At 69.5% G+C, this 57,671-nt stretch carries 49 protein-coding genes, 1 pseudogene and 2 CRISPR repeat arrays (1 of these 52 running past the window's edge); of the genes and pseudogenes, 33 read left to right on the top strand and 17 right to left on the bottom strand.

Going from position 1 to position 57,671, the window contains the following annotated elements:
* Positions 1-355, top strand: partial view of a cyclase family protein gene (locus tag NLI01S_RS15985; protein ID WP_067605187.1) — the 3' portion only. The gene continues 305 nt to the left of window position 1, outside the view; the window shows 355 of its 660 coding nt (coding positions 306-660); the start codon falls outside the window, past its left edge; it ends in the stop codon at positions 353-355.
* A 24-nt stretch (positions 356-379) separates the two neighbouring features.
* On the opposite strand, the gene NLI01S_RS15980 is transcribed toward NLI01S_RS15985, so the two are convergent.
* The 3 genes from NLI01S_RS15980 to NLI01S_RS15970 form a co-directional block, all read right to left on the bottom strand.
* Positions 380-2,467 (bottom strand): FUSC family protein, encoded by a 2,088-nt coding sequence (locus NLI01S_RS15980; protein WP_084392644.1) that lies wholly within the window; start codon positions 2,465-2,467, stop codon positions 380-382.
* Between the two features lie 99 nt (positions 2,468-2,566).
* Positions 2,567-3,766: a hypothetical protein gene (locus NLI01S_RS15975; RefSeq protein WP_067605183.1), complete on the bottom strand. Its 1,200-nt coding sequence runs from the start codon at positions 3,764-3,766 to the stop codon at positions 2,567-2,569.
* Positions 3,767-3,917: 151 nt separating this feature from the next.
* Positions 3,918-4,460 (bottom strand): GNAT family N-acetyltransferase, encoded by a 543-nt coding sequence (locus tag NLI01S_RS15970; RefSeq protein WP_067605182.1) that lies wholly within the window; start codon positions 4,458-4,460, stop codon positions 3,918-3,920.
* 310 nt (positions 4,461-4,770) lie between these two features.
* Between NLI01S_RS15970 and NLI01S_RS15965 the strand changes: the two genes are divergently transcribed.
* Complete coding sequence (locus tag NLI01S_RS15965) at positions 4,771-5,700, top strand: LysR family transcriptional regulator (protein ID WP_067605180.1); 930 nt, start codon at positions 4,771-4,773, stop codon at positions 5,698-5,700.
* 34 nt (positions 5,701-5,734) lie between these two features.
* Here the strand turns inward: NLI01S_RS15965 and NLI01S_RS15960 are convergent, their stop codons facing one another.
* On the bottom strand, positions 5,735-6,670 hold the full coding sequence (locus NLI01S_RS15960; protein ID WP_067605178.1) for a LysR family transcriptional regulator: 936 nt from the start codon (positions 6,668-6,670) through the stop codon (positions 5,735-5,737).
* A 71-nt stretch (positions 6,671-6,741) separates the two neighbouring features.
* Between NLI01S_RS15960 and NLI01S_RS15955 the strand changes: the two genes are divergently transcribed.
* Complete coding sequence (locus tag NLI01S_RS15955) at positions 6,742-7,785, top strand: EamA family transporter (RefSeq protein WP_067605176.1); 1,044 nt, start codon at positions 6,742-6,744, stop codon at positions 7,783-7,785.
* A 20-nt stretch (positions 7,786-7,805) separates the two neighbouring features.
* Here NLI01S_RS15955 and NLI01S_RS15950 read toward each other — a convergent pair.
* Positions 7,806-8,093: pseudogene (locus tag NLI01S_RS15950) on the bottom strand (winged helix-turn-helix domain-containing protein); the annotation flags it as partial.
* A 365-nt stretch (positions 8,094-8,458) separates the two neighbouring features.
* Between NLI01S_RS15950 and NLI01S_RS15945 the strand changes: the two are divergent.
* The 3 genes from NLI01S_RS15945 (at position 8,459) to NLI01S_RS15935 (ending at position 12,090) form a co-directional block, all read left to right on the top strand.
* Positions 8,459-10,261, top strand: a complete 1,803-nt coding sequence (locus NLI01S_RS15945) for a hypothetical protein (RefSeq protein WP_067605174.1) — start codon at positions 8,459-8,461, stop codon at positions 10,259-10,261.
* A 48-nt stretch (positions 10,262-10,309) separates the two neighbouring features.
* The gene (locus NLI01S_RS15940) at positions 10,310-10,957 is read left to right on the top strand and encodes an alpha-ketoglutarate-dependent dioxygenase AlkB family protein (protein WP_067605202.1); all 648 of its coding nucleotides are present in this window, start codon (positions 10,310-10,312) and stop codon (positions 10,955-10,957) included.
* Between the two features lie 77 nt (positions 10,958-11,034).
* Positions 11,035-12,090 (top strand): magnesium and cobalt transport protein CorA, encoded by a 1,056-nt coding sequence (locus NLI01S_RS15935; RefSeq protein WP_067605173.1) that lies wholly within the window; start codon positions 11,035-11,037, stop codon positions 12,088-12,090.
* A gap of 16 nt (positions 12,091-12,106) precedes the next feature.
* Here NLI01S_RS15935 and NLI01S_RS15930 read toward each other — a convergent pair whose 3' ends face one another.
* Positions 12,107-13,645, bottom strand: a complete 1,539-nt coding sequence (locus tag NLI01S_RS15930) for a hypothetical protein (RefSeq protein ID WP_067605171.1) — start codon at positions 13,643-13,645, stop codon at positions 12,107-12,109.
* 203 nt (positions 13,646-13,848) lie between these two features.
* Between NLI01S_RS15930 and NLI01S_RS15925 the strand changes: the two genes are divergently transcribed.
* Complete coding sequence (locus NLI01S_RS15925; protein WP_067605169.1) at positions 13,849-15,261, top strand: GH1 family beta-glucosidase; 1,413 nt, start codon at positions 13,849-13,851, stop codon at positions 15,259-15,261.
* A gap of 186 nt (positions 15,262-15,447) precedes the next feature.
* Entirely contained in the window at positions 15,448-16,014 is a 567-nt protein-coding gene (locus NLI01S_RS15920) for a TetR/AcrR family transcriptional regulator (protein ID WP_067605167.1), read from the top strand.
* Between the two features lie 25 nt (positions 16,015-16,039).
* Here NLI01S_RS15920 and NLI01S_RS15915 read toward each other — a convergent pair whose 3' ends face one another.
* The 3 genes from NLI01S_RS15915 to NLI01S_RS15905 form a co-directional block, all read right to left on the bottom strand.
* Positions 16,040-16,267, bottom strand: a complete 228-nt coding sequence (locus tag NLI01S_RS15915; RefSeq protein WP_067605165.1) for a hypothetical protein — start codon at positions 16,265-16,267, stop codon at positions 16,040-16,042.
* Positions 16,268-16,425: 158 nt separating this feature from the next.
* Positions 16,426-18,690, bottom strand: coding sequence for a transcriptional regulator (locus NLI01S_RS15910; protein ID WP_067605163.1), 2,265 nt, complete (start codon positions 18,688-18,690; stop codon positions 16,426-16,428).
* 240 nt (positions 18,691-18,930) lie between these two features.
* Complete coding sequence (locus tag NLI01S_RS15905; protein ID WP_067605161.1) at positions 18,931-20,310, bottom strand: MATE family efflux transporter; 1,380 nt, start codon at positions 20,308-20,310, stop codon at positions 18,931-18,933.
* Positions 20,311-20,645: 335 nt separating this feature from the next.
* Between NLI01S_RS15905 and NLI01S_RS15900 the strand changes: the two genes are divergently transcribed.
* Entirely contained in the window at positions 20,646-21,422 is a 777-nt protein-coding gene (locus NLI01S_RS15900; protein ID WP_067605159.1) for a hypothetical protein, read from the top strand.
* A 250-nt stretch (positions 21,423-21,672) separates the two neighbouring features.
* Here NLI01S_RS15900 and NLI01S_RS15895 read toward each other — a convergent pair whose 3' ends face one another.
* On the bottom strand, positions 21,673-22,494 hold the full coding sequence (locus NLI01S_RS15895; protein ID WP_067605157.1) for a nucleotidyltransferase domain-containing protein: 822 nt from the start codon (positions 22,492-22,494) through the stop codon (positions 21,673-21,675).
* Positions 22,495-22,577: 83 nt separating this feature from the next.
* On the opposite strand from NLI01S_RS15895, the gene NLI01S_RS25765 reads away from it, so the two are divergent.
* Entirely contained in the window at positions 22,578-22,766 is a 189-nt protein-coding gene (locus tag NLI01S_RS25765) for a hypothetical protein (RefSeq protein ID WP_157091045.1), read from the top strand.
* 120 nt (positions 22,767-22,886) lie between these two features.
* Positions 22,887-23,690 (top strand): SAM-dependent methyltransferase, encoded by an 804-nt coding sequence (locus NLI01S_RS15890; RefSeq protein ID WP_067605155.1) that lies wholly within the window; start codon positions 22,887-22,889, stop codon positions 23,688-23,690.
* Here NLI01S_RS15890 and NLI01S_RS15885 read toward each other — a convergent pair.
* Positions 23,687-24,844 (bottom strand): helix-turn-helix domain-containing protein, encoded by a 1,158-nt coding sequence (locus tag NLI01S_RS15885; RefSeq protein WP_067605153.1) that lies wholly within the window; start codon positions 24,842-24,844, stop codon positions 23,687-23,689. The two genes, NLI01S_RS15890 and NLI01S_RS15885, sit on opposite strands and share 4 nt — an antisense overlap.
* 183 nt (positions 24,845-25,027) lie before the next feature.
* Here NLI01S_RS15885 and NLI01S_RS15880 point away from each other — a divergent pair, with 183 nt between their 5' ends.
* Complete coding sequence (locus tag NLI01S_RS15880; protein ID WP_067605147.1) at positions 25,028-26,296, top strand: M20 family metallo-hydrolase; 1,269 nt, start codon at positions 25,028-25,030, stop codon at positions 26,294-26,296.
* Between the two features lie 59 nt (positions 26,297-26,355).
* Here NLI01S_RS15880 and NLI01S_RS15875 read toward each other — a convergent pair whose 3' ends face one another.
* Together NLI01S_RS15875 and NLI01S_RS15870 are read right to left on the bottom strand one after the other, a co-directional pair.
* Complete coding sequence (locus NLI01S_RS15875; RefSeq protein WP_067605145.1) at positions 26,356-27,690, bottom strand: MFS transporter; 1,335 nt, start codon at positions 27,688-27,690, stop codon at positions 26,356-26,358.
* Positions 27,691-27,767: 77 nt separating this feature from the next.
* Entirely contained in the window at positions 27,768-29,420 is a 1,653-nt protein-coding gene (locus NLI01S_RS15870; RefSeq protein WP_067605143.1) for an amidohydrolase, read from the bottom strand.
* 225 nt (positions 29,421-29,645) lie between these two features.
* Here NLI01S_RS15870 and NLI01S_RS15865 point away from each other — a divergent pair, with 225 nt between their 5' ends.
* Positions 29,646-31,070, top strand: a complete 1,425-nt coding sequence (locus NLI01S_RS15865) for a serine hydrolase domain-containing protein (RefSeq protein WP_067605141.1) — start codon at positions 29,646-29,648, stop codon at positions 31,068-31,070.
* Positions 31,071-31,108: 38 nt separating this feature from the next.
* Here the strand turns inward: NLI01S_RS15865 and paaK are convergent, their stop codons facing one another.
* Positions 31,109-32,467 carry a phenylacetate--CoA ligase PaaK gene (gene paaK / locus NLI01S_RS15860; protein ID WP_067605139.1) on the bottom strand — a complete coding sequence of 453 codons (1,359 nt, stop codon included), beginning with the start codon at positions 32,465-32,467 and terminating at the stop codon, positions 31,109-31,111.
* A gap of 244 nt (positions 32,468-32,711) precedes the next feature.
* On the opposite strand from paaK, the gene NLI01S_RS15855 reads away from it, so the two are divergent.
* The 13 genes from NLI01S_RS15855 to NLI01S_RS15795 all read left to right on the top strand — a co-directional run bounded on the left by NLI01S_RS15855 (position 32,712) and on the right by NLI01S_RS15795 (position 45,658).
* Positions 32,712-33,947: a thiolase family protein gene (locus NLI01S_RS15855; protein WP_067605138.1), complete on the top strand. Its 1,236-nt coding sequence runs from the start codon at positions 32,712-32,714 to the stop codon at positions 33,945-33,947.
* A complete protein-coding gene (locus NLI01S_RS15850) occupies positions 33,944-34,696 on the top strand; it encodes an enoyl-CoA hydratase/isomerase family protein (protein WP_067605137.1) in 753 nt (250 codons plus the stop codon). The genes NLI01S_RS15855 and NLI01S_RS15850 overlap by 4 nt, the downstream gene beginning before the upstream one ends.
* A complete protein-coding gene (locus NLI01S_RS15845; protein ID WP_067605136.1) occupies positions 34,693-35,577 on the top strand; it encodes a 3-hydroxyacyl-CoA dehydrogenase family protein in 885 nt (294 codons plus the stop codon). Before NLI01S_RS15850 ends, NLI01S_RS15845 begins: the two co-directional genes overlap by 4 nt.
* Positions 35,574-36,365, top strand: coding sequence for an enoyl-CoA hydratase/isomerase family protein (locus NLI01S_RS15840; RefSeq protein ID WP_067605134.1), 792 nt, complete (start codon positions 35,574-35,576; stop codon positions 36,363-36,365). Before NLI01S_RS15845 ends, NLI01S_RS15840 begins: the two co-directional genes overlap by 4 nt.
* Positions 36,366-36,473: 108 nt before the next feature.
* The gene (gene paaA / locus NLI01S_RS15835) at positions 36,474-37,448 is read left to right on the top strand and encodes a 1,2-phenylacetyl-CoA epoxidase subunit PaaA (protein WP_067605132.1); all 975 of its coding nucleotides are present in this window, start codon (positions 36,474-36,476) and stop codon (positions 37,446-37,448) included.
* Entirely contained in the window at positions 37,445-37,756 is a 312-nt protein-coding gene (gene paaB / locus NLI01S_RS15830; RefSeq protein ID WP_067605130.1) for a 1,2-phenylacetyl-CoA epoxidase subunit PaaB, read from the top strand. The genes paaA and paaB overlap by 4 nt, the downstream gene beginning before the upstream one ends.
* Positions 37,757-37,796: 40 nt before the next feature.
* Positions 37,797-38,675: a 1,2-phenylacetyl-CoA epoxidase subunit PaaC gene (paaC, locus tag NLI01S_RS15825; protein ID WP_067605127.1), complete on the top strand. Its 879-nt coding sequence runs from the start codon at positions 37,797-37,799 to the stop codon at positions 38,673-38,675.
* Positions 38,669-39,193, top strand: coding sequence for a 1,2-phenylacetyl-CoA epoxidase subunit PaaD (gene paaD / locus NLI01S_RS15820; protein ID WP_067605125.1), 525 nt, complete (start codon positions 38,669-38,671; stop codon positions 39,191-39,193). The genes paaC and paaD overlap by 7 nt, the downstream gene beginning before the upstream one ends.
* 2 nt (positions 39,194-39,195) lie before the next feature.
* Complete coding sequence (gene paaE, locus NLI01S_RS15815; protein ID WP_067605123.1) at positions 39,196-40,299, top strand: 1,2-phenylacetyl-CoA epoxidase subunit PaaE; 1,104 nt, start codon at positions 39,196-39,198, stop codon at positions 40,297-40,299.
* A gap of 44 nt (positions 40,300-40,343) precedes the next feature.
* Entirely contained in the window at positions 40,344-40,721 is a 378-nt protein-coding gene (paaI, locus tag NLI01S_RS15810; protein ID WP_067605121.1) for a hydroxyphenylacetyl-CoA thioesterase PaaI, read from the top strand.
* A 142-nt stretch (positions 40,722-40,863) separates the two neighbouring features.
* Positions 40,864-42,087 (top strand): L-rhamnose isomerase, encoded by a 1,224-nt coding sequence (gene rhaI, locus NLI01S_RS15805; protein ID WP_223809262.1) that lies wholly within the window; start codon positions 40,864-40,866, stop codon positions 42,085-42,087.
* A complete protein-coding gene (locus NLI01S_RS15800; protein ID WP_084392642.1) occupies positions 42,075-44,180 on the top strand; it encodes a bifunctional rhamnulose-1-phosphate aldolase/short-chain dehydrogenase in 2,106 nt (701 codons plus the stop codon). Before rhaI ends, NLI01S_RS15800 begins: the two co-directional genes overlap by 13 nt.
* 5 nt (positions 44,181-44,185) lie before the next feature.
* On the top strand, positions 44,186-45,658 hold the full coding sequence (locus tag NLI01S_RS15795) for a rhamnulokinase (RefSeq protein ID WP_157091046.1): 1,473 nt from the start codon (positions 44,186-44,188) through the stop codon (positions 45,656-45,658).
* 146 nt (positions 45,659-45,804) lie between these two features.
* A CRISPR array of direct repeats spans positions 45,805-47,053; the repeat unit is 29 nt; unit sequence CTGCTCCCCGCGCACGCGGGGATGGACCC.
* Positions 47,054-47,163: 110 nt separating this feature from the next.
* On the opposite strand, the gene NLI01S_RS25340 is transcribed toward NLI01S_RS15795, so the two are convergent.
* A complete protein-coding gene (locus NLI01S_RS25340) occupies positions 47,164-47,340 on the bottom strand; it encodes a DUF397 domain-containing protein (protein WP_084392640.1) in 177 nt (58 codons plus the stop codon).
* Complete coding sequence (locus tag NLI01S_RS15790) at positions 47,337-48,155, bottom strand: helix-turn-helix domain-containing protein (RefSeq protein WP_157091044.1); 819 nt, start codon at positions 48,153-48,155, stop codon at positions 47,337-47,339. Before NLI01S_RS15790 ends, NLI01S_RS25340 begins: the two co-directional genes overlap by 4 nt.
* 421 nt (positions 48,156-48,576) lie before the next feature.
* On the opposite strand from NLI01S_RS15790, the gene NLI01S_RS15785 reads away from it, so the two are divergent.
* A complete protein-coding gene (locus NLI01S_RS15785; RefSeq protein ID WP_067605115.1) occupies positions 48,577-48,927 on the top strand; it encodes a hypothetical protein in 351 nt (116 codons plus the stop codon).
* A 620-nt stretch (positions 48,928-49,547) separates the two neighbouring features.
* Positions 49,548-50,309: a CRISPR direct-repeat array (repeat unit 29 nt; unit sequence GTGCTCCCCGCGCACGCGGGGATGGACCC).
* A 29-nt stretch (positions 50,310-50,338) separates the two neighbouring features.
* Positions 50,339-50,965 carry a mycothiol-dependent nitroreductase Rv2466c family protein gene (locus NLI01S_RS15780; protein WP_067605113.1) on the top strand — a complete coding sequence of 209 codons (627 nt, stop codon included), beginning with the start codon at positions 50,339-50,341 and terminating at the stop codon, positions 50,963-50,965.
* 329 nt (positions 50,966-51,294) lie between these two features.
* On the opposite strand, the gene NLI01S_RS15775 is transcribed toward NLI01S_RS15780, so the two are convergent.
* Complete coding sequence (locus tag NLI01S_RS15775; RefSeq protein ID WP_067605111.1) at positions 51,295-52,383, bottom strand: LacI family DNA-binding transcriptional regulator; 1,089 nt, start codon at positions 52,381-52,383, stop codon at positions 51,295-51,297.
* A 237-nt stretch (positions 52,384-52,620) separates the two neighbouring features.
* Between NLI01S_RS15775 and NLI01S_RS15770 the strand changes: the two genes are divergently transcribed.
* The 5 genes from NLI01S_RS15770 to NLI01S_RS15750 are packed head-to-tail and all read left to right on the top strand — an operon-like array spanning position 52,621 to position 57,592.
* Positions 52,621-54,150: a sugar ABC transporter ATP-binding protein gene (locus NLI01S_RS15770; RefSeq protein WP_067605108.1), complete on the top strand. Its 1,530-nt coding sequence runs from the start codon at positions 52,621-52,623 to the stop codon at positions 54,148-54,150.
* 2 nt (positions 54,151-54,152) lie between these two features.
* Positions 54,153-55,175, top strand: a complete 1,023-nt coding sequence (locus NLI01S_RS15765) for an ABC transporter permease (protein WP_067605106.1) — start codon at positions 54,153-54,155, stop codon at positions 55,173-55,175.
* On the top strand, positions 55,165-56,199 hold the full coding sequence (locus tag NLI01S_RS15760; RefSeq protein WP_067605104.1) for an ABC transporter permease: 1,035 nt from the start codon (positions 55,165-55,167) through the stop codon (positions 56,197-56,199). The genes NLI01S_RS15765 and NLI01S_RS15760 overlap by 11 nt, the downstream gene beginning before the upstream one ends.
* Positions 56,196-57,257, top strand: coding sequence for a rhamnose ABC transporter substrate-binding protein (gene rhaS / locus NLI01S_RS15755; RefSeq protein WP_067605102.1), 1,062 nt, complete (start codon positions 56,196-56,198; stop codon positions 57,255-57,257). The genes NLI01S_RS15760 and rhaS overlap by 4 nt, the downstream gene beginning before the upstream one ends.
* Before the next feature lie 17 nt (positions 57,258-57,274).
* Positions 57,275-57,592 carry an L-rhamnose mutarotase gene (locus NLI01S_RS15750; protein ID WP_067605100.1) on the top strand — a complete coding sequence of 106 codons (318 nt, stop codon included), beginning with the start codon at positions 57,275-57,277 and terminating at the stop codon, positions 57,590-57,592.
* The last annotated feature ends 79 nt before the right edge of the window (positions 57,593-57,671 follow it).

Genomic DNA, 57,671 nt, shown 5'->3' with positions numbered 1-57,671 from the left:
CCTGCGCGGTCGGGCCGTCCTGCTCCGCACGGGCTGGGATCGGCACTGGCGGACCGAGACCTACGGTACCCACGATCACCCGCACCTGACCGAGACGGCCGCCAAGACCCTGGTACAGGCCGGGGCCACCTTGGTCGGCATCGACTCGATCGGGGTCGACGACACCTCACCGGCCAGCGAGGGGGCCCGTCCGGCCCAGGCCACCCTGCTCACCGCGGGGGTGCCGATCGTCAGCCATCTGTGCCTGCTCGACCGACTGCCCAGCGAGGGGTTCACCTTCTACGCGGTCCCCGCCAAGGTGCGCGCGGTGGCGGCCTTCCCGGTTCGGGCGTTCGCGGTCTTGGACCAGGACTGAGCCCCGACCGGCCCGCCACGGTCGCTAAAGGTCGGCGTCCACGTCCCGCTGGGCGCGGCGCTGTTCACGGTGGGCCCGCCGCTCGGCCTCCTGGCGGACCGACCTCTCGTCCTGGGCCACCGCGGTCGTCATGGCGGTGGCCAGCGCCCGTAGTTCCATGTTGATGCGCGGGTAGGCGGGCAGTCGGGGCAGCGCGCCGAGCCGCGGGGTCCGCCGCTCCTCCATGGCCGAGATGAGTTCGCCGAACGCCAGATCCACGCGTTGCAGGGTGATGATGCCGACCGGATCGGGGCCGCGGTCCTGGGAGAGCGCGGCCAGCGCCAGGTAACCGATGCGCTGGGTGGCCACCACCACCGGCCACAGCGGTCGGGTGGAGGCCGCCCGGGGCGCGTCGCCGAGGGCGCTCTCGTACACACCCCGCAGGCTCACCGTGGCCGCGCGCATGTCCCTGCGTAGCCGGTACCGGTGCTCCTCGGTGATCTCCGAGTCCTGGTCCAACACCGCCATCATGCACTGGCGGGTGCGCTCCAGCACATTGGAGATGGCCTGTGGCAGGCGGGTCGCCGAAGCCTTGCGCCACAGCAGCAGGGCGCCGGCCAGACCGAACACCGAACCCACCACGGTGTCGATGAACCTGGACTCGGCGAGGTCGGTGAGGGGTGCCGGCTGGGCCGTGTAGGACAGCATCAGCGCCATCGGGGTCAACACGATCGAGGCGTAGAAGAAGTTGCGGGCCACCACGAGCTGCGTGGTGCCCTGGAACAGGCCGGCCAGGATGATCACCACGGCCAGCGGTGGGTTCAACAGGAGCAGTCCCACCCCGGCCAGCACACCCAACAGGGTGCCCAGGGAGCGCTGCACCGAACGGTTGAAGGCCAGGGCCACGTTGCCGGCCTGCAGTACGGAGGTGGTCGTCAGTGCCACCCAGTAGTAATGGTCCAGCCCCATCCACAGACCGAACATCCCGGCGGCGGTCACCGTCAGCCACATGCGCAGCGCGGTGGGACGGATCAGGGACTCCGAACTCAGGCTGGAGCGCAGGGCGTTCGCCAATGCCGGGTAACGCTCGTCGTGTAGACCGGCGGAGCGATGGTCGTCCTCGACGTCTTGGTCCTCGGCGCTACGACGAGCGGTCTGGGCGGTCCTGGTCAACAGGCCGTAGAGGCGGGACTCCAGCGAACGCGGCCGCATCCCACGGCGCAACTCGTGCAGGGACTCGGGGTCGGGGGCTTGAGAGGGATCGGCGACGGCCGGTGCCAGCAGCTCGGCGAACTCGGCGGCCTGGGTCGGCAGGGGCGTGGTCCGCGCGATGCACACCTGGGTCGCGGCCAGATGGACGTCGGAGACCCAGCGCAACAGCGCGCGCAGACGGGCGGCCTCGGGAGTGGGACTGTAACCGCGGGTCTGCCCCAGCAGCACGATCCGCCAGGCTTCGGCCACGGCCACCGAGGCCTGGTGCTGGGCGTGGTCGAGTTCGGACGTGCCCACGGAACGCAGCAGGGCGGCCAGTTCCCGGAAGGCCTCGGCCACCGCGTGGTATTCGGGGCGACGGGACCGGAACAGGGCGCCGGACATCGACACCGTCCAGCCCACCGTGGCGCCCAGCGCGGCGATGAGTGCGTGCAGGGGGACCTCGGCGACCCCGCCGGGGGCGATGGTGGAGATGGTGGCGACCAGAACGAAGAACATCGGTCCGGGCTTGTCCACCCGCCAAGCCGCGCAGACCCATGTACTCAGGCCGGCGGTCAGACCGATGGAGGCCACCGCCGCCCAGGGGGACAGGGACGATGCCAGGGAGTTGAAGGTCACCGCGGCGACGAAGCCCAGCCCCACCAGGGCGAGGGCGGCGGCGCGGTAGGAGTAGGGCGTCTTCTTCTCGTACAGGACGGTCATGGACCCGAGCGCGGCCATGGTGCCGAGCTGGGGGCCGAAGAGCATCGTGGCCAGGGCGAAGGAGACCGTCATCGCCACGGCGGCGTACGCCGCGGTCCGCCACGCCCAGTGCCCCGCCTCCAGACCGAAGAGCGCCCGAAGGTCCATTCGGGGGCTGGGGCGATCGCCGATGGTCGCACGCCGGGGAGCTTGATCGGACCGACCATCGCCCAGCGGCATCGGGCCGGTTTCACCAGTGGTTCCCAGATCTCGCACGGCCACCATCCTAAGCCGAAGAAAAGGTGCAAAAGGGGACGTAAGTCATATGACGGGGTGGGCTCAGGTGGATCCCGTCTTCTCGCGCACGCGCTCCCGCAGGGAACCAAGTTCCGCCTCGGCCCGCTCGGCCCGCTCCAACGCGAGGTCACGGGCCTCCTCGGCCACCGACAGCCGCGCCGCTCCGGCCTCGCGCGCCTCGCTCAAGGTCATCTCGGAGTTGCGGCGCTGGGACTGCAGTTCCGCGGCCAGACGTTCGCGTTCGGAGTTCGACCGTTCCAGCTCCGCGGTCAGGCGTGCACGTTCGGCCTCGGCGGCCGCGCGGTCCGACTCCGACCGCTGGTGGGCACGCTCCAACTCGGTGTCGAACCGGGTCCGCTCCGCCTCCAGGTCCCGAGTGGCCCGGTGGGTCCGGTCCTCGGCGGCCTCGGCGCGGGTACGGGCCTCCCGCGCGGCCAGATCGGCCTCCTCGCGCAACCGGGATTGTTCGTTGAGCTCGACCCGTGCCCGCTCGACCTCGCCACGTGAGCGGTCCAGGCGCAGTGCGGCCTCGGTGCGCTCACGCTCCAGGTCGGAGCGGGCGCGTTCGACCGTGTCGGCGATCCGACGTTCGGCGGCGGCCAACCCGGCGTTGGCCTCGGCCACGGCCGCGTCGCGCTCCAGCCCCGCGATCCGGGCGGACTCCGCCAGCCGGTCGCGCTCGGCCTCGGCGGCGTCTCTGCGGCCCAGGGCCTCCTCGGCCATGCGCTCGGCGTCCTGGGTGTCGGCCACCGCCGCGGCGGTGGCCTCCTCGGCGGCCCGCCTGGCCGCCTCGGCCTCACGGCGACGGTTCTCCGCCTCCAAGCGTGCGGAGTCGGCCTCCGAGACCCTGCGCGCGGACTCCAGACGAGCCGCCTCCACCTGGGCCTCGGCGGCCGCGGGGTCGGACATCGTGGTGAAGGCCTCGGTGGCCGCGGTAAGGGTCGCGCCGAGCTGTTCGGTCTGCACGGCGAAGCGGGTGAGCAGGTCGTCGGCGCGCAACCGCGCGGCGGTCACGGGCTCGGCGGACTCCGGGGTGGTGGGAGCGTGTTCGCGCTGTCCGGCGAGGGCCTCGCTCTGGGCGTTCTCCGCTTCTTGGGCCAGCCGCTGGCGTTCTTTCCACGCCCGCCACCGCGTGTGTTCGGGCAGGTCGCAGTATTGCGGCGGACGTCCGGGGGCGGTGCTGCGAGGGACCGGTCGGGTACAGCCGGGAAAGACACAGGTGTTCGAGTCGGAGGAGGCCACGGGGCGAGCGTAGCGTCTTCGACCTTCGAGTCGCCGAGGTGTGTCGCCGGCGTCCGGCACGGGGAAGCCCCCGCGCGGGACGTGGGTATGACCGCGCGGGGGCCGGTTCGAGTGGCCGACCCGAAGGGCGGATCGGCCGGGTGACCTCTGGTCAGTCGTGGGCGCCGAAGCCGTCGACGCGACACACCATGGTGGTGACGAAGGGCCGAAAACCCTCCTGCTCCAGGAAACGGATGTCCTCGGAGGCGGTGGCCATCGCGGAGAACTCGATGTCCCGCACGTTCATGGCGGCCAGCTGCCGGCGGACTTCTTCCAAAAGCTTGGAACCCACCCCGGTGCCGGTGTACTCGGGGTCGATGGCGAAGGTCTGCACGACCGCGACCTGCTCGCCCCGGTCCCAGCTGCCCTGCGTGTTCTCGCGGAGGGTCACCATCGCGTACCCGGCCAGGTCGCCCTCGTTCTCGGCGAGGATCGCCATGGTGTCGGGATCGGACATCCAGGACAGGTACTGGGCGCGACGCCGACGCCAGGACTCGTCCAGGCTCACGGCGCTGATGATGTCCTCGAGGTGTGGGGCGGTCACCGTGTGCTGCTGGTGGAGGGCGCCCCACAGGTCCGCGAGCTCCTCCACCTCGTGGGCACCGAGGTAGCGAAAACCGAGAACACCGATGTTGTTCGGTCGAGGTTTGGTCATCAGCGAAGTTTGCATTTTCTTCTCACCCGTTCCACCAGCTTGGGCACTGGAACCCTGGAAGCCGCCCGGTGCGGATTCGTGGTTGAGCTGTGAGTCTGACTGTACGTGCCGGTAACGGAAGGGGAAGGTCCGACACGGGGAAAACCACGCACGGCATCACTAGTAGAGAAAAAGTGCGAATCTTTCGCTCGGGGAGGTGCTGGGAGTGTGGCGTGTTCGGTGGTGTCGTGTGCAGCGAATCACCCGCAAAGAACCCATGATCGGATCGAAATCACATCGAAACCTTAGGGCTCTGCCATAAATTGGGTTCATGATCGATGTCCGACGTTTGCAGCTCCTCCAGGCCCTCGACCACCACCGCACGGTGGCCGCCACCGCGGAGGCGCTCAGCGTCACACCTTCGGCCGTCTCCCAGCAGTTGGCCGCCCTGGCCAAGGAGACCGGCGTCCCGATGGTGGAACGCCAGGGCCGGCGCTTCCTGCTCACCGGGGCCGCGCGCGTGCTGCTCGAACGTGCGCACGTGATCTTCGCGGAGATGGAACGCGCCACCGCCGACCTCGCCGAGTACTCCGCCGGGGACCGCGGTGTCGTTCGCGTCGGCTCCTTCTCCACCGCCATCAGCGATCTGGTGGCGCCCGCACTGGCCCGGCTGCGTGACAGCCACCCCGGATGGAGCTTCGAGGTCGTTCAGGCCGAGCCCGAGGAGAGCGCCGAGATGGTGCGGTCGGGCCGCCTGGACGTGGCCGTCACCATGTCCTCCAGCCACCTGCCGTCCGCCGGGGACCCGGACTTTCGCACCGACCGCGTGATGGTCGAGCTCTTCGACGCGATCCTGCCCTACCAACACCCCCTGGCCACCCGCACCAGTCTCCACCTGGCCGACGACCTGGCCGACGAGGGCTGGATCCTGTCCGCACCGGGTACGGCCTGGCACGCCTGCGTGACCGCGGCCGCCAACCAGGCCGGCTTCCAGCCGCACGTGGTGCACACCGTCGACGACTTCAGCGCAGTCTTCTCCATGATCCAGGCGGGCCTGGGCGTCGCCCTGATGCCCCGACTGGCCTGGACCGGCCTCAACCACCCACAGATCGTCGTGCGCGGGGTGCGCGAGACCGCACGCCGGCACATCATCGTGCTCTCCCGGGCCGGAGCCACCCCCGAACCCCTGCTCTCCGCGGTCCGCGAGGCCGCGAGCAAGGTACCGGTGCCCTCGGTGGGCCCCTTCGCGATCGCGGGCTGAACCGGCGGGTTCATCTCTTCCCCGATCTTCGCGATCACTCCGGCTTCGTGGCCCACGGCAACGGTGGAACGTCGTCGAGTACGTCTTGGGCGGACTGGTGCAGATAGGCGGCGACCACCCGGATCGGTCGCCAGGACCAGACGCCGGTACGTCCGGCCAGGTACACCTGCCGCACCCCGCCCAACTCACCGAGGGGCGCATGGGCCACCCCGCGCCGGGTGGCCGTCGACAATCGGGGCACCACGCCCACGCCCAGCCCGGTGGCCACCAGCTCCTCGAACAGCTCCAGGGTGTCGATCCGGTGCACGATCCGCGGAGTGAACCCCGCGTCGGCGCACATCCGGTGCACCAGGGCCTCCTCGTCTCCCCGGTAGGGGCTTGCGATCCAGGCCGCGTCGGCCAGCTCGCGCAGGCGTCGCCGGGTGAGGGTGCGGCTGTCCGCCCCAAGAGAGGACTGGGACAACAGCAGCCCCTCGGTTCCCACCGGGTGCACCGTCAGCGTCCCCGGGAAACGTCGGGGGAGAAGGCTGTACTGGTACACCACCCCCAGATCGGCCTCTCCGTCCTGCAACAGCGCCAGCGCCTGCTCCGATTCGTACTCGGTCAGGTGGATGTCGATCCCCGGGTGATCGCGGCTCAACCGGCGTAGCGCGGGCAGCACGATCGGCGCCGCCGAGGTGTACATGACCAGGTCGACGCGGCCCACCGGCTCGCCCTCACCATCGAATTCGGCCCGGGCCGCCTCCACTCGGGAGAGGATGTGCACCGCGTGTTCGGTGAGCCTGCGCCCGGCCGGGGTGAGCCGCACCCGGCGACCGTCGGGGGCGAGCAGGTCCACCCCCGCCTCCTTCTCCAGAACGGCGAGGTGCTTGGAGACCGCCGAGGTACTCATGCCTGTGACCTCGGACACGGCCGCCATGGTGCCGAGCCGGTCCAGTTCCACGAGGAGGCGCAGGCGTGTGAAATCCATCCACCGAAACTACATGGTCCATCAACCATGAGTTCGTGGACAGAAACGAAGGGTTTGGATCGAATGGTCGGGTGATCCGCTCATTCCTCCCCTCATTCAGCCCTGCCCGTTTCCGGGTCCCGGCGCCGCTGATGCTGCTCATCGGCATGTTCACGCTGCACACCGGCAGCGCGCTCGCCGTCACCGCGTTCGAGCACGCCGGGCCCGCCACGGTCACCTGGCTCCGCCTCAGCTGGGCCGCGGTGCTGCTGCTGGCGATCGGTGGTCGCCCTCTGTGGCGGGCCGTGCGCGCGGCGACCAGGCGTGAGCTGGGTGCCGTGGTGATCCTGGGCACAGCGAGTGCGGGGATGATGATGTTCTACTCCGAGGCGACGGCGCGGATCGAGCTCGGCACCGCCACCTCCATCGAGTTCCTCGGAACCCTCGTGGTGGCCGTGGCCGCGATGCGCCGCCGTCGCGAACTCGTGTGGATCGTCGCCGCCGTCGTGGGCGTGGTGTGCCTGACCCGCCCCTGGCACGGCGACCTCGATCTGGCCGGTGTCGGTTTCGCGCTCGCGGGCGCGGTCTGCGTGATCGGCTACATCGTCCTCACCCAGAAGGTCGGCGCGGGCTTCGGCGCCGTCCACGGGCTGACCTTGTCGATGGCGGTGGGCGCGCTGGTCACCGCACCGCTGGGCGCCCCGGCCGTGATCGCCGAACCGAACCTCGAGCTGATCGGGTTCACCCTGCTCATCGCCCTGCTGTTCCCGATGGTGCCGTTCCTGCTGGAGATGATCGCCCTGCAACGGATGAGCCGGACCGGTTACAGCACCTTCTCCAGCCTGGAGCCGGCCGTGGCCCTGGTGATGGGCATGATCGTCATCGGCCAGGCCCCGGTCACCGTCCAGCTGGTGGGAATGGGACTGGTGGTGATCGCCGGTATCGGGGCGGCGCGCGGGGACCGTGGTTCCGGGCCGGCCGTCCCAGAGAAGAAGGTGGTGCGCGAGCGCCACGTTCGAACGGGTCCGGGGACGAAGGACGGCGCCCCCGGACCGCACACCCCCGCACACGCCGAGGTCCTCGACCCCGAGGGGTTCGAGGACCGGGCGCCGGTGCGCGGGGTCACCGCGGCCTGATCGCCTTCTCGATCGTCCGTGGGCGAGGGGACCGACACCCCGTCGGCGATGTCGCGCAGCGCCCGCACGTGTTCGTCGAAGGCCTTGCGTCCCTGGGAGGTCAACGTGAGCGAGGTGCGGGTACGTCATCCCACTCGGAACTTGCTCACCGCCACGTACCCGGCGTCCTCGAAGGTGGAGGTCTGCTTGGACAGCACCGAGTCGCTGACCTCCACCAGGTCGCGCAGGACGCGGAACTCGATGGTGTCGGCCGAGACCAGTGCGGCCACGACGGATAAGCGGACGGGGGAGTGGATGACCTCGTCCAGCCGAACGCGTGGATGGTTCGCTTCGTGCTCCTGCTATGACGCAGGGCGATCAATCCGACGGCGGAGTCGGTGACGCCCAAGGTCGATACCGGCCCCAGACCCGTCAGTCCGAAGGCGATTCCATAGAACGCCTACCGACCGCCCATGGGGCGGACCCTCTTGTTCATGTCCGTGGCCTGTTCCAGTGCGTCCCAGGCGTCTTCCCCGCGCACGTGCACGCCTCCCGTGGCCGTCAAGTTTCCATGTTGGCATTCACTTTCCATGCTGGAAAGTGATTTCCGAAGGGAAACCAACGGCGTCATGACGTGTGCCACGTCCACGGAAAGCACGGCCACACCGCCGAATGCACTAGCTTGGTGCCAATCATGGCCGTGACATCTGACCTCGAACTCCTGCGCGCCCACGAACCGGTGCTCGTGTGCACCAAGGGCGAACTCTTCTTCCCCACCGACGTGGACGCCTACGTCCGCAACTGCAGCCTCTGGATCGAGGAACCCGGCGGACGCGAGAGCGTCATCGTCCCCGTCGGAGAGCTCACCCTCGATCGCCTCGCGCAGGCCGAGGAGGAATGGCCGCGCCGGCACAAGCACCTGCGCTTCGTCCAAGAGGAGACCCTGCGTGAGGAGGCCCGCCGGTTCAAGGGCGTCGCGCGCTCGGTCATCCCCAAGAGCGGTCGCCTGGCCGCCGTGGGCGTGCTCGGCCGCGTCCTCGACATCCTGATGAAGCTGTCCCTGCTCATCCGCGGCGCGGTCCCCGGCGGTGTCACCTTCGCTGCGGTCACCCGATTCCGCGAGCGGGTCGACAACGGGGGCGCCACCTATTACGGGCGCGTCACCCGCGAGGGCGGCTACACCATCCTCCAGTACTGGTTCTTCTACGCGATGAACGACTGGCGCACCATCTACGGCGGGGTCAACGACCACGAGGCCGACTGGGAACGCGTCACCGTCTACGTCGTGGAGAACCCCGACGGCACCACCAGGCCGGTCTGGATCGGTGCCTCCTCGCACGAGTACCACGGTGACGATCTGCGCCGATCCTGGCAGGACCCGGACCTGCACCGGGATGGCGACCACCCGATGGTCTACGTCGGCGCGGGCTCCCACTCCCACCAGATGCTGCCCGGCGACTACCTCATCCAGGTCGACCCGGCGATCCTGCGCGGCCTGGTCCGATTCTGGCGACGATTCACCAGCCGCCTCTTCCGAGCCGACAGCGCCATCAACCGGCACGGCATCGGAGTGCCCTTCGTCGACTACGCCCGCGGTGACGGCGAACGTCTGGGCCCCGGCGGGGATCGGGAGTGGAACGCCGTCCTCATCGACGACGAGACCTCCTGGGTCAAGGGTTTCCGCGGCCTGTGGGGGCGCGACACCGGCGACTTCTTCGACGGCGAGCGCGCCCCCAGCGGGCCCCGCTACGAACGTGACGGCACCATCCGCCGCTCCTGGGCCGACCCCCTGGCCTGGGTGGGGCTGCAGAAGGTCGCTCCCACCGAGTCCGCCGCCCGCGCCGAACTGCGCGCCCATGTGCGGACCCTGGAGGGGAAGGTGCGCGCCCACGACGCCGACATCCTTCGTCGCCGTGACGAACTGCGCCGGCTGGAGTCCGCGCGCCTGGTCCTGCGCCGCGAAGCCCAGTCCCGCGCCCTCTCCCACGAGTACCAGGAGCGAATCGAGGACCTGGAGGAGGAACTCGCGGAGGTCTACGAAAAGCGTGTCCTGACCGCGGACGAACGCGACACCCACCTGCGTGCCCTGGAAAGCGCCATCCCGCTGGTGCCCACGCCGACCGGGCACCTCAAGGCCCCGCACATGCCCTACGCCTCGGGAGAGCAGCAGAGCACCCGCTTCCTGTACCTGTGGGTGGCCCTGAGCACCCCGCTGTTGCTGATCTCGCTGGCGCTGACCCTGTTCCTGCTCGACGGTCAGATGACCCTGTGGGCGATGCTCGGCGTCGTGCTGTTGTTCGCCGCCATCGACTCCGTGGCCCGCCGCAGGTTCGTCCAGTACCTCACCGGGGTGGCCGCCCTGATCGTGGTCACCGCGGTCCTACTGGGGGTGGTGATGGCCTTCGTCGCCGACTGGCGCATCGCCGTCACCGTCCCCATCGGCCTCATCGTCGTGGTGCTGTTGATCGTCAACATCCGCGACCTCGTCCGACGCTGAACCCGACGCCCCGTGCGAGGCCTGCCCGCACGGGGCACAATGGGGTCCATGGACGACGCCCTGTTCGGTTCCCCACCGGTGCACGTGGCGCCCGGAGCGGTCCACCTGCCCGGCAGGATCCCCCTGGACTCCCAACGCGAACTACTCGAACGCTGCCGGGAGTGGTCGCGCGGACCCGCCGGGATGCGACGGCACGTCATGCCGCGCGGCGGGATGATGAGTGTTGCGATGGTCTCGTTGGGGTGGCACTGGAAACCGTATTCCTACAGCCGATCCCTGCCCGACGGGACCTCCGTTCGGCCCTTCCCCGCCCTGCTGGGCGACCTGGCCGAAAGCGCGGTCGGAGAGGCCTACGGAGCGCCCCACGAGGGCGACCCCTACGACGTCGCGCTGGTCAACTTCTACGACGCCGACGCCCGCATGGGCATGCACCAGGACCGCGACGAACTCTCCCGCGCCCCCGTGGTGTCGGCCAGCCTCGGCGACACCTGCGTGTTCCGCTTCGGCAACACCGAGAGTCGCAACCGGCCCTACACCGACGTCGAACTGCGCAGCGGCGACCTGTTCGTCTTCGGTGGTCCCTCCAGGATGGCCTACCACGGCGTGCCCCGGGTGCGCCCCGGCACCGCCGATCCCGCGCTCGGCCTTCGGGGACGGCTCAACATCACCGTCCGGGCTTCCGGGATCGGCGACTGATCAGAGCGTGTCCTCCTGGCCGAAGGTCCCCGCCTTGGCCAGGATCGGGCGTGGGGAGAACCGAAGGAGGCCGACCCATGACCGAATCCGCGCCCGAGCGCATCATGGCCCTGGGCAGGCAGGACGCCGTCCTGCCCGCCCACGCGCCGTCCGGGGAACGCCGGATCCTCCTGTACCGGGAGGGGGAGCCCACACGGGAGGTCGACGGTTTCACCGAGGTCGACGAGGCGATCGCCGCGGACCCCACCACCGTGGCCTGGGTCGCGTTGACCGAACCCAATCGCGATCAGGTGGAGGAGGTCGCCGACCACTTCGACCTGCCCCACCTGGCGGTGGAGGACGCGATAGTGGCCCACCAACGGCCCAAGATCGAGACCTACGGAGACACCCTGTTCATGGCCCTGCGCCCGACGGTCTACGACGAGGACCAAGAGAGATTGCAGGTCGGTGAACTCCATGTCTTCGGCGCCCACTCCCTGGTGGTCACGATCCGCCAAGGGGTCGGGCCGGACCTGGAGCGGATCCGCGCCCGCCTGACCGAACACGCGGACCTGAGAGAGCGGGGCGCGCTCGGGATCGTCTACGCCGTCCTGGACCGGGTGGTCGACGACTACGCGCCCGCGGTCGCCGGTCTGCAGGAGGACGTGGACGAGGTGGAGAACCAGGTCTTCAGCGAGGAGAAGGGTGTCTCACGGCGTATCTACCGCCTGATGCGCGAGGTCATCATCCTGCAACGGGCCGTGGACCCGCTCGGCGAGGTCCTGGACGAACTCGGCGAGCGTTGGGGGCGGGCGAAGAGGGAAACGCGAGGTGGCCTGATCACCTACCTGCGCGACGTCGCCGACCACGTGGCCGCCATCCGCGAACGCGTGGACGGCTTCCGTCAACTCTTGCAGGACATCATGGCGGTGGAGAGCAGTCTCGTGGACCAGGCCCAGAACGAGGTGATGAGGAAGGTCTCCTCTTGGGGCGGCATCCTGGTGGTGCCCACGCTCATCTCCTCGGTCTACGGGATGAACATCGCCCCCCAGCCTGGTTTCCACTGGTTGTTCACCTGGCCGCTGACCTTGGCCGCCATGGCCATGGTCGGTCTCGTCCTGTACCTGATCTTCCGGCGCAACGGCTGGTTGTAGGGGACGGAGGACACCCTCACGGGTTGAGCAGGCGGTGGATCTCCTTGAGGTCATCACCGGCCAGGACCCGGTTCCGCTCGGCCTCGGCCTGGCTTTCGCGCCACTCCCGGACCGCCTTCTCGACCCGCTCGTCGATCCGGCGCAACTCATGGGAGCGGACCTGCGCGGTGTTCTCCCGTTCCTTGGTGGTGGAGTGGTAGGCCAGCCCGATGCCGCCCAGAGCGACCAGGGTCAGGAACCACAGGAAACCGTGCATCGTCAGCAGGGACAGGACCAGTAGCACGCCGGCCGTGGCCATCGCGATCCACAACATGCTGCGGGAGTCGTTGCCGGGGGTGGCCGCGACCTCGGCCTTCTTCCTGGCCTGCTCCAGCTGTCCGCGGTCCGCGCCGGAGGCGGTGATGGTGACGGAGGTGCCCCGCAGCGTCACACTGGTCCGGTCGGGCGCCGGCTCGGTGGCCCGGGCCGCCAGCTCCTCGGCTCCCTCCAGCACGGCGCCGCGTTGCAACACCAGGGCGAAGGTCCGACGGTGCGGGGGCGCCTTCTCGGAGACCAGGTCGCGCTGGAGCAGCGTACCGACCTCCTCGACGTTCTCGCCCCAGGAGGGCAGGACGATCTCCTCGCCGGAGCCCTCGATCACCGCGCGCAGTCGGTTGGCCTCGGCGAGCAGGGGTGCCTCCTCCGGACTGCCCTCCTCCACCAATAGGCGCAGGGTCTGCAGGAGGAAGTCGGCGCTGTCCTGGTCCGGCGCGAGCACCTCGGTGGGGCCGCCCTCACCGCTGAGCGTGGTGACGCGGGCGACACGTTCGCGCACCTCGGACAGGCGGCGGGCCGCCTCGGCGCGCGCGGCGAGCCCGCTTTCGGATCGGGGTCCGCGGCCGGAGGGCGCGGTCGTGAACCAGGCCTCCACCTTCGGGGCTTGGACACCCTCGGCCGACCAGTGGCGCAGGCTGGACAACAGCAGGCGTTCGCGGGCGTCCTCACCCAGTGAACCGTCGGCGCTCAGCAACCACAGGGCGCGCTGGCCGCGGGTGAGCCGGGTGCCCGGTACCGGGAGGTGGGGGAGGAGGTCGGCGGCCGTGTTCTCACCGAGGGCACGGCCGTGTTCGGCGCTGGTGAGCGCGGCGGCCAGGGCGCTGAAGCTGCGGGCGCGCTCGGCGTCTATCGCGGCGGCCTCGTCGAAGCGGATCCGAGCCCGGGCGAGGTCGCCCACGAGCAGGCAGTGCAGGCCTCGGGCCGCCGGCACCAGCCAATAGCCGGGCACGTCGTCGAGTTCGAGGCTTCCTGGTACGGCGCCGTCGATCATCTGCAGGGTGCGGTGCCGGGTGATGGCGGCACCGTCGAACATGGTGAGGGTGACGCGCAGGTCGCTGAGTTCGATGAAGGCGTCCAGGGTGGCGGAGACCCGATCCAGTCGTTGTTCCAGGCCGCCCTTGAGCCGCCCCAGCTCCGAGCGCATGCGGCTGCGCTCGCGGGCCATCTGTGAGTGTGCGCTGTCGAGACTCTCCTCCAGGTCACGGATGCGCACGTTCTGCGAGTAGTCGGTCCAACTCATGCCTTCGCCCTTTCTACGGCGCGCGGGGGACGCGGCGCGCTGGAGGTTGTGACGGTGTCGGGCCCGTTCCGGTTCGGCGTGGCAGGTCTCGTCTCGGTAGCCTTTTTCGTCACCGTGCGTGCTCGATCGAACGCGCGGTGGTGGTTGATCTTCGGGGTCGCGTGGATCACAATTGGGAGCGCTCCCAAAGGAGGGTGAATCCTATGTCCGGCCCGTACTCCCAGGCAGACCCCGTGCTCCCCGCAGAACTCCTCTTCGGCACCGCCACCGCCGCCTATCAGGTCGAAGGCGCCGTCGGCGAAGGTGGTCGAGGTCCCTCGATCTGGGACACCTACTGCCGCACCCCCGGACGCGTAGCCCGAGGCGAGAGCGGTGATGTGGCCTGCGACCACTACCACCGCTATGGCGAAGACGTCGCCCTGCTCGCCGAACTGGGCGTGGACCTGTACCGCTTCTCTGTCTCCTGGCCGCGCGTGCAACCCACCGGTAGCGGTCGCCCCAACCCCGAGGGGCTCGCCTTCTACGACCGGCTGGTCGACACGATCCTGGGCGCCGGCATCGAACCCGTGCTCACTCTCTACCACTGGGACCTTCCCCAGGCCCTGGAGGACGAGGGCGGCTGGCGGGTTCGCGACACCGCGCACCGCTTCGCCGAGTACACCGCGATCGTCGCCGAACGCCTCGGTGACCGCGTCAACCGTTGGATCACCCTCAACGAACCCTTCTGTTCGGCGTTCGTCGGGCACGCCATCGGGCGCCACGCCCCCGGGACCAAGGAGGGTGCGCCCGCCCTGGCCGCCGCCCACCACCTGCTCCTGGCCCACGGCATGGCGGTCGGTGAACTGCGGGCCGCCGCCGCGGGGGAGGTCGGCATCACCCTCAACCCCGACCACCTGGTACCCGCCACCGACTCCGCGGCCGACCACGCCGCGGTGGAGCGGGCCCGCACCCTGCACAACCGCACCTGGTTCGATCCCATCTTCACCGGTGCCTACCCCGACAACGAGAAGGAGGTATGGGGCGCGCTCGCCGATGGCGCTCACCGGGTCGAGGGCGACCTGGAGACCATCGGGCAGCCCCTGGACTTCCTCGGGATCAACTTCTATCGACCGATCATGCTGCGCGACGCCCCGCACGTCGAACCCGATCCGACCCGCCGTACAGCCGTCGACATCGGTGTGGAGCAGGTCCCCTACGAGGGCGTCCGACACACCACCATGGGCTGGCCGGTGGTGCCCGAGAGCTTCACCGACCTGCTCGTCGACCTGGACCGCGGCTACCCGGGCCTGCCTCCCATCCTCATCACCGAGAACGGGTCGGCCGAACCCGACGCCCCCGACGACACCGGACGTGTGCACGACACCGATCGGGTCGACTACCTGCGCGACCACCTGGCGGCGCTGGGCCGCGCCATCGAGGCAGGGGTGGACGTGCGCGGGTACTTCGTGTGGTCGTTGCTGGACAACTTCGAATGGGCCTATGGGTACGACCGCCGGTTCGGGCTGGTTCGGGTCGACTACGATCTGCTGGAGCGCCACCCCAAGGACAGCTTCCACTGGTACCGCGACTACCTGACCGCCCATCGGGCCGCGCGCGTGAAAGCCGACGGTGCCTGACCGGAACCCCGTTCCACAGGAGTGTCCCGATGTCCAACGCCGTGTTGGCATCCGTTTCGATCTGGGGCAAGCTGGACTCCGTCAGTTACGCGAGGGCTGTGGGAGCTCATGACGGACGGATCGGGTATGACGGCGCCGCAGGATTCGAGTCCGGGGACCAGCGGGAGCCTGCGCGCCGCGCAGCGCATGCTCCAGCTGCAGAACAGCCTCGTGGAACTACTGCGCACCAAGCCTTTCAGCCAGGTCACCTACAAGGAGATCACCGAGGGCGTCGACATCGATCGCTCCACCGTCTACCGCTACTACAACCACAAGAACCAGGTGCTCCAGGCGGCGGTGGACGTGCGCCTGACCTCGTTCGCCTCCCAGGTGGACCTGACGTTCGGACGCATGGAGTCCATCGACGGCTACATGGGGCGTCTGGTCGACGGTTGGATCGCGCTGTGGCTGGAATCAGGCGCCTTGCTCGCGGCGGCCTCGGGGATGGGCGCGGAGCCCGGCCCTCAGCGGACATGGTGGCGTGAGCGCATCGAACCGTGGACCGAAGCGGTCCGTGAGGCCATCGAGGTCGCCCGTTTCGTGGAGGAGCTGCCCAAGGACGGGCGTCCGGCCAGGCCTCTGGCCGAGATGACGGTGGGCATGTGCCTGTCCACCTTCAACAACGAGCTGACGGTCCCGCACGAAATCGAACACCGCACCATGGTGCGGGACCTGCTGTTGGACGCGATCCTACGTACCATGGGCCGCCGATAGGAATCCGTGGGCGGGGCGAGTCGTCTCAGGCGCGCTGGCGGGCCACGTCCCCGAAGGCGCCGACGACCGCACCCAGGGCGAACATGGAGGCCTCATCCTCGTCCATGTGCACGATGCCGGCGGGAACACGGACACGGTAGGGCTTGTCCTCGGAGGGGAGGATCTCCAGACCATCGATGATCCCCTGTCCCTCCAACATCAGGAGGGCCTCACCGACTCTCCCGGTGCGGTCTCCCCGCGCCCATATCGACATGCGTCTCACCCTAACTACGGCGTGTGGCCGACGGCGGGAGCCGACCTCACGGTCCGAGGTGGGCGACTGCGTACTCCAGTGTTATCACCGGCGGTGTAGGTGCACGTGCACGCTCGCGTGTGGATGGCCGGATCCGGCCACTCGTCGGCTTTGTCGGTTCAAACCGCGCCCTTGGGGGAGCGTAGCGTCTCTGAAGCGATCGTCGACATCCAGTGCGGCCGGGTCGTCCACCCCAGGAACACCGTGCCACCGTTCGATTCGGGGGGCCGTCCCGCCACCGCCGCGTGCAGCCCGGCCACCACCGGGGCCAGACGTTCGCGTACGTGGGACGGCTGCCGTTCGGACAGGTGCCGCATCCACTCCACGCCCGCCAGTTGCTCCTCGGGTGAGCAACGGGACAAAAGGAACACCGTCTGTCGCCAGGAGAACGCGGCGTTCTTCACGTGAGCCAGGACGTCGAAGACCCTCGGCAGGGTCTCGACCAGCCGCACCGTGTGCAGGTGCGCCCGGCGTGCCGCCTCGGCCCACCCATCGGCGGGGCGTGCGCCGGACAGGGCCAAGGCCGCCAGGTTGTGCGTGGTCAGGATCTGGGCCTGCTCGATGATCATGCCGTTGCCGGGCACCGACCAGTCGGGGTCGCCGGCACGTTCGACGCACAGGGCGGCGAATCCGGCCGGGTCGTGTTCGTCGTCCAAGGCGAGGACACGGGCGGTGTCGATCCCGTAGTAGCGGGCGTACAGACCCTCACCCAACAGGTCCACGGCCATCTTGGCGGCCCGCACGAACTTGGCGGAGAAGTCGCGCATGAAGATGTCGGCGGCCAACTCCTCCACGAACCGCACCGGTGAGTCGGCGGTGCCGGCCAGCCCGTTGAGTTCGCGCACCAACGGATTGGGTGTGATGGTCCCGGGAAAACGGGTCAACGTCGTTTCGCCCAGACGGGTGATGAGGGTTCGGGCCGCGGACCGGCGCAGGGAGTCCGTGGCGTGGTGGGGAGCCGCCTCCCGAACCCAGGGCAGTTCCTCCCGCCGCACCTGGGAGGACAGGTTCAGCAGCAACAGGGAACGCCGCGCGGCGAACGCGCGATGGTGTACGGCCACCAGACGGTTCAGGGTCGGGTCCTCGATCGCGGCGGCCTCCGCGGTGGCGGCCAACGTGGGTACCAGCGAGGCCAGCACCTCGGCGGAAGGGATCAGCCCGCGTTCCACCAGGGTGTCCAAGGGGGCGATGATCGCTCGCTCCACCCGCTCTCGCAGGGGTGCCGGGATCGCCGTGGTCTCGGGGATGCCGAACTCTTCCTCCTCCAAGGAGGAGACCGGTGTCAGGACCACATCGGGGTCGGTCAGCCCGGAGTTGGCGGCGAAGGCGGACAACCGAGCCAACAACATGGTCGCGAACACGTCGTGGGTGGGCGGCGCCGCCTGCACGGCCTGAGCGGCGCGCAGGGCGGTGTGCTCGGCGGAACCGGGTACGCCCCGCTTGGCCACCATGGACTCCACCGCGTGCCGGAGCAGTCCGCGTCGGCGTGTGCTCAGCCCTTCCTCGGAGAGTGCCTCGCCCAGCGCGGCGAGCAGGATCCCCAGGTTCTCCTCGGGATCACGGTGTTTGGAGCACAGGGTGTGCTCGGTGGCCAGTCGTTCGTACTCCGCCAGTAGGTCGGCGCCGTGCGCCTTCCAACCCTCGGGGCGGCGCGAGTCGACCACTTCGTCCTCGGTCGTCTCCCACCAGTGCGCCAGGAGCCGGTCGGCGAAGGGGTTCCACACGCGCAGCGCCTCGCGCTGGGCGGTCGGGCGAGGGGCGGGCTCACGGGCGACCCTCTCCAACCCGGTGCGCACCTGCGCCACCGACCAGCGGAAGACCGATCCCTCGGGCAGGTTCACGGCCGGGGCCGGGCGCGGGGTCAGGCACAGCGACGCGGCGAAGGGGTCCAGGGCGCTCAGCAGCCGCAGGGCGGCGGCGGTGTCCCCGGCCCGTAGCAGCCACACCACGGTGAGCAGAGCGGCCTGTTCGGGCTGGTCGAGTTCGTAGCCGCCGCTGTCGAGCAGCGCGCCCAGGTGGGCCAGCCCGGGCTCGGTCAGGTGGTGGGAGTAGAGAGAGCCGCGGTCGGTCCTGAGACCGTGCCGCTCGATGAGTTCGAGTTCGTGCGGGCGTAGCGGACCACCGGCGGCGGCCGCACCGGTGGCGAACCCACCGTGCACTACCTCGGGGGTGACCCATGCGGGCAGGTCCCGCACCGGGGTGCGCGCTCCGACGGTCAGGGTGCCATCGCTCATGCCGCCCAGGACACGCAACCAGGACGCGGCACGCCGCTCGGCGGCCCGGCGTACGTCCGGGTCGTCGTGAGAGGCGGCGGTGCTCAGTGCCTTGGCGAGCCGGCTCGCGGGGTAGGTCGGGCCGACGTGGACGGGAGGTCGGTGTTCCATGCCGGTGCGGCGGGTTCCGCCCCCGCGCCCTCCCGGGCTAGAGCCGGGCGCTCTACTGCTGAGCTACGCACCGTGACGACCCGTGGTGGGGTCTGCTCGCACACTAGCGCCCGTGTGGCGGGCGCGAAAGCCCTTATCCGTGGCTTGTGCGCCCGCACAGGTGTCCAGGAGCGCACGGATCACACGATCTCGTGCCCGGCCGTGGGAAGACCGCCGGACCGGGTCGAGTCCGTCCGGTGGTCAAGGACGCGTCACGGTGAACCTGAGGAAGCTTCCAGCCTGTCCCAGGACAAGGCCCAGGGAAGCCACCGCGTAGGCGGTCCAGAGCCAGGTCAGTCCGCCGGCGGCGGCGACGGGGAAGGCGATCAGGGCCAACGACCCGAAGCAGACCGCGAACGTGTACAGCGTCGGGGTGGTGCGCTTGATGGCGAGCAGGCCCATGCCGGGCAGGGCCTGCGCCCCGTCGGCCACCACCACGACGAACAACACCGGCAGCAGGGCGATCACCAACGCCTGCACCCGCGGGTCCGGGGTGAACAGGCCCAGCACCGGGTGTGCCACCAGGAAGACCAGCAGCGCACTGGCCGCCACCACCGGCAGGGCCAGGCAGGCCCCGGCCAACAGGGAACGGCGCACCTCTCGGTAGCCGTGTCGGTCGACGTCGGCGGAGGCTCGGGCCATGAACGGCACGGTCGCCTGACCCACGGCCGTGGCCGGCAGGAACACGAACGTGGCCAGGGTGATCATGATCTGGTGGGCGGCGGCGTCGGCCACGCCGGCGGTCGCCGCGGACATCGCCAGTACGCCCAGCACACCGAACTTGATGAGCATGGTGGAACCCATGGGGAGCCCGACCAGGGCCATGCGCCACACGGTGCTCCAGACGGGCCGACCCAGGCCGACACGGCGCCCGTTCAAGGCGGTGTGGTGGCGCGACAGCAGGTGGGCGGTGGCCAGGGCCGCGGTGGCGTTGACGAACATCGCCACGCCCGCACCGGTCATGCCCAGGGCGGGCAGCGGTCCCGGGCCCAGGACGAGCGACGGGATGAGCACGAGCGAGGAGCCGGTGTTGACCAGGCCCGTCCACATGGCCTCCTTGGAACGTCCCAGGGCGATCAGCAACGTGGTGGCCGAGGTCTGGAACGAGACGACCACCAGTGTGAGTGCCATGAGGTAGGGGAAGGGGCCGAAGGCGGCGAGGGTCGCCTCGGGCGCGCCGATGAGCGTGGCCAGGGCGGGGACGGCGGCTACCGCCAGGCCGCCCAGGACGCCGGCGCACAGGGCCAGCCACATCGCGTCGCGGAAGGTGGATTCGAGCTCGCCGGGATCGTCACCGCTCTGGGAGACGAAGGGCATGGAGCCGCGTAGCGCGCCTTGGACGACCATGACGGCAGGGTTGAACACGGCGACGGTCATCGCGTAGGCGGCCAGTGACGTGGTGCCGGTGTGGCCCAGGACGGCGGCGGTGACCAGGGTGCCGATGACACCGGCGACCATCGACAGGTACAGCGGGAACGTCTTGGCGGCGATACCCCTGGTCAGGGCGGAGAGGGAGCGAGTGGTGGCGTTGTCCGTGGATTGTTCGTCGGGGGATCCAGAGGCGTCGGCAGAGGGGGACATGGTCTGCTTTCGTGCTCGACGAGTCGGCGTCAACCTACCAATGCGAGAACCAGAACGAATCGGACAATCTACGTCATAAAGGTGCGGATTCGGGAGTCAGCGTTCATCCTCGTATCGGGTTCCGTAGGCTGTTCCCGCGCGGTCCTCGCGCGAAGAGGTCGGTTCGGGGCGTAGTGGACGGATGTCCCGGACCGGCCTCATGGCCCGATACGGGTGTCAAGTGCGGACCGTGTGGCCCTTCCCCTTGTGCGTGCGTACCCGCGGGTGTTGCATGTCCTCTGATCCGGCGCCCGAAACGACGGTCGGGCCGCCACGTGGTGGAGGGGCGCGTACGCATGGTGGTGGGACTCTGGCGGTGTGGCATGTGCGCCGCCCGCAACGAATCGTCCAAGCACACCTGCATGGTGTGCGACACGGTGCGCGCCGTGGGTACGCGTGAGGACTTCGGCGAGGGCGACCTGTCGGCACCGGCCGAGAGCACGGCCTTGTCACCCGAGGAGGCGTCACCGCTCCGGGTGAGGCGACCGCCGCGACCCGCAGAATCTGGTTCGATGTTCGTCCCAGCGGGGTCTCGCTCGGGCGGGCAGGCCACGAAGGCGGACGAGGACGACGCCGAAACGGAGCCGGTGGCCGAACCCCACCGTCGACGGTCGAAGCGGGGCCTGCCGCGGTGGCCACAAGGGACGGTGCGTGCTCTGGCAGCGGTGGTGGTCGGTGCGGTGGTGCTGATCCTGGTGTGGGTGCCGGCGAACCTGGCCGGAGACGACACGGCCGGGGTACCGGGGGAACCCGCCGTCGAGGAGTTCTGCCCCGACCGGGTCTCGGAAGTGGTGCCGGGGGAGGGGCCGGGCGCGTTGGAAGCGGCGTATGAGACCGAACGCCACCGGATCATGCTGTGCTCGAACAGCGTGGGGGAGCTGTTCTACTTCGGGGAGTTCCTCGACGATGAGGGTGAGGCGATGGTCGTGCCCGCGGAACGGACCGAAGAGGGCTACGTGGCCGAATCCGGGCAGACCCTCTATGAGATCGTCGGCGACGAGGTGGTGATCACCGACGCGGACGACCGGGAGATGGCGCGGCTGACCCTGGAGCCGGTGGAGAACCCGAGCTAGCGCGCGAGACGGCGGGTGCGATCGGAGCGCACCCGCCGACGCGGTGCTATCGGGTCTTCATGACGGCCGCGAGGAGACCGGAGATGATCATCATCGACAGGCTGATGATCATGAGTACGAATCCGATGGTTCCGACCATGGTGTTTCCTTCACTTGTCGTCCTCCGGGCGCCGGGGGCCGTGTCCCCGGCACCGGCACGCCGGGTCACCCGGAGTTTCGGGCGCGGCATGTATCTCTTCGGTGGTTCACCCTATCTCGCCGTCGCGGCGGGGCCACTCGGGGTGCGGCCCTGACCAGCGTGGCCCTGCTCCCAATGGTGTCGGTAGGTGTCGGAGAGCCACCGGTCGGCCCATCGCGTGTCGGGTGACTCGGGCAGGGACGAGGAGCGGCACAGGGCGGTGAGCCGTTCCTCCAGGTCGCCGGTGCGTTCCAGGGCCTGGGACCGGGTGTGCTCGCCGCGACGCAGGGCGAGCAGCCACGAGCGGTCGGGGTCGGGGGTGGGCAGGGTGATGCGACCGGTGGTGAGGAGTTCCACGCCCTGAAGGCCGAGCCGGACCATGTGGTAGGCGTACTTGGTGTCGAAACCGTGCCGTTCTACGAGTTCGGGGCGGTTGGTGTGCTTGCCGCCGCGAACACCCTCCATTCGGTCGCGTTGGGCGCGCAGGTAACCGAGAAAGCGCTCTCCAGCCCTGCGGGACACGAACCGGTGGGCGTTGGCGCGCAGGTCGTGGCCGGCGTCGGTGACGGTGACGATCTCGGACTCGGGGACGAACAGCGGCAATAGCACGGTGGGGTTGCCGTCCAGGGCCAGGCGCGTCCACTTGCGCAGGGAGTAGACGGTCAGGTCCAGGTCGTCGTGGCCGGAGCGGGTGTGTTCGGCGCCGCTGCGGTAGATGTACTGGTCGAAGGAGCGCAGACCGATGACGTACTCGGGCGGTTCGAGACAGATGCCCATCTCGTCGCGGTCGGCGGAGCCGGGCAGGTCGAGGCCGTGGACGCGGGAGCCGACCTGGCAGCGCAGCACGGTGCCTTGTCCGGCGATGCGAGCGTGCTCCTCGTCGGAGTGCTTCACCCGGGCCTCCAGGTTCGGTGGGTCGTGGTGTCACCGCAATCTACCGTTCGGCCGGGTACGGTCACGAACGGTTTTCCGCGCCCGTGACGAACTCCAGGATGGCGCGGTCGGCGGTGGCCGAGGGGCGTTCGCGCCCCGACCCGAAGGTGCGGCTGGAGAGGCGTCCACTGGTGGCGGTGGTCAACGGTCTGGGGTCGGGTCCGCTCACCGATTGTGTTTCCTCGGAGGAGGCCGTGGCGGCGGTCGACCACCAACTGTCACGACTCGCCTGAAACATCCGTTTTGCCGACGTAGAAGGGGTTTTGGTACTTGTGCGGCGGGTGCGAGATCCGTTTACTGGTGCCGTACCCCGTCCGGCGTCCGCCGGGCACCGCAGTGGAAAGAGCAGGACCGTGCCCCCCGAGATCCCCGAAGCGAAGATCGACAACTCCATCCCGCACAACGCCCGTATCTGGAACTACTGGCTGGGTGGCAAGGACAACTACCCGGTCGACCAGGAGATGGGCGAACAGATCCGCTCCTTCTTCCCCGAGATCGTCGACAATGCCATCGCCGACCGTGCCTTCCTGGTGCGCACCGTCACCCACCTGGTCCGAGAAGAGGGCATCCGGCAGTTCCTGGACATCGGCACCGGACTGCCCACCCACAACAACACCCACGAGGTGGCCCAGGCCGAGGCCCCCGAAACGCGGGTGGTGTACGCGGACAACGATCCGCTGGTGCTCGCGCACGCCCGTGCCCTGCTGGTCGGTTCCGAGCAAGGGGCCACCGACTACGTCGACGCCGACCTGCGCGACCCCGAGGCGATCCTCGAAGCGGCCTCGCGGACCCTGGACCTGTCGCGTCCGGTGGCCCTGATGCTGCTGGGCGTGGTCAACTTCATCGGTGACGACGCCGAGGTACGTTCCATCCTGGACCGGCTGATCGAGGTCCTGGCGCCCGGCAGCTTCCTGGTGGTCTCCCATCCCACCGACGACATCGACCAGGAGAGGGCCCACCAGGTGGCCGAGGCCTGGAACGAGCGGGGCACCCCCAAGCTGACCATCCGGACGGCGGCGGGCATCGAGTCGCTCTTCGATGGTCTGGAACTGTTGGAGCCGGGCGTGGTGTCCTGCTCCCTGTGGCGCCCGGACCCCACCGAGGTGGGGGACACCAGGCCGGTCGCCGAGTACGGCGGTGTGGCCCGCAAGAACTAGCCTCCCGCCCGTCCCTGCCGGGCGGGGGCGCGATCGGCGAACAGCACCAAGGCCAGGGCGGCCTGGGCCGGGACGGTCGGGTCCAGGCCGCTCACCTCGCGGAAGTGCTGGAGCCGGTTGACGACCGTGTTGCGGTGGCAGTACAGGGCCGCGGCCGTGGCCTTGACCGATCCGGTGCCCGTGTAGTGGGAAAGCGTTTCCAGTAACCGGACGCGGACCTCGGGTTCCAACGCCTCCAGACGTTCCACCGCACGTCGGCCGAAGCCCGGGACCAAGGCCTCCACGCGGTCGCGTGCCAGAGCGGGCCACACGTCCTCGGGACTCACCGGGGCCTGCCCGGGACGGGCGTAGCGCGCCAGGACACGGGCGGCCTCGATGGCCGAGGGCACCTCCGCCAGGCCCCGGACGTCGCGGACGCGGGCGCCGGCCGGCTCCTCCGGCAGCGCGGGCGAGCGCGTGCGTCCCGGGTCGCGTACCAAGGCCACACCGTCGTTGAACTCCCAGGTCAAACAACCGGCGCGGGAGAGCGCGCGGGTGTCGACGGGGCGGTCGCCTTCCGGTGGAATGGCCACGAAGGTCACTTCGAGAACACCGTGCGGAGGCAGTCCCAAAACCGAGGCGACCTCCTCGGCCACTTCGGGGGTGCGCTCTCCGGCGCTCAACAGCCGGGCGAAGGCCTGGGCCGCCGCCGCGCGGGAGTCGCGTTCCAGGACGGCTCGCTCCTCCAGGAACGCGGCCTGCACGTCGCTGATGAACTGTTCGACCGTCTCCAGGATCTCCTCCACGTGCAGGACCAGGGTGGGCGCGGAGTCGACGCCGCCGGCGCGAACCAACCCGGCCCACAACACCCGAAAGTCCAGACGCACCGCTTCCAGGAGGTCGTCGCGGGCCACGCCCTGACGGGCCCTGCGCACGCCCAGACGTGTGGCCAGGTCGCCCAGGTGGGCGGAGACCGGTAGGCCGGAGATTCGCCGGGTGAGCAGGTCGAAGGTGTCCCTGGCGGTCTGGCGCAGGTCGTCGGCGGGTATGAGTTCGTCGTCGTAGTGGCCCAGGGCTCGCAGACGTTGGAGGAAGTCCTCCACCAGTCGATCACGGTCCCGGGCCAGGAGTTCGAGTGTGCCGGGCCAGGAACGTGGTCCCGGTGCCTGTGTCACGGTGTCTCCTCCTGTCCGACGTGCGAAGACGATGCTGCCACGTCATGGATGGTCATGTGCACAGCACCGCGGGGAAAACGTGGGTGGATGACGATTGAGCAGGACCGGCGGGTGTGCCCAGGATGGACGGAGCCCCGCGCACGAGTTCGGGGCGCGTAACGTCTCACCCGGGAGGTTCACCCCTTGAACAGCGACGACACCCGTTTTCTGGCGGACTTCGAGGCCATGAGCGCCTTCGGGGCCACCCCTTCGGGCGGGGTGGACCGGCAGGCGGCCACCGAACCCGACATCGCCCAGCGCCGGTGGCTGTCGGAGCTGCTGACCGGACACGGGATGCGGGTGGTCCACGACCGTGTGGGCAACCAGTTCGGATTGGTGGAACGAGTTCCGGGCGCGCCCTACGTGGTGGTCGGATCCCACATGGACTCCCAGCCCACGGCTGGACGCTTCGATGGGGCCTACGGTGTCCTGGCCGCGGTGCACGCCGTGGCCCGCGCGGCCCGTGACGACGCGGCCCAGGGAGTGGACCCGGTCTACAACCTGGCGGTGGTCAACTGGTTCAACGAGGAGGGTTCCCGGTTCGCCCCGTCCATGATGGGCAGTGCCGTGTACACCGGCAGGATGTCGTTGGAGACGGCGTTGGCGGTGCGGGACCGGGCCGGGGTTTCGGTGGCCGAGGCCCTGGCCGACACCGGTCTCCTCGGCGAGGACGACGGCCCCGAGGCGGCGTTCTGCGCCGAGATCCACGTCGAGCAGGGAAGGGTGTTGGAGGACTCCGGGACCACGATCGGGCTGGTGGCGGCCTGCTGGGCGGCTCGTAAGTATCGGATCGTGGTGCGTGGGGATCAGGCGCACTCGGGCGCGGCTGTGATGGGCGACCGTCGGGACGCGTTGTTGGGCGCCTCGATGCTGGTGGTGGCCGCCCGTGAGCTGGCCGACCGTTTCCCCGGCGCGCTGCACACGGCCGTGGGCAGCATGGACGTGTATCCGAACTCGCCGGTGGTGGTGGCCTCGCGCGCCGAGTTGCTGCTGGACCTGCGCTCGGAGGACGAGGGGGTGCTGGCCGAGGCCGACCGGCTGCTGCGCGAGCGGGTCGCGACGGTGGAGGAGACGGCGTCGGTGTCGGTGGAGCTGGAGTTGTCCCACGCCTGGGGGATCGACCCCTACCAACCCGAGGGGGTGGAGCTGGCCAGGGAGGGCGCGCGTCGTCTGGGGTTGAGTCATCGCGAGGTCAGGACGGTGGCCGGGCACGACTCGATCAACATGAAGGCGCGGGTGCCCACGGTGATGCTCTTCGTGCCGTCGGTGGAGGGGGTCTCCCACAATGAGGGCGAGTACACCGAGGACGTCGACCTGGTGGCCGGGACGGCGATGCTGACCGAGGTGGTGCGTCGTCTGGGCGCGGGTGGGCTGACCTCCACGGGTACCTACGACCCCGCGGCGTCGAACTGAGAGCAGGTGGGCCCCGGCCGGAGCGTTTCCGGTCGGGGCCCACGCGTGTGCGGTCGGGGTCAGCGCACCACGACCTCGTCGCGGACGCGCAGCCGTTCGCCGTACAACCCGCCGAACGCGGTCACCAGGGCGATGCCGGCCAACAGCAGGGCCGCCACCCAGGAACCACCGTCCGCGTTGTTCAGCAACGCGGTGGCGATGAAGGGCAGGAATCCGCTGAGCGCCCCGGCGAGGTTGTAGGCCAGGGCCACCCCGCTGTAGCGCAGTCGGGCGGGGAACAGTTCGGTGAGCAGGGCTCCGGAGACCGCGTAGGCGATGGACAACACGGCCACCCCGACGGCCACCGCCAGCACGACCAGGACGGGGGAGCGTGTGTCGATCAGCCAGAACACCGGAAAGGCGATGATCGCGGTGGCCAGGCCGCCCCACATGGTCACCCGGCCCGGGCCCATCCGTTCGGCCAGGCGGCCGAAGACGAGGATGACGGCGATCTGGGCGAGGGCGGCGATCAGGGTGGCGTTGACCATGAGCTGACGCGGCAGCCCGAGCGTGTCGGTGCCGTAGCTGATCGCGAAGGTGGTCATCACGTAGAAGCCGCCCACACCGAGCATGGCCGAGGCGATGGCGATCAGTAGACGGCCCCAGGCCTGGCGGAAAACGTCCAGGGCTGGAACCTTGGAGCGTTCCTGCTGCTGTTCCATCTCCTCGAAGACGGGGGACTCTTCCACCTTGCGGCGGATGTAGACGGCGATCAGCAGCAGGGGGAAGGCGGCCAGGAAGGGAAGCCGCCAGCCCCAGGAGTCGAACTGTTCGGGTGGCATCATCAGGACCAGGGCGAAGGCACCGGAGGAGAGCAGGGTGCCCACCGGGGAGCCGATCTGTGGCAGGGCGGCGTAGCGTCCGCGCTTCTCGGGCGGGGCGTGTTCGACGGCGATGGTGACCGCGCCGCCCCATTCGCCGCCCACCGCGACACCCTGGATCAGCCGGAGCAGGGCCAACAACAGGGGCGCGGCGATGCCGATGGAGGCGTAGTCGGGCAGCACGCCGATGAGTCCGGTGGCCGTGCCGATGGCCACGACCGTGAGCAACAGGGCGGGTTTGCGGCCGATGCGGTCGCCCATCCAGCCGAACAGGACGGCGCCCAGGGGGCGGGCGACGAAGCCGACGCCGAAGGTGGCGAAGGCCGCCAGGGTGGCCGCGGTCGCGTTCAACGTCGTGAAGTACAGACGGTTGAAGACCAGGGCGGCGGCGGTGCCGAAGAGGAAGTAGTCGTACCACTCCAGGGCGGTGCCGACGAAGGCGGCGAAGGCGATCTTGCCCGCTTCGCGTTCCTTGACCACCGCCGAGCCGTTCGGCTCCGGTTCCTGGGCGGCCCCTGAATCGAGGTCACGCATGGGTGGGTTTCTCTCCAATCGGAAGGTCCGCGCCCGGGACGGGGCGCGGTCGTTCGAAGTACGGGGTCGTGCGACCGTCAGTGGCCGTGGTTCGCGGTGTGAGGGTCGGGCGGGCCGATGATGTCGGCGCCGTGGACGGGGTGGCCGTCGACCAGGGTCGCGAGGACGTCGATCGAGCCGATGCCCTGGTCCGCGGTCTCGACCGGGTCGCGGTCCAACATGACCAGGTCGGCGAGTTTGCCGGGGGTGAGGCTGCCACGACGGCCTTCGTCGTGGCTCGCCCAGGCGGCGTCCAGGGTGTAGGCGCGCAGGGCCTGTTCGGGGGTGACGCGTTCGTCGGGGGCCAGGACGGCGCCTCCGGAGGTGGTGCGTTCGACCATCGATTCCATGCCCAGGAGCGGGGCGCCGGGGGCGACGGGGCGGTCGGAGCTGCCCGGGACGCGGATGCCGTGGTCGAGGAAGGAGCGATGGCGGTAGAGCCAGGGGACCCGGTCCGGGCCCAAAGAGGTGGCCATGGCGTCGCCGACGCTGTGCAGGAAACGGGGTTGGGGCACGGGGACCACACCCAGCGCGGCCATGCGGGGGAGCTGGTCGGGGCGCACGATCCCGGCGTGCTCGACGCGGTGACGTACGTCGGGGCGTGGGTGACGGCGTTGGGCCTCCTCGAAGGCGTCCAGGGCCAGGTCGATGGCGTCGTCGCCGATGGCGTGGGCGGCCACCCGCCAGCCGGAGCCGTGGGCGGCCACGACCAGGTCGCGCATCTGTTCGGGCGGGTTCTGGTAGACGCCGTGGCCGTGTCCGCACAGGGGTTCGGTGACGGCGGCGGTGCGGCCGATGAGGGAGCCGTCCAGCCAGATCTTCATGGGTCCCAGGCGCAACCGGTCGTCGCCGAAGCCGGTGCGCAGACCCAGGTCGATGCCGGTGGTGACGGCGTCGTCGGGGTGGGCGGCCAGGGGGTGGAGGTTGTCGGCGGCGACCATGAGCTCCACACGGGGCAGCAGGATCCCCAGATCGAGGGCGCGTTGGTAGGCGGCGGCCTCCACGGGGGAGCGGCCGACGAGTCCGTGGCCGATGCCGGCCTCGACGACGTGGGTGAGGCCCTCGGCCGCGTAGACGCGGGAGGCCCGGCCCAGGGCGTCGGCGAGTTCGTCGACGGGGTAGGGCATCACCAGGGTGGTGACCAGCTCCTGCGCACGTTCTTGGAGTAGTCCGGTGGCGGTGCCGTGGGCGTCGCGGACGATGACGCCGCCCTCGGGGTCGGGTGCGTTCTCGGCGCCGGCCAGGCGCAGGACGGCGCTGTTGACGGTGCACATGTGGCCGGAGCGGTGCTTGAGCCAGACGGGACGTCCCTGCGCGGCCCGGTCCAGGGCGTGGCGATCGGGGTGGGCGCCGAGCACGGTGTCGTCGTAGCCGGAGCCGACGATCCAGTCGTCCTCGCCCAGGGTGGTGGCCTTGGCGGCGACGGCGTCGTAGAGCTCGTCCAGGGTCGCGGCGTTCTCCAGGGGGAGTTCGCCCAGGGACTGGCCGAACCAGGCCATGTGGTTGTGGGCGTCGGAGAACCCGGGGACGAGGGTGGCGCCTTGGCAGTCGACCTCGGTGCGGGCGGGCAGCTCGGCGACGTCGTCGTCGAGGCCGAGGACGCGGCCGCCGACGATGCCCACGGTGGTGGCGTGGGGGTGGGTGTCGTCGAGGGTGCGCACACGCGCGTGGATGAGCTTGAGGTCGAGCATGCGGACAGGGCTCCAGACGGGGTGTGTTCGGGCTTCCCTCCAGGTTGCAGGGTGTGTGACCTCGGGCTCAATGACGATTCACCCTGGATCCGGAGCCCGTGGATGGGCAGATGCACAACTTGGCCCCGGTCGATGGTGCGAGCCCGGACCCTTGTCGGGCGGGGCGGCGGGTTCTAGCCTTGCGGCGGGCCACCGGAGCCCTCGACGACGTGACAGAGGAGCGGTTTGAGCACGCACACGCACCGACCCATCGACATCGACCACTGGCGGGAACGACTGGCGGTCCTGGCCCAACGGCACGGGGTGCCCGGCGCCCAACTCGGCATCCTGCGCTTGGGCGCCGATGGTGACGACGAGGTGGTCGAGGTCGCGCACGGTGTGCTCAACGTAGGTACGGGGCACGCCGTCGACACCGGTTCGGTGTTCCAGATCGGGTCGGTCACCAAGGTGTGGACGGCCACCGTCGTCCTGGGCCTGGTCGACGAGGGGCTGCTCTCCTTGGACACCCCGGTGGTCGAGGTGCTGCCCGAGTTCGCTCTGGCAGACCCCGAGCACGCCGCGCGGATCACCGTGCGTCACCTGCTGAACCACACCAGCGGTATCGATGGCGACACGTTCACCGACACCGGCCGCGGTGACGACGTCCTGCGACGGTACGTGGAGGGGTTGCGCGAGTCCGCGCCGATCCACCCGTTGGGCGCCACCTTCTCCTACTGCAACGCCGGGTTCCCGCTGTTGGGTCGGATCATCGAGGAGCTCACCGGGTCGGTGTGGGACGAGGCGATGCGGGAGCGTCTGTACTCCCCGTTGGGGTTGACCCGGGCCGGGACCCTGCCCGAGGAGGCGGTGCTGCACGGAGCCGCGGTGGGGCACGTGGTGGGGCCGACCGGCGCGGTGCCGGTCCCGGTGTGGGGCATCACCCGTTCGATGGGGCCCGCGGGGTTGGTGCACGCCAACGCCGGGGACGTTTCGACCTTCGCCGCGATGCACCTGCGCGGTGGCCGCACGGCAGGGGGCGAACGGGTGCTGGCGCCGGAAACCGCGGAGATCATGACGCGGCGCTCGGTGGACCTGCCCGACCCCGAGACCCTGGGCGACTCCTGGGGCCTGGGTTGGATCCGCTACGGCTGGGACGGGCACCGGTTGGTGGGGCACGACGGCAACACCATCGGACAGTCGGCGTTCCTGCGCCTGTTCCCGGAGGCCGGCATGGCGGTGACGTTGCTGACCAACGGCGGCCAGGCCCGTGACCTGTACCAGGAGCTGTACGGGGAGGTGTTCGAGGAGGTGGCGCGGGTGCGGATCCGTCCGGCGCCCACTCCCGTGGTCGAACCCGGCCCGGTGGGGGAGGCCGAGGACCTGCCGTTGTCGGGGGCCTACCGCAACGCCGCACAGCGTTTGGAGGTGCGGGGCCGTGGCGAACGGCTGGTGCTGCGCGTGATCGATCTGGGCGAGCTGACCGGGGTCGAACCCGAGCCGCCCAAGGAGCATGCGTTGGCACCGCTGCGGGAAGGCGCTTACCTGTTTCGCCCCGAGGGGCAGCACACCTGGGTCCCCGTCACCTTCTACGCCCTGGACTCGGGGCGCGAGTACGTTCACGTGGGTGGGCGCGCGATGCCCCTGGTGGAGGGCGAGGGCCTGACCCGCTAGGGGCGATGGCGTGCTCGGGGACCCAGGGGGAGAGGGGCTCAGCCCTGGGGGCGCTGGTCGATGATGCGGCGGAACTTGCCCACCGAGCGTTCGATCCGCTCGGGATCGACGACGTCCACGGTGACGCTGACACCGACCTTGTCCTTGATGGTGGCGGTGATCTCGCGGCACAGGACCACTCGGCGGTCAAAGGTGCAGTCGGGCGCCGCCTCCACGCGCACGGCCATGCGGTCCAGACGGCCCTCCTTGGTGAGCACGAGCTGGAAGTGCGGAGCCAGACCGTCCAGACCCAGCACGATCTCCTCGATCTGGGTGGGGAAGACGTTGACCCCGCGCAGGATGATCATGTCGTCGCTGCGGCCGGTGACCTTGTCCATGCGGCGCATGGGGCGGGCGGTGCCCGGGCGCAGGGTGGTCAGATCACGGGTGCGGTAGCGGATGATCGGCATGGCCTGTTTGGTCAGCGAGGTGAAGACCAGTTCGCCGTTCTCGCCGTCGGGCAGGACTTCCTGGGTGATGGGGTCCAAGACCTCGGGGTAGAAGTGGTCCTCCCATACGTGCAGGCCGTCCTTGGTCTCCACGCACTCGTTGGCCACGCCCGGGCCCATGACCTCGGACAGGCCGTAGATGTCCACTGCGTTGATGTCGAAACGGTCCTCGATCTCGCGGCGCATCTTCTCGGTCCAGGGTTCGGCGCCGAAGACACCGATCTCGAGAGAGGTGGAACGCGGGTCGATTCCCTGATTCTCGAACTCGTCCAACAGCGTCAACATATAGCTGGGGGTGATCATGATGATCTCGGGGCGGAAGTCCTGGATGAGCTGGACCTGCTTGGCGGTCTGGCCGCCGGAGGCGGGGATGACGGTGCAACCGAGCCTCTCGGCGCCGTAGTGGGCGCCCAGGCCGCCGGTGAACAGGCCATAGCCGTAGGAGACGTGCACCTTGTGCTCGGGGCGCCCACCGGCGGCGCGGATGGAGCGGGCCACGACCTCGGCCCAGGTGTCGATGTCCTCGCGCGTGTAGCCGACCACGGTGGGTTTGCCGGTGGTGCCGCTGGAGGCGTGGACGCGGCTGATCCGGTCCTGGGGCACGGCGAACATGCCGAAGGGGTAGTTGTCGCGCAGGTCGGCCTTGGTGGTGTGGGGGAAGAGGGCGAGGTCCTCCAACGTCCTGAGGTCCTCGGGGCGGACGCCCGCCTCGTCGAACTTGCGCTTGTACAGGGGCACGTTGATGTAGGCGTGCTCCAGGGTCCAGCGCAGACGATCGAGCTGCAAAGCGCGGAGCTCGTCGACGCTCATGCGTTCGGCCGGGTCGAGCGACTCGGGGGCGGGCGCCTGACCGAGTCGTCGGGGGGTCGTGGTGCCGGCCGGCTGCGTGGTGGTGTCCTGGCTTGCCATGGGCCTCTCCGGGTACGGTGCGCGGTGGCCCGCGCAGACCGGAGGCCTGGGTGGGTGGGCGGTCCGCCGCGCGGTGACGGGTGTGGGTCGGCCCTGTCAAGGGCCGGACCGACTTGCTTACTGACCGAACGGTCGGTTACTAATGCATTTATCCAGTCTCCGACCTGCCGTGTCAAGGAGATGTGTCGATGAGTTCACACCAGGCGGTGGCGCACGCCACCGCGCTCAACATGGGAGGCCGTTCGTGAGCGACGTCTACGTGGTCGACGGGGTCCGCACCCCTCAAGGCCGGTACGGGGGCGCCTTGGCCTCCGTCCGTCCCGACGACCTCGCCGCCCGGGTCGTGGCCGAGGTCGTCCGCCGCGCCGGAGTACCCGGTGAGGTCGTCGACGAGGTCATCCTCGGCGCCGCCAACCAGGCGGGTGAGGACAACCGCAACGTGGCGCGCATGGCGACCCTGCTCGCCGGGCTGGACCCCAGCGTGCCCGGATACACCGTCAACCGGCTGTGCGCCAGCGGCCTGACCGCCGTTTCCTCCGCGGCCCAGGCCATCCGCTCGGGTGAGGCCGACGTGGTGGTCGCCGGCGGCGTGGAATCGATGACCCGCGCCCCCTGGGTGATGGCCAAGCCCGGCACCCCGTGGGCCAAGCCGGGCGAGGTCGCCGACACCTCCCTGGGGTGGCGCTTCACCAACCCCCGCTTCGCCGAAGCCGACGCCCGGGTGCCCGACGGAGCCTCCCCCGACGAGTTGCGCTACACCCTGTCCATGGGCGAGACCGCCGAGGAGGTTGCCACCCTGGAGGGGCTGAGCCGCCAGGAGTGCGACGCCTTCGCGCTGCGCAGCCACGAGCGCGCCATCGCCGCCGCCGAGGCCGGGCGCTTCGACGGCGAGATCGTCCCGGTCACCGTGCACGGCCGCAAGGGCGCCACCCACGAGGTCACCGCCGACGAAGGTCCGCGCGCGGGTTCGAACATGGAGAGCCTGGGCGGGCTGCGCCCGGTGTTCCGCCAGGACGGCATCGTCACCGCGGGCAACTCCTCCTCTCTGTCCGACGGCGCCTCCGCCCTGCTCCTGGCCGGCGCGGACGCGGTGGAGCGGTACGGCCTCACGCCCCGCGCACGGGTGGTCTCCTCGGCCTCGGCCGGTGTCGCCCCCCAGGTGATGGGGCTGGGCCCGGTCCCGGCCACCCACAAGGTCCTGGACCGTGCCGGGTGGAAGCTGGACGAGGTCGGCGCGGTCGAGCTCAACGAGGCCTTCGCGGCACAATCGCTGGGGGTGATGCGCCGACTCGGGCTGAAGGAGGACCGGGTCAACGCCGACGGCGGCGCCATCGCTCTGGGCCACCCGTTGGGTTCCTCCGGTGCGCGCATCCTGATCACCCTGCTCAACCGCATGGAACGCGAGGACGCGCGGCGTGGCCTGGCCACGCTGTGCGTGGGCGTGGGCCAGGGGGCGGCGCTTCTGGTGGAGCGGGTATGAGCGACCACGACGAGGAATTCGAGACCCTGCTGGTGGAGCGGAGCGAGGACCGCACGGTGGTGGAGCTGCACCGCCCCGAGGCCCGCAACGCCATCAACGGACGGATGATCGCCGAACTGCACTGGGTGTGCGCCGAACTGGAGGCCGACCCCAAACCCCTGTTGCTGACCGGGCACGGCACGGTCTTCGCCGGCGGCGCCGACATCTCCGAACTGCGCGAACGCGGCCGCGAGGAGGCCTTGGCCGGGATCAACAGCCGCCTGTTCGAACGGTTGCACCGACTGCCCGCGCCCACCGTGGCGGCGGTCGACGGTTGGGCGTTGGGCGGCGGCGCGGAACTGTCCTATGCCTGCGACATCCGCATCGCCACCCCCACCGCGGTGTTCGCCCAACCCGAGCCGGGCCTGGGCATCATCGCGGGCGCCGGTGCGTGCTGGCGGCTCAAGGAACTGGTGGGTGCCTCGGTGGCCAAACAGGTGCTGCTGGGCGGTTTCCGACTGGACGCCGAGGCCGCGCTGCGTCACGGGCTCATCGCGCGGATCGTCCCTTCCGAGGAGTTGCGCGAGAGCGCCCACGCCCTGCTGGACCGCATGGCGGCCTCCTCACCGATGGCCCTGCGCATGACCAAGATGGTCCTGGACGCCGACGGGGTGCACCCGCTGGCCGACGACCTGACCCAGGCGGTGCTGTTCGAGAGCGCCGACAAGCACGAGCGCATGACCGGTTTCCTGGAGAGGAAGAAGCGTTGACCGAGATCACCCCACGGGGCGTGCCGGAGATCGTGGCCGTCATCGGCGGCGGCACCATGGGTGCCGGCATCGTCCATCAGTTCCTCATGGCCGGCGCACGCGTGGTGTTGGTCGAGGCCACCGTCGAGGCCGCCGAGGCGGGCCGTGGTCGGGTCGCGGCCGGGCTGGACAAGGCGCGTGAACGCGGCAAGATCGACCTCGAACCCGCCCTCTACCTGGCCCGGATGGACGCGGTCGCCGACATCGCCGACATCCCCGCCGAGGCCGGGATCGTCATCGAGGCCGTGCCGGAGAGGCCCGAGCTGAAGATCGCGGTGCTCACCGCGGCCGAGACGGTCGTGGGCGAGGAGACCGTGCTGGCCTCCAACACCAGTTCGTTGTCGGTGACCGAGCTGGCCGCCGCGCTCAAGCGTCCGAGTCGATTCCTGGGCACGCACTTCTTCAACCCGGTCCCGGCCTCCAAACTGGTGGAGATCGTCACCGCGCCCGAGACCGGCACGGCCGTGCTGGAGTCGGTGCGCGGCTGGGCGGGTGCCCTGGGCAAGACCGAGATCGTGGTGCGCGACGCACCCGGTTTCGCCACCAGCCGTCTGGGCGTCACACTGGGTCTGGAAGCGATCCGCATGGTGGAGGAGGGCGTGGCCTCGCCCGCCGACATCGACACCGCCATGGAGTTGGGCTACCGCCACCCGATGGGGCCGCTCAAGCTCACCGACCTGGTCGGATTGGACGTGCGGTTGGCCATCGCCGAGTACCTGGCCGCCGAACTGGGGGACCGGTTCACCCCTCCGGAGCTGTTGCGCCGTAAGGTCGCCGAGGGAAGGCTCGGCCGCAAGAGCGGCGAGGGCTTCCACATCTGGGACGAGGGAGACAAGGCGTGAGCGAAGACAGGGCGGCGTGGTTCGAGGAGGCCGACGGGCTGGCCACGATCCGGCTGAACACCCCGGCGCTGACCGTCCGGGTCAAGGAAGAGCTGCTGGAGGCGGTGAACCGGGCGGCGGAGTCCACCACCGCGCGCGCGGTGCTGTTCCTGGGGTCGGGCAAGGCGTTCTGCGTCGGGCAGGACCTGGCCGAGCACGCGCGTCTGCTGGAGGATCCCTCAGGCCCGGGCGCGTTGGACACGGTGCGCGAGCACTACAACCCCATCGTGCTGGGTTTGGAGCGCATCCAGGTGCCGCTTGTGGTGGGCATCGGCGGGGCCTGCGTGGGCGCGGGGATGGGCTTCGCCCTGGCCGGTGACGTACGGGTGGCGGCCCGTCGTGCCAAGTTCGGCACCGCCTTCACCGGGATCGGTCTGGCCTCGGATTCGGGGCTGGCGATGCGCCTGGTGCGTGCTCTGGGCCAGGCCCGGGCGATGGAACTGATGCTGCTGGGCACCATGATGGTCGCGGACCGCGCCTTGGAGCTGGGTCTGGTCACCGAGGTGGTGGACGACCAGGACTGGGAGACGCGCGCCCACGAGGTGGCCCGGAAGCTGGCCTCGGGACCCACCGCCGCGTTCGTGGCGGCCAAGCGCGAGGTGCGAGCGGCGGCCGAGGGAGGCCTCGAAATGGCGGAGCTGCTGGAGGAGGAGGCGGACCTGCAGAACCAGCTGGGGGAGACCGCCGACCATGTGGGCGCGGTCAACGCGTTCCTGGCCAAGCAGAAGCCCACCTTCACCGGGAAGTAGCCCCCGCGGGGGCGCGCCGGTCTTCGCAGCGCCCCCCTTGCGTCGGACCACCACCTCCGGCGATACTAATTACTGACCGAACGTTCGGTTATGAATGGGGAATGATCAATGTCGACCACGGCCCAGGAAGCGCCCCCCGGCGCCGACGAGGCTCTCCAGGCGGAATTCGACGCCAGGATCGCGGCCAACCAGCGCGTCGAACCACGCGACTGGATGCCCGAGGCCTACCGCAAGACCCTCATCCGTCAGGTCTCCCAACACGCGCACTCGGAGATCATCGGGATGCAGCCCGAGGGAGACTGGATCGCGAGCGCGCCCAGCCTGCGACGCAAGGCCATCCTGCTGGCCAAGGTCCAGGACGAGGCCGGACACGGCCTGTACCTGTACGCGGCCGCCGAGACCCTCGGCGTGGACCGCGCCGACCTCACCGAGCGCCTGATCGAGGGACGTCAGAAGTACTCCTCGATCTTCAACTACCCGGCGCTGAGCTACGCCGACGTCGGTGTGATCGGCTGGTTGGTGGATGGCGCCGCGATCTGCAACCAGGTCCCGCTGTGCCGTACCTCCTTCGGCCCCTACGCCCGCGCCATGGTGCGCATCTGCAAGGAGGAGTCCTTCCATCAGAGGCAGGGCTACGAACTGCTCATGCGCATGATGGCCGGCACCGAGGGCCAGCGCGCGATGGTCCAGGAGGCCGTGGACCGCTGGTGGTGGCCGTCCCTGATGATGCTCGGCCCGCCCGACGCCGACTCGCCCAACACCCGGCGGTCGCTGGCCTGGGGCATCAAGATCGACACCAACGACGACCTGCGCCAGAAGTTCATCGACATGACCGTCCCGCAGGCCGACAAGCTGGGCGTCACCCTGCCCGACCCCGAACTGGCCTGGAACGACGAGCGCGGCCACTACGACTTCGGTGAACCGGACTGGGACGAGTTCAAGCAGGTCATCGCGGGCAACGGCCCCAAGAACGCCGAGCGTGTGGAGCGGCGTCGCGCCGCCCACGACAACGGTGCGTGGGTCCGTGAGGCCGCCACCGCCTACGCCGACAAGCACAGGAGCGCCCGGGAGGTCGCGGCATGAGCAACACCGACGGCACCGGCCCGGCCCGGCCCGAATGGCCCCTGTACGAGGTCTTCGTGCGCGGCAAGCGCGGCCTCAACCACGTCCACGTGGGCTCCCTGCACGCCCCCGACGACGAGATGGCCCTGCACAACGCCCGCAACCTCTACACCCGGCGCAACGAGGGCGTGAGCATCTGGGTGGTGCTCGCCCAGGACATCACCGCCTCCAGCCCGGACGAGAAGGACCCCTACTTCGAGCCCAGCGGTGACAAGGTCTACCGCCACCCGACCTTCTACCCGATCCCCGAGGACGTCCCGCACATCTAGCGCGAACGCACGGGGACGAACGAGGCTTCAAAGGAACGACATGAGTGGCGACAACATCTTCACCGGCCTGACCGAGGAACACGACGGCGACGCCCGCTGGGCCTTCGGCACCGGTTTCACCGAGGCGCTCGCGGGTGTGGACACCACCCTTCCCGTGGGGGTGGACGGCCAGGACCTGGCCCTGTACTGCCAGATGCTCGGCGACGACTCCCTGGTCCAGGCGCAGCGGCTCGTCCACTGGGTGACCGACGCACCCGAACTGGAGGAGGAGGTGGCCTTGGCCAACATCGCGCTGGACCTGCTGGGCCAGGCCCGCCTGCTGCTGGCCCGGGCCGGCCAGGCCGACGGGACCGGCCGCGACGAGGACGCCTTCGCCTACCACCGAGGCCCCGATGAGTTCCGCAACGTGCACCTGGCCGAGGCCCCGCGCGGTGACTTCGCCCGGTGCGTGGCCACGCTGCTCGTGCTCTCCACCTGGCGACTGGCCCTGTTCACCCGACTGGCCGACGGTAAGGACCCGGTGCTGTCCGCCATCGCCGCCAAGGGCGTCAACGAGGTCGCCTACCACCGTGAGTACGCGGTCTCCTGGGCACTGCGCCTGGGCGACGGCACCGAATACTCGCACGAGCGTATGGCCCGGGCGGTCACCGACGTGTGGCCGCTGACCGGTGAACTCTTCGCCACCCACCCGGTGGAGGCCGCCCTGGCCGACCAAGGGGTGGCCGTGGACCCGGCCACGGTGCGCGAGGAGGTCCACCAGGTCCTGGACCAGGTGCTGACCGCGGCCACGTTGGAGGCGCCCGGGCCCTTCCCCACGGCCGAGGTGGCCGGGCGCGAGGGCCGGCACACCGACGAACTGACGCCCCTGCTGACCGAACTCCAGCGGGTGGCCCGAGAACATCCGGAGGCGACATGGTAGCCGCCGCATCGCGGACCGAGGAACATCGTCGCGTGTGGGCGGCGGCGGCCGCGGTGACCGACCCCGAACTTCCCATGCTGACCCTGGCCGACCTGGGCATCCTGCGCGAGGTCGAGATCACCGAGGACGGCGCCGCGCAGGTGTGGATCACGCCCACCTACTCGGGCTGCCCGGCTCTGGCCGAGATGCGCGTGGACGTGGACGCGGCCGTGCGCGCGGCCGGGTTCGAGCAGGTGCGGGTGCGCACCACGCTCTCCCCGCCCTGGACCACCGACTGGATCACCCCACAGGGACGGCGCAAGCTCACCGAGCACGGCATCTCGCCGCCCGGCGGCGCGCCCAGGAGGCCCGCCGGCCCGGTCCCCCTCACCCTGCTGCCCACCCGAACCGTTCCACGCTGTCCGCTGTGCGGTTCGGCCGAGACCGAGGAACTGTCCCGCTTCGGCGCGACCTCCTGCAAGTCGCTGCACCGTTGCCGTTCCTGCCTCGAACCGTTCGAGCACGTCAAGGAGATCTGACCGTGACCACACCCGTCACCGAGACCGCCCCGGCCGCGGCACACGGCCGGGCGGCGTTCCACCGGCTGCGCGTGGCCGCCGTCGAGCGCCTGTGCGAGGACGCCGTCGCCGTCACCTTCGACGTCCCGGACCATCTGGCCGAGGTGTTCGCGTTCGCCCCCGGACAGTCGCTCACCCTGCGTCGTGTGATCGACGGTGTGGAGGAGCGTCGCAGCTACTCGATCTGCGCCCCGGTGGGCCAGGCGCCCCGCGTGGGCGTGCGCCTGGTCGCCGACGGCCTGTTCTCCACCTGGCTGGTCCATCGGGTGCGGCCCGGTGACGAGATCGAGGTGGGCGCGCCCACGGGTCGCTTCAGCCCCGATTTGACCGAGACCGCCCGGCACGTGCTGGTGGCCGCCGGTTCGGGCATCACCCCGGTGCTGTCCATGGCCGCTTCGCTGCTGCGCCGCACCGGCTCCCACATCACGTTGTTGTACGGCAACCGCCGCAGCGACACGGTGATGTTCGCCGACGAGCTGGCCGACCTCAAGGACGCCTTCGGACCACGACTGGAACTGGTACACGTGCTCTCGCGTGAGCCGAGAGAGTCGGAGCTGTTCACCGGGCGTCTGGACGGCGCCAAGCTCGACGCGTTGCTGTCGACCATCATCGCCGCGGACGGTGTCGACCACTGGTGGCTGTGCGGGCCCTACACGATGGTCACCGACGCCCAACGGGTGCTGGCCGAACACGGGGTGGACGGTGAACGCGTCCACCAGGAGCTGTTCTTCGTCGAGGGCGCCGAACCACCGCCCCAGGCACGACACGAGGACCCCGAGGTCGAGGGACCCGCCAGCGAGGTCACCGTCGTATTGGACGGGCGCACCACCACGCTGACCCTGCCCCAAGGGGTGCCCGTGCTGGACTCGGCCCAGCGCTACCGTCCCGACGTTCCCTTCGCCTGCAAGGGCGGGGTGTGCGGGACCTGCCGGGTCAAGGTGTGCGGTGGTGAGGTCCAGATGGTGCGCAACTACGCGCTCACCCCCGCCGAGGTGGAAGCCGGGTACGCGCTGGCCTGCCAGTCGCTGCCGGTGACCGACGCCGTGACCGTGGACTTCGACTCGTGAGCGGGGCGGAGGCGCCTACGGGGCGCAACGAGACCGCCTGGCGGATGTTCGAGGCCGACCGTGCCTCCAAGAACCTGGGCATGCGCCTGCTGGAGGCCACCGATGGGCGTGCGGTGGTGGAGATGGTCGTCGGCCCGCTCATGCTCAACGGCTACGACATCGCCCACGGAGGGTTGTTGTTCACCCTGGCCGACACCGCGTTCGCGTGCGCGTGCAACGTGGACGGTGGAGGGGTGACCGTGGCCTCCGGCGCCGACGTCACGTTCGTGGCCCCGGCCCACGAAGGCGACGTGTTGGTGGCCACCGCCGAGGAGCGTGTGGTCTTCGGGCGCAGTGGCGTCTACGACGTGACCGTCCGCCGGGGCGAGGAGATCGTCGCCGAGTTCCGCGGGCGCAGCCGTACCCTGGCCGGGCACGGATAGACAGGCCGCAGGACCGAGAGAGGGTCGGGGCGAGGTGCCCCGACCCTCTTTTCGGCTTGATGGGTAAAACGTTGTAACCAGGGTGAATAAAGGTGACCGTTGACACCCTTCCAAGTGCCGGGATAGCTTCGACGATACTTGAATGAAACGATTCAATGATCGCGAGCTCCGCGATCCCACCCCACCGAACGGAGCCCCCATCGTGGTCACACCGGACACCCTCGCCGTCCTGCGCCGCCAGCACATCGAGCTCCCCTCCTGGGCCTTCGGCAACTCCGGGACCCGGTTCAAGGTGTTCGCGCAACCCGGGGTGCCCCGCGACCCCTGGGAGAAGATCGCCGACGCCGCCGAAGTGCACCGCCACACCGGCGCCGCCCCCACCGTCGCCCTGCACATCCCCTGGGACGAGGTGGACGACTACGCCGCCCTGGCCGCACACGCCCGCGACCTGGGCATCGCCATCGGCACCATCAACGCCAACGTCTTCCAGGACGACGACTACCGGCTCGGCAGCGTCACCAACCCCGACGCCCGCGTGCGCCGCAAGGCCATCGACCACCTGCTGGAATGCGTCGACGTCATGGACGCCACCGGCTCGCGCGACCTCAAGCTCTGGTTCGCCGACGGCACCAACTACCCCGGCCAGGACGACCTGCGCGCCCGCCAGGACCGTCTCGCCGAGGCGCTGCGCGAGGTCTACGACCGATTGGCCGGCGACCAGCGGATCCTGCTGGAGTACAAGCTCTTCGAACCCGCCTTCTACGCCACCGACGTCCCCGACTGGGGCACCGCCCACGCCCACTGCCTGGAGTTGGGCGAGCGGGCCGTGGTGTGCGTGGACACCGGACACCACGCCGCGCACACCAACATCGAGTTCATCGTCGCGTTCCTGCTACGCGCCGGCAAGCTCGGCGCCTTCGACTTCAACTCGCGCTTCTACGCCGACGACGACCTCATGGTCGGTGCCGCCGACCCCTTCCAACTCTTCCGCATCATGTACGAGGTGGTGCGCGGCGGCGCCTTGGCCACCGACACCGAGGTCGCGTTCATGCTCGACCAGTGCCACAACATCGAACCCAAGATCGCCGGCCAGATCCGCTCGGTGATGAACGTGCAGGAGGCCACCGCCAAGGCCCTGCTCGTGGACGCCGAGGCCCTGGCCGCCGCGCAGGCATCGGGCGACGTGCTGGGCGCCAACGCCGCGTTGATGGACGCCTACAACACCGACGTTCGCCCCCTCCTGGCCGGGTTGCGCGAGGAACAGGGGCTGCACCCCGACCCCATGGCCGCCCACGCCGCCTCCGGATACGGGGAGCGGGTCGCCGCCGAACGCAAGGGCGGAACCCAGGCCGGATGGGGCGCATGACCGGCATCGACCGTCCGACACCATCGTCACACCACGACACCGAACAGGGAAACACCGTGTCCGATCCCGTCGTCGCCCAGCTCATCGCGCGCAGTAACGCTCTCGGTGCCGACCCGCGTAACACCAACTACGCGGGTGGCAACACCTCCGCCGAGGGCGGCGCCATCGACCCCGTCACCGGCCGACCCGTCGACGTGCTGTGGGTCAAGGGTTCCGGGGGCGACCTGGGGACCCTCACCGAGGACGGTCTGGCCGTCCTGCGCCTGGACCGCCTGCGCGCCCTCGCCGGCGTCTACCCGGGCGAGGAGCGCGAGGACGAGATGGTCGCCGCCTTCGACCACTGTCTCTTCGGCAAGGGCGGGGCCGCGCCCTCCATCGACACCGCCATGCACGCCTTGGTGCGCGCCGCGCACGTGGACCACCTGCACCCCGACTCCGGGATCGCGCTGGCCACCGCCGCCGACGGCGAACGACTGACCCGCGAGTGCTTCGGCGACCGCGTGGTGTGGGTGCCCTGGCGCAGGCCCGGATTCCAACTCGGGCTGGACATCGCCCGCATCGCCCAGGAGAACCCGAACGCCATCGGCGCGATCCTGGGCGGACACGGCATCACCACCTGGGGCGAGACCAGCGAGCGGTGTCAGGCCAACTCCCTGGAGGTGATCCGCACCGCCGAGACCTTCCTCGCCGAACGCGGCCGCCCCGACCCCTTCGGTCCGGTCCTGGACGGGTACCAGGCGCTGCCCGAGACCGAACGCGCCCGGCGCGCCGCCGCCCTGGCCCCGGTGATCCGTGGTCTGGCCTCCACCGACCACCGACAGATCGGCCACTACACCGACAGCGACGAGGTCCTGGACTTCCTCGCCCGCGTCGAACACCCCCGACTGGCCGCGCTGGGCACCTCCTGCCCCGACCACTTCCTGCGCACCAAGGTCCGCCCCCTGGTGCTGGACCTGCCCGCCACCGCGCCCCTGGAGCAGGTCGTCGAGCGCCTGCGCGAACTCCACCGGGAGTACCGGCAGGACTACCGCGCCTACTACGAACGCCACGCCGCCGCGGACAGCCCGGCCATGCGCGGCGCCGACCCGGCCATCGTCCTGGTGCCCGGGGTGGGCATGTTCTCCTTCGGCAAGGACGCCAAGACCGCGCGCGTGGCCGGCGAGTTCTACGTCAACGCCATCAACGTGATGCGCGGCGCCGAGGCCGTGTCCACCTACCGACCCATCGAGGAGTCGGAGAAGTTCCGCATCGAGTACTGGGCGCTGGAGGAGGCCAAGCTCAAGCGGCTGCCCGCGCCCAAACCCCTGGCCGGCCGAGTCGCCCTGGTCACCGGTGCCGCGAGCGGTATCGGCAAGGCCATCGCCACCCGCCTGGCCGCCGAAGGCGCCTGCGTGGTCGTCTCCGACCTGGACGCCGACCAGGCCGCCGAGGTCGCGGCCGAGCTCGGCGGTGCCGACACCGCCGTCGGGGTCGGCTGCGACGTGAGCGACGCCGACGCCGTGGCCGAGGCGTCGCGCGCCGCCGTCCTGGCCTTCGGCGGGGTGGACCTGGTGGTCAACAACGCCGGACTGTCCATCTCCAAGCCGCTGCTGGAGACCACCGAACGCGACTGGGACCTACAGCACGACGTCATGGCCAAGGGCTCCTTCCTGGTCTCCCGCGAGGCCGCGCGCCTGATGATCGAGCAGGACATGGGTGGCGACATCGTCTACATCGCCTCCAAGAACGCGGTGTTCGCCGGGCCCAAGAACATCGCCTACTCCGCCGTCAAGGCCGACCAGGCGCACCAGGTGCGCCTACTCGCCGCCGAGCTGGGCGAGCACGGCATCCGGGTCAACGGCGTCAACCCGGACGGGGTGGTGCGCGGCTCGGGGATCTTCGCCGGCGGGTGGGGCGCCCAGCGGGCCAAGGTGTACGGGGTTCCCGAAGAGGAGCTGGGCGCCTTCTACGCCAAGCGCACCCTCCTCGGTCGTGAGGTGCTGCCCGAACACGTGGCCAACGCGGTGTTCGCGCTCAGCGCGGGGGAGCTGTCGCACACCACCGGCCTGCACGTGCCCGTCGACGGCGGGGTCGCCGCCGCCTTCCTGCGGTGAGCGCGGTGGGACCGCACGCCGCGATCGACCTGGGAGCCTCCAGCGGTCGAGTGATCACCGGCCACCTGCGCGACGGTGTCCTGCGCACCGAGGAGACCGCACGGTTCGCCAATACCCCGGTGGCCGTGCCCTTCAAGGGTGGTGAGCGGCTGCACTGGGACGTGTTGTCGCTGTACTCCGGGGCCCTCGCCGGATTGGAGGAAGCGGTTCGGGCCCATGGCCCACTCGCCTCCGTCGGTATCGACTCCTGGGCCGTGGACCACGGACTGCTCGACGCCGAAGGCGCGCTGCTGGGCAGCCCCGTCCACTACCGCGACCGGCGCACCGACGGTGTGCCCGAGCGGGTGTTCGAGCACCTTTCCGCCGAGGAGCTGTACGCCGTCAACGGGCTACAGGTGCAGCCCTTCAACACCCTCTTCCAGCTTGTGGCCTCCGCTGGAAGCGTCCAGCTCTCGATCGCGCGCGACCTGCTTCTGATCCCCGACCTGTTCGGGTGCTGGTTGACCGGTCGCAAGGTGGCGGAGCTGACCAACGCCTCCACCACGGGCCTGGTGGACGTGCGCGAGCGTCGTTGGGCCGATCCTTGTCTGAAGCTGTTGGCGGACACCTTCGAGGTTCCCGCGCGGAGCCTGCTTCCCGACTTGGTCGAGCCCGGTCACATCGTCGGGCCACTGCCCGGGGGTGGAACGTCCTTGGTGGCGGTGGGCTCCCATGACACGGCGTCCGCAGTGGTCGCCGTGCCCGCGCGTACGTCGCGCTTCGCCTACATTTCCTCGGGAACATGGTCGTTGGTCGGGGTGGAGTCGGACCGGCCGGTGCTCTCCGAAGAGGGGAGACAGGCGAACTTCACCAATGAGCTGGGCGTGGACGGGACTGTGCGCTACCTGCGCAACGTGACGGGGCTGTGGTTGTTGCAGGAGTCCCTGCGTGTTTGGTGGGCCCGGGGCCTGGACGTGGATCTGGCCGATCTGCTGGAGCGGGCGGCGCGTCTGCCAGGGCTGAGGTGTGTGGTGGACGTGGACGATCCCCGATTTGCGCCTCCGGGGGACATGCCGGCCAGGATCGTCGAGTTCGCCACCGAGACCGGACAACCAGTGCCGAACGACCCTGTCCAGGTGGTCCGATGCGTACTGGACTCCCTTGCCCTTGCTTATCGACGAGCCGTGCGCCAGGCCGTCGCGCTTTCCGGCCGGGAAGTCGAGGTGGTGCACGTCGTCGGGGGAGGGGCGCGGAACACGTTGCTGTGCGGGCTCACCGCCGAGGCCACCGGATTGCCGGTGGTGGCGGGCCCGGCCGAGGGAACGGCCGTGGGGAACCTGTTGGTGCAGGCCCGTGCGGTGGGTGCCGTTGAAGGGGGATTGTCCGAGCTGCGTCGGGTGGTCGCGGATTCGTTCGAAACCCACACTTACCGGCCGGAAGGAGAGAGTGTTGTCTGGGAAAGGGCTCAACGCTTCCTCTGGCCGGAGGAAGCGCGGTGATCGGTGGATTTCCTGGTCACCTTGTGCCCGGAGGGGACCTGTGTGACTCTTTCCGGAGCATGAAGGAGGGTGGGTGTCTGTTTTGTCTGTTTCTCGACTAGTTGCAGATTCGGGCACTTGGCGTGGGTAAACCCGCAGGTCAGTGACTGCTCCCCGCGCACGCGGGGATGGACCCAGGGTCGACAAACCCTCTTGGCCCTCGGCAGACTGCTCCCCGCGCACGCGGGGATGGACCCCTCCCTCATCCGTCGCGCTCCACCCCTCTTCACTGCTCCCCGCGCACGCGGGGATGGACCCCCCTCCGGGGGTGACTCGCCCTCGACCACCGACTGCTCCCCGCGCACGCGGGGATGGACCCCCGCCCCACCCCTTTTATCGCCCCTTCGAGGGCTGCTCCCCGCGCACGCGGGGATGGACCTGCGGCCCGCGAGACGGAGCTGTCGGAGGAGTTCTGCTCCCCGCGCACGCGGGGATGGACCCCGGCGTGAGGTGGAGAACCGGCGACTGGTGAACTGCTCCCCGCGCACGCGGGGATGGACCCAAGGCCTACCAGCTCGGTGGCCGGTAGTCCGGCTGCTCCCCGCGCACGCGGGGATGGACCCATGCACAGCTTCTTGCGTGCGTGCTGCCTGGACTGCTCCCCGCGCACGCGGGGATGGACCCGACGCCGCGGCATGACCACCGCGATCATCAAGCTGCTCCCCGCGCACGCGGGGATGGACCCGGAGGCGGACGGCCTCGTAATTCCGGAGGACGCTGCTCCCCGCGCACGCGGGGATGGACCCGGCCGCCCCACCCCGCCACCGCAGGAAGGAACCTGCTCCCCGCGCACGCGGGGATGGACCCCGCGCCATCGACATCGCGGCCTCTTCGACGGTCTGCTCCCCGCGCACGCGGGGATGGACCCTCGGCGGGTTTCCCCGTCACGTCCGCCCACGTCTGCTCCCCGCGCACGCGGGGATGGACCCTCGCCCGCCTCGTCCAAGACCACGAGACCGCCGTGCTCCCCGCGCACGCGGGGATGGACCCCGCACAGAGCCGCCGGCCGCCCCCGAACACAACTGCTCCCCGCGCACGCGGGGATGGACCCCGTGGCGGGGCAGCTCGTTGATCGGGACCCTACTGCTCCCCGCGCACGCGGGGATGGACCCAGGACAGGAACGCGGCAGCGTCGGGGATGGTGCTGCTCCCCGCGCACGCGGGGATGGTCCCGCCGTAACCGCCGACGTCGCCGACCTCGGGAGCTGCTCCCCGCGCACGCGGGGATGGTCCCGGGGTCGGGGGTCCTCCGGTACGGGAGAACCCCTGCTCCCCGCGCACGCGGGGATGGTCCCACGGTGCCTCGGGACCCGATGATCGTGGTGGGCTGCTCCCCGCGCACGCGGGGATGGACCCATGAAGTTGTGCGTGGTGCGTGGGTCCTGGCCACGAAGAGCGTTGATCAGTAACCTGAAACACAATCGGTCCCCGCCACTATGATTGGCGGGGACCGATTCTGTTCAGCGCTAGTTCGTGCGCAGGCTACGCAGGAGAGCGGCCCACTCTTGGGCTTTGAAGCCCAAACATCCGGCCTCGCGGTTCTGTGTGTCGCGTATCGACGTGATGACTCCCTCGCGGACCTCTACACAGTCGCCAGAGTGGCCGCTGTAAGAAGATTTGTGGTAGCCGTCCGGAGTATTCACTCAATTTCCTTCCGCCGATCGAAAAGATAGCTCTTGCTCGCTGAAGGAGACAGTGCGACCGCCATCAACGAGTTGAACCTACCGGTGGCGTCCGCGACCACCTGTGGATCATTGTAGATCTGGCCTGTCTGCGCGTTTTCTGAGTACAGGACCGAGTCGACCGCTGACAAGGCGAGGACGGTGAACCCTCCCTCCATCGCCGAGTAAGCGCCCTGATCGTAGGGGATCACTTGGAAGGTCATGAAGGGGTGGTCCAGCCTCTCCAGGATCTTCGCCCACTGAGCTCGCATGGTCCCGTCGCTCCCGACGGAGCGCCAGAGGACCGCCTCGTCGATGACGAAGCGCATCAGTGGTGGATCTGACCTGTCGAGAAGTTCCTGGCGGCGCATTCGAGCGTCCAAGAGTTCCGCGACCTCATAGTGGGGTTTTGGGGGGAATCCGGCGCGCAGGATGGCCTGGGCGTAGTCCTCGGTCTGGAGTAGTGCCGGGACCAGTTGAGGGTGGAAGTGGCTGATGCTCACCGCCTTCGATTCCAAGTCGATGTACTTCGGCAGTGAACGCCTGTGCCCTAGAAGTTTTGTTGATGACCAAAGCTCTTGGAAGTAGTCGCCGGTCCCCAACTTCCCATCTAACAGCTCCGCGAACTGCCTGGTCGGAGGTCGTTCGAGGCGTTCGATCGCGCCAACCTGTTGTCCGGACACACCAATGATTCCACCGAACTCTTTCTGTGACAATCCGGACGAAGATCTCTTAAGGAACATTTCTCGGGCAAAAAGTGATACGGCGGCTTCGTTTACTACCTTTTTCTTTGTCATGACAACAGAAAACCACAACATCGCTAGGCGTGGGGCTAGTCGCAAGAAAACTGTTTGTGGTTCAACCGGTTCCGCACCGGATGCTGCCCTTGCCTGGACCGCATATCCGCAGTTCAGGCAAGGTAAGGATCGCCGCCTGAGGTCGCTCGGTTTGATTCAGAAAGCCGGGATGTCTCGGTGCATGAAAACCCCGGGGCCGAAACAGAAAGTGGCCACGCCGGGGCTGTGAACCCACCCCGAACCACCTGAGGTGAGACGAATGCAGGATATCCACCCTGACTCGGCCACGCCAGAGCAGCCTTACCCGCACAAACTGCACTTTGCGGACCCGAACAGGCACGGAGTTCTCCTGGGCCACACCTGCCCCTCCGTACCCCTGGCCAACTGGTGTCGCACCGTACTGCCCGATCACGCACGTCCGTTGATCCAGGTCACCCGTGTCCTGGTCGACAACGCCCACCGTCACTCGCGCTCTGGTCTGTCCGGCGGCACCGTCCGACTCGTGCTGGACCAGACCCGCCCGCTGTTGCCGCACCTGTACGTCACCGACGAAGGGCCCCGCCGCAGCACCAGCATCACTTACCCACGCCTGGAACCCGACGCGGTGCACAGCGGACTCGCTCTGGTCGAACGGAACTGCGTGTACTGGGATTTCTCCTGGACCTGGGACGGGCATCGGATCCGGGCCCTCACCATGCAGGTCGTCTTCGACCTCACCGAATCCGCCCGACACTCCATGCTCACTCGCGTCGACGTGCGAAGGAACCACTGAGCATGCCCGTCACGAGGTACTCGTTCCGGAACGAGTCGGCCTGAATTGAACGGGCCTGGAACAGCGTCGACGCGCTCTTCCAGGCCCACAAAATCCCGAGCTCCACTCTGCACATGAGGAAGCAGGAATCCATGACGCACCCTATCCCCGCGCCCCGACGTCCGGTGGACTTTCAGCCGAACAAGTCCCGCTCTGTTTCTCCGGATCCGGTGTGCGCTGACTGCACGCATCGCATCTGCCGTGCTGAGCGAGCCCAGAAGCTCCCCCGACTGGGCGGGCGCCGCTCCGAGTTCGCCCACGAACACCACCAGGCCACGCAAATCCAGGCCTGCCACCCGCGACTCCTGATCTACTTCGGAGAAGCAACCCAATCGTTCTGGGTGGCTTCTCCTGCCGGGCTGTCCGAGGCCGGCTCTTTCGATGAGTTGCTTGTTCACGTGTGGAATCTGTCCGGGTTGAGCCGTCTCGCTCCTGAACGGGATTCACGTTCTGGTGCCGCCTTGTCGGCTACCGTAAGGTCAGGCTGAAACGTAGTTCGGGAAAGGGTGTCTGGTTTGTCTGTTTCTCAACTAGTTGCAGATTCGGGCCCTCACGCCAGATGAACTCACAGGTCAGCGAGAGTGCTCCCCGCGCACGCGGGGATGGACCCAGCGCGCGGACAATGTCGGCGTCCCGCTCCGGGTGCTCCCCGCGCACGCGGGGATGGACCCCCCAAGGGCTCGGGGATGGGCATGCCGCGGTAGTGCTCCCCGCGCACGCGGGGATGGACCCAACTGCCCCTGCCGGCCGGTCAGGGCGACCGGGTGCTCCCCGCGCACGCGGGGATGGACCCTCGCCCGCCTCGTCCAAGACCACGAGACCGCCGTGCTCCCCGCGCACGCGGGGATGGACCCGTTACGCGGCCATCGCGCTGGACCGGGTCCGCGTGCTCCCCGCGCACGCGGGGATGGACCCATCAACTCGTAAGCGTTGCGGCCGGTGACGTCGTGCTCCCCGCGCACGCGGGGATGGACCCTACCGGAGCAACCACCACCAGGGGCCCGAGGAGTGCTCCCCGCGCACGCGGGGATGGACCCTGCTTGTCGGGGTTCTTGCGCGCGCGCACGTCGTGCTCCCCGCGCACGCGGGGATGGACCCCGTCTCTGAACAGGGGCGGGACCGCCACCGCGGGTGCTCCCCGCGCACGCGGGGATGGACCCAAAACCGGTGATGCGCGACCAGGCCGAGGAGAGTGCTCCCCGCGCACGCGGGGATGGCCCCCGGATCGTTCGCCCCGCGTATTACGCACTGGAGTGCTCCCCGCGCACGCGGGGATGGACCCACGAAGCGCTCCAACTCGAGGTTGATCCAAGGCTGCTCCCCGCGCATGCGGGGATGGGGCCGGGCATCACCCCCAGGCAGGAGAACCAACATGAGTACCACGACCACAGGAACCACCGTCAGCGATATCCAGACCGGTTGGGTCGTGGACTTCTGGCTCGACCCCGCCTGCCCCCTCACTCGCCATACCGCCCGTTGGATCACCCAGATCGCCGGCGAAGTGCCGCTCGAAGTGAACTGGCGCGTCATGAGTCTGTCGATCCTCAACGAACACCGCGACGACGATCCTGAGGGCGATCCCCATGGCTACCTCTGGATCCCCGCACGCGTCGCGGTAGCCGTCCAGACCAAGCACGGACACGACGCGCTCGGTGCCTTCTACGACGCGCTCTGGACCGACCCCGATGGCACCGAAAGGCAATGGCCCGGTGAACTCGATGCGGCGCTGCAACGCACCGGTCTGCCTGTGGAACTCGCGAAGGCCGGCACATCCACCGACTACGACTCCGAGCTACGCGCCTCCCACCACGACGGAGTCGATCGCATCGACGCCGAGATAGGGACGCCGGTCCTGGCCATCACAGCGCCGGACGGAGGGCAACGGGCATTCTTCGGACCAGTCCTCGACACAGTCCCCACGAGGAGCGAACGGCTTCGTCTGTGGGAAGCGATGGCCATCTTGACCAAGGTCCCGACCCTCCGCGAGATCAAGGCATGAGTGAGCCGACCACGGTCCGACAGCTCGACCCTGGCAGCGGCGTTCCGTCCTGTAACGCTCAGCCCGGATGGATTCGGGGGATCAACGGGGCTGTTCTTGGTGCGGGTGGGGTGCCCGGGGTCGAGGTCTCTCGGGTGGTTGGTCGGGAAGGAGGGAGAATCCACCTCCTACTCAACAACTCCGGGGTTATCCAGCTCAGGTGTGCCGCCGTCCACCCTTGGTGAATCGTTTTAAACCCGTACTGCCAAGATCGCAATCGGTAGGGACGAGAACGCTCACACGTGCGACCTTCGGCTCAGCTCGGCCCAGTCCGGCGAAGTCGACGCAACTCAGGCCCGATGCGCGGCCGTCGAGCCGCGCAGCACGATCTCCGGGGTGAAAAGCCGGCGCTCGTGCCGGTGGCCGGGGTCGTCGAAGTGCTCCCGGAGTAGGCTCATCGCGGTGCGCCCCAGCTTGTACTTGGGCTGGGCGACCGTGGTGAGCCCGGGGTGCACGAGGGCGGCGACGTCGATGTCGTCGTAGCCCATCACCGAGATGTCGTCGGGGGCGCGCAGGCCACGTCGGCCGAGCCCCTTGAGGAAACCCAGGGCGAGTTGGTCGTTGGCGCAGAAGACCGCGGTGGAACGCTGGCGTGGCCCGCCGGCCAGGACGGTGTCCACGGCCTTCTCGCCCTGTTCGGGGTTGAGCTGGGGCACGTGCACCAGGTCCAGGGCGGTGTCCGGGTCCAGGCCGGCCTCGATGACGGCCTGGAGCAGACCCTGGTGGCGGCGGTGGACCTGGTCGATGGAAAAGGGGCCGGTCAGGAACGCGATCCGTTCGTGGCCGAGGCCGATGAGGTGGCGTCCCGCGGCCAGTCCGCCGGCCTCGTTGTCGACGCTGACGCTGCACCCTTCCTCGACGGGCACGTCTCCGCGATCCAGCGCGACCCAGGGGATCCCCTGCTTGCTCAACCAGCGCAGGTCGGACAGGTCGTCGTCGATGGGCATGACGACCGCGCCGGCGGCGCGCTGTCCGGCGAGCAGGCGTAGGTTGCGCTCCTGCCGGCCGTGATCCTCGGCGGAGTTGAGCAGCAGCACCGCCAGGCCGGACTCCACCGCCTCGTCCTCGACCCCGCGCGCGACCTCCGTGAAGTAGGGGTTGGTCACGTCCAGGACCAGTAGTCCCACGCAGTCGCTGCGGCCGGACCTCAGGTTGCTGCCGGAGGAGTTGCGCACGTAGTCGAGTTCGCGGATGGCGGCCTCGACGCGTTCCCTGGTCTCCGTCGCCACCCGTTCGGGGCGGTTGAGGACGTTGGACACGGTCCCGGGCGAGACCCCCGCGTGCTTCGCGACCTGGGTGATGCCGACGGAGCGCCGGGCCGCGGTGGGGTTCGGGTTCTCGGGCACGTGCGGTACTCCCAGCCTGGAAGGTGCGCTCATGGTCGCACCGTGATTGAAACGTGTCAATGTCAATCGTACAAGTGGCTCATGGGCGAGGGGCGCCCCTCGCCGAGTGGGACGGCGTTGTGAGCGGTCCTGGCCCTTTATCAGGATGTTTCCTGGATGTCTTGACGGCTGTCTGTGGCCTAATTAACATCACCTTCATCTTAAAACGTTTTCTCCACTGCCCTCTCCCGCGCACGACCTGACGCGAGTCCTCAACGGAAGGAGGACAGCATGGCGGTTCGAGGCCCCACGGGTCCGCCCGTCCTCTCCCTGGCCGACGTGAGCAAGGCCTTCGGCAACGTCCGCGCCCTTCGGGGCATGTCCCTGGAACTCCATCCGGGCGAGATCCACGCCCTGGTGGGGGAGAACGGGGCCGGCAAGTCCACCCTGGTCAAGACCCTGGCCGGAGTGCACCGCCCCGACCACGGCCGTGTGCTGGTCGACGGCGCACACGTGGAGTTCACCGCCCCCGTCGACGCCCAACGGGCCGGGGTCGCGGTCATCTATCAGGAACCCACCCTCTTCCCGGACCTGTCGGTCACCGAGAACATCTTCGTCGGCCGCCAGCCCCGCACCCGGTGGGGCACCATCGACAAGGCCCGCATGCGTCGCCTGACCAGGGAGGCGTTCACCAGTCTGGGTGTGGAGGTCGACCCCGAACGCCCCGCGCGTGGACTGTCCATCGCCGACCAGCAGTTGGTGGAGATCGCCAAGGCCATCACCCGCGACGCCCGGGTCCTGATCATGGACGAGCCCACCGCCGCGCTGTCCGGGGTGGAGGCCGAACGCCTGTTCCGGGTCGCCCGCTCCTTGCGCGAGGCGGGAGCGGCGCTGTTGTTCATCTCCCACCGCTTCGACGAGGTGTTCGCCCTCAGCGACCGGGTCACGGTCGTGCGCGATGGATCCTTCGTCTCCTGTGACCCCACCGGCGACCTGGAGGTGGACACCGTGGTGCGCCGCATGGTCGGCCGCGACGTCGACGACCTCTACCCCGAACAGCAGGAGGCCGTCATCGGTGAGACCGTCCTGGAGGTGGAGGGGCTCACCCGGCAGGGGGTCTTCGCCGATGTCTCCTTCACGGTGCGGGCTGGGGAGATCGTCGCGCTGGCCGGGCTCGTGGGCGCCGGACGCAGCGAGGTCGTACGCGCAGTGTTCGGGGTGGACCGCTACGACCTCGGCGCGGTCCGGGTGTACGGTCGACCGCTCCCCGCCGGTCGGCCCAAGGCCGCGATGGCCGCCCACATGGCCTTGGTCCCAGAGGACCGCCGCCAGCAGGGGCTGGTCATGGAGTCCTCCATCGCCCGCAACGCCACCGCCACCCGTCGCCGCACGCTCAGCCGCGCCGGTCTGCTGACCTCGCGCGCGGAGAACGAGGCGGCCCACCACTGGGGGGAGCGTCTGCGCCTGAAGTTCGGCGACCTGACCGACACGGTCTCCACCCTGTCCGGCGGCAACCAGCAAAAGGTCGTCCTGGCCAAGTGGCTGTCCACCGAACCGCGGATCCTGTTCGTGGACGAGCCCACCCGGGGGATCGACGTGGGCACCAAGGCCGAGGTCCACCGTCTGCTCACCACCCTGGCGGGGGAAGGGGTGGCCGTGGTGATGGTCTCCAGCGAACTTCCCGAAGTCCTGGGCATGGCCGACCGTGTCCTGGTGATGCACGAGGGTCGGCTCACCGCAGAACTCGACCGATCCGAGGCCACCGAGGAGTCCGTCATGTACGCGGCCACCGGAACGACCGCGGGCAAGGGGGCGACGTGACGGTGACCGACACCGAGGCCCCGGTCGGGTCCAGCACGACCGGACGTGTCCGGCGCACCCCTCGGGTGCGTGAACTCGGCGTGCTCCTGGCGGTGGTCCTGCTCATCGCGGCCACGTGGCTGAACAACCCCGGGTTCCTCTCCGGCCAGGGCGTGCGCGACCTCTTCCTCGGCGCGACCGTGCTGTCCGTCCTGGCCGTGGGCCAGGCACTGGTCCTGATCACCAAGAACGTCGACCTGTCGGTCGGTTCGGTGATGGGACTGTCGGCCTTCGGGACGGGCACCCTATTCGTCGCCTTCCCCGGGCTCCCCGTCCCCGTGGTGCTCCTCGCCGGTGTGGCCGTCGGAGCCCTGTGCGGGGCGGTGAACGGCTTCCTGGTCACCTTCGCCCAGGTGCCCGCGCTGGTCGTCACCCTGGGCACGCTCTACGCCTTCCGCGGGCTCGGCCACTGGTGGGCCGACGGTGGCCAGGTCAACGCCCACGACATGCCCTCCGCTTTCCTGGACCTGGGTCGGTCGAGCGTCCTGGGCGTACCGCTGCCCGCCGCCGTCGCCATCGTCGTGGTCGTCGGTGTGGGCCTGTTCCTGTCCCACTACCGCTCGGGCCGTGAGCTGTACGCCATCGGATCCAACGTCGAGGCGGCCCGCCTGGCCGGCATACCCGTGGGGCGCCGGGTCCTGGCCGTCTTCGTCGCCAACGGCGCGCTGGCCGGTCTGGCCGGAGTCCTCTTCGCCGCCCGCTACGGCACCGTCGACTCCACCGTCGGCTTCGGCATGGAGTTGCAGGTCGTGGCCGCCGCCGTCGTGGGCGGCGTGGCCATCGCCGGGGGAGTGGGCACCGTCTACGGCGCCGCCCTGGGCGCCATCTTGCTCACCACCATCACCGCCGCCCTGCCCATCTGGCGGATCGACCAGTTCTGGCATCAGGCCGTCGTCGGCGCGCTCATCCTGGCCGCCATCGGCCTGGACCGACTGCTGGCGCTGCGCTCGGCGCGCAGGCTCAGAGGAGGTCCCCGTGGCTCCTGACACCGTCGCCCCTTCCCCCACCCCGGGAAGGTTCCGAACCCTGCTGTCGGCCCGCGAGGCCCCCGTGGTCGGCGCGTTGGTGGTGGCGTTGTTGTGCGCGTCGATGTTCGTCGACGTGTTCGCCACCGGCCGCAACACGAGTTTCCTGTTGTTGAGCGTGGCCGCCATCGCCCTCATGGCCCTGCCTATGACCCTTATCGTCATCACCGGGGAGATCGACCTGTCGGTGGCCTCCACCCTGGCCCTGACCAGCGCGACCCTGGGCGTGCTGTGGGAGTCCGGTGTCCCGATCGAAACGGCCCTGGTGATCTGCCTGGTGATCGGCGCCCTGCTCGGCGCCCTCAACGGGGTACTGGTCACCGTGATGGGGTTGCCCTCCCTGGCGGTCACCATCGGCACCATGGCCCTGTATCGGGGCCTGGCCTACGTGTTGCTCGGGGATCGGGCCGTGGCCAGTTACCCGCAGAACTGGGTGAGCGGGGCCCGCGCACCCTTGCCCGGGGTCGAGGGCCTGCCCTGGGTCGCGGTGGCGATCCTCGTGCTCGCCCTGCTGTTCGCCGTGTTCCTGCACGCCACCGGTGCCGGACGTTCCCTGTTCGACATCGGCAACAACGACGAGGCCGCCCGTTTCTCCGGAGTGTCGGTGAAGTGGACGAAGTTCTGGCTCTTCACGCTCAGCGGCGTGGTCGCCTCCTCGGCCGGGCTCTTTTGGACCCTGCAGTACGGCACCTCCCGCGCCGACACCGCCTTCGGCCTGGAATTGCAGGTCGTGGCGGCCGTCCTGCTCGGCGGGGTGTCCATCTTCGGCGGCGTCGGTTCGATCCTGGGCGTGATGAGCGGCGTGCTGTTGCTCGGTGTCCTGCGAAACGCCCTACAGCTGTTCGGCGTCAGCAGCGATGTCCTGCTCATCGTCACCGGCGCGATCCTCATCGCCTCCGTCATCACACCCAACCTCGTGGCCCGGGTCCGCTCCCGGCGCGCACGCCCACTCGCATCCCGTACCCCCGAGGGAGACACACCATGATCGACCCCCGACGCCACCTGTTCCTCACCGCGACCGCGGCGGTGATGCTGCTGGCCACCGCCTGTGGCGGCACCACCATCGACGACGCCCAGGACGAGGACGCCCAGGGGCCCACGGGAACCGCCGACCCGGACGCGGAGATCCCCGAGGGTCTGGCCATCGACTTCCTGCCCAAGCAGCTCAACAACCCGTTCTTCGACCTGGTCAACGCCGGGGGAGAGGAAGCGGTCGAGGCGGTGGGCGGTGTGGCCACCGAACGCGGCGGTACCGAGGCCACCGCCGACTCCCAGGTGGAGTACATCAACGCCGCCAGCCAGGCCGGCAGCGACGTCATCGTCATCGCCGCCAACGACCCCGACGCCGTGTGCCCGTCCCTGAACGAGGCGCGTGACAACGGCGCGGTCATCGTGGGTTATGACTCCAACGCCAACTGCACCGACGTTTTCGTCAACCAGTCCAGCAACCGGCTCATCGGGCAGACCCTGGTGGACATGGTCGAGGGACAGCTCGGCGGCGAGGGCACCTTCGCGGTCCTGTCGGCCACGCCCAACGCCACCAACCAGAACGCGTGGATCGAGGAGATGGAGCAGATCCTGCAGGAGGACGAGTACGCCGACCTGGAGTTAGTGGACACCGTCTACGGCAACGACGACGACCTGGAGTCGTTCCAGGAGATGCAGGGACTGATGCAGTCCCACCCGGACCTGGACGCGGTCGTCTCGCCCACCACCGTCGGCCTGGCCGCCGCGGCCCGCTACGTCAGCGATTCGGAGTATCAGGGCGAACTGGTGGTGACGGGCCTGGGCACACCCAACCAGATGCGCGAGTTCGTGCACGACGGCACCGTCGGACAGTTCGCGCTGTGGAACCCGCACGAGCTGGGCTACCTGGCCGGGTACACCGGTGCCGCGCTCAAGGCCGGGCGGATCACCGGCGCGCAGGGGGAGACCTTCACAGCCGGAGACCTGGGCGAGTTCACGTTCGAGACCGACGGCGAGGTCGTGCTGGGTCCGCCGTTGGTCTTCGACGCCGACAACGTCGACGACTTCGACTTCTGACCGGAAAAGGAGACCGAGTGCGACGAGTGTGTTTCGTGCTGAAGGTGCGCGAGGATCGGTTGGCGGAGTACCGCAGACGCCACGCCCAAGTGTGGCCGCGGATGCGTCGGGCCCTGTCGGAGAGTGGTTGGCACAACTACTCGCTGTTCGCCGACGAGCGGGGCATGGTGATCGGTTACCTGGAGACCGAGGACTTCGAAGCGGCCCGTGAGGCCATGGCCCGGACCGAGGTCAACGCCCGCTGGCAGGCGGAGATGGCGCCCTTCTTCGAGGGCCTGGACGGACGCCCGGACGAGGGGATGATCCCCCTGACCGAGATCTTCCATCTACCCTAGATGAGTGATTCCAAGGGGCGGATGTGGATGTCGGGTGTGTGGGTGGGGCGCCTGAGGTAGGGACCCTGCTGGTGGTCTG

It is taken from the genome of Nocardiopsis listeri NBRC 13360 (assembly GCF_001570765.1).
Lineage (GTDB): Bacteria > Actinomycetota > Actinomycetes > Streptosporangiales > Streptosporangiaceae > Nocardiopsis > Nocardiopsis listeri.
Note: the sequence above shows the minus strand (reverse complement) of the source record. Positions and strands in the feature narration are given on the sequence as shown.

Bases quoted from the DNA above. Each gene is read 5' to 3' on its own strand.
- rhaI (WP_223809262.1), top strand. From the start codon at position 40,864: ATGAAACGATTCAATGATCGCGAGCTCCGCGATCCCACCCCACCGAAC.
- NLI01S_RS15930 (WP_067605171.1), bottom strand. From the start codon at position 13,645: ATGAGTTGGACCGACTACTCGCAGAACGTGCGCATCCGTGACCTGGAG.
- NLI01S_RS15935 (WP_067605173.1), top strand. From the start codon at position 11,035: ATGACCGAATCCGCGCCCGAGCGCATCATGGCCCTGGGCAGGCAGGAC.
- NLI01S_RS15780 (WP_067605113.1), top strand. From the start codon at position 50,339: ATGAGTACCACGACCACAGGAACCACCGTCAGCGATATCCAGACCGGT.
- NLI01S_RS15940 (WP_067605202.1), top strand. From the start codon at position 10,310: ATGGACGACGCCCTGTTCGGTTCCCCACCGGTGCACGTGGCGCCCGGA.
- paaI (WP_067605121.1), top strand. From the start codon at position 40,344: ATGTTCGAGGCCGACCGTGCCTCCAAGAACCTGGGCATGCGCCTGCTG.
- NLI01S_RS15790 (WP_157091044.1), bottom strand. From the start codon at position 48,155: ATGACAAAGAAAAAGGTAGTAAACGAAGCCGCCGTATCACTTTTTGCC.
- NLI01S_RS15925 (WP_067605169.1), top strand. From the start codon at position 13,849: ATGTCCGGCCCGTACTCCCAGGCAGACCCCGTGCTCCCCGCAGAACTC.
- NLI01S_RS15970 (WP_067605182.1), bottom strand. From the start codon at position 4,460: ATGACCAAACCTCGACCGAACAACATCGGTGTTCTCGGTTTTCGCTAC.
- paaC (WP_067605127.1), top strand. From the start codon at position 37,797: ATGAGTGGCGACAACATCTTCACCGGCCTGACCGAGGAACACGACGGC.
- NLI01S_RS15945 (WP_067605174.1), top strand. From the start codon at position 8,459: ATGGCCGTGACATCTGACCTCGAACTCCTGCGCGCCCACGAACCGGTG.
- NLI01S_RS15770 (WP_067605108.1), top strand. From the start codon at position 52,621: ATGGCGGTTCGAGGCCCCACGGGTCCGCCCGTCCTCTCCCTGGCCGAC.
- NLI01S_RS15920 (WP_067605167.1), top strand. From the start codon at position 15,448: ATGCTCCAGCTGCAGAACAGCCTCGTGGAACTACTGCGCACCAAGCCT.
- NLI01S_RS15800 (WP_084392642.1), top strand. From the start codon at position 42,075: ATGGGGCGCATGACCGGCATCGACCGTCCGACACCATCGTCACACCAC.
- paaD (WP_067605125.1), top strand. From the start codon at position 38,669: ATGGTAGCCGCCGCATCGCGGACCGAGGAACATCGTCGCGTGTGGGCG.
- NLI01S_RS15870 (WP_067605143.1), bottom strand. From the start codon at position 29,420: ATGCTCGACCTCAAGCTCATCCACGCGCGTGTGCGCACCCTCGACGAC.
- NLI01S_RS15905 (WP_067605161.1), bottom strand. From the start codon at position 20,310: ATGTCCCCCTCTGCCGACGCCTCTGGATCCCCCGACGAACAATCCACG.
- NLI01S_RS15900 (WP_067605159.1), top strand. From the start codon at position 20,646: ATGGTGGTGGGACTCTGGCGGTGTGGCATGTGCGCCGCCCGCAACGAA.
- NLI01S_RS15980 (WP_084392644.1), bottom strand. From the start codon at position 2,467: ATGCCGCTGGGCGATGGTCGGTCCGATCAAGCTCCCCGGCGTGCGACC.
- NLI01S_RS15965 (WP_067605180.1), top strand. From the start codon at position 4,771: ATGATCGATGTCCGACGTTTGCAGCTCCTCCAGGCCCTCGACCACCAC.
- NLI01S_RS15915 (WP_067605165.1), bottom strand. From the start codon at position 16,267: ATGTCGATATGGGCGCGGGGAGACCGCACCGGGAGAGTCGGTGAGGCC.
- NLI01S_RS15875 (WP_067605145.1), bottom strand. From the start codon at position 27,690: ATGCGTGACCTCGATTCAGGGGCCGCCCAGGAACCGGAGCCGAACGGC.
- NLI01S_RS15960 (WP_067605178.1), bottom strand. From the start codon at position 6,670: ATGGATTTCACACGCCTGCGCCTCCTCGTGGAACTGGACCGGCTCGGC.
- NLI01S_RS15850 (WP_067605137.1), top strand. From the start codon at position 33,944: ATGAGCGACCACGACGAGGAATTCGAGACCCTGCTGGTGGAGCGGAGC.
- NLI01S_RS15910 (WP_067605163.1), bottom strand. From the start codon at position 18,690: ATGGAACACCGACCTCCCGTCCACGTCGGCCCGACCTACCCCGCGAGC.
- NLI01S_RS15775 (WP_067605111.1), bottom strand. From the start codon at position 52,383: ATGAGCGCACCTTCCAGGCTGGGAGTACCGCACGTGCCCGAGAACCCG.
- paaA (WP_067605132.1), top strand. From the start codon at position 36,474: ATGTCGACCACGGCCCAGGAAGCGCCCCCCGGCGCCGACGAGGCTCTC.
- rhaS (WP_067605102.1), top strand. From the start codon at position 56,196: ATGATCGACCCCCGACGCCACCTGTTCCTCACCGCGACCGCGGCGGTG.
- paaB (WP_067605130.1), top strand. From the start codon at position 37,445: ATGAGCAACACCGACGGCACCGGCCCGGCCCGGCCCGAATGGCCCCTG.
- paaK (WP_067605139.1), bottom strand. From the start codon at position 32,467: ATGGCAAGCCAGGACACCACCACGCAGCCGGCCGGCACCACGACCCCC.